Genomic DNA, 57,671 nt, shown 5'->3' on the forward strand with positions numbered 1-57,671 from the left:
TACGTTAGATTGGCTCTATTAATAGTAGCCTAACTTCCGCCGAAGTCTACTAGCCAGTTCCCTGGAATAGTAAGTGCGATCGCTAACTGCAACAAATGTTACGAAAAGCGATCGCCTTTTCTCCCTCTATCCTCTGAGTAAGACAAAAGCGAAGGGGTTGTTTTTTAACGATTTTATGAAGCACAAAATAAAATTATTGTCAAGCTTAGGATTTTGGGATTGTCCTGATAATTAGCGGCATTTCTGTATAAAGGGACAGCACGTTTGATTGGGAGAGTGTTTGTGCCCGCCAAGTCTGTCTCTAACTTTCATCATCGAGATTTATGTCCTAATCATAGGATTACCAAAAATGAAGCGGAACCTAAGCTAAGCGATTTGCCTAAAAAATCTGACAATCGGTTGGCTTCGTCGCTATGGCGCGTCCCTAGTGTTGCAATTTATACCCTGGCAGCCCTTGGAACTCAGGACTTAAGCCATCAAGCATTGGCGATAACCAATGCAGACATTACCGATGAGCCTCGAACTAAAGAGGCTGGTGATCTTGTTGCACCTGCGGCGAAGGAAGAAAAGGAAACAAAAGAAGCAACGCTTAAGCGATCGCGTTTGGCAATTGCTTCTCCAGAATCTGTAGCCGTACAGGAGTTTACACTGGAATCATCCCGCACCTCAGAATTGCCAGTTGCTCAGTCTGAAGGAGAAACTCCAAAAGTTGTTGAGCCATCTGTTCTTAGTCCCACATCTATAGCGAGAAACGCTGGAATTGCAGCGCCAGAAACCGAGGTGATGCTAGCACGGAAAGCAACCCCAGAAGAGCGATCGCTTCCATCACTGCCACCCTCTGCATCGCAGGTAGATTCAGCAACTCTGGGTGAAGTACAGAGCTACAGTGCGCGAGATTTATTGGAAGTTCCGTCTCCTGATCAGAATCCAATACGCATCCAAAACAGCTACAGTGTTGCCTCCCAAGAGACAGCCAATCCTCAAGCAACCGAAAAACTTGTAGCACAAGGAACATCAACAACGGCTAAACCCTGTGTTAAGAATGGAACACTCTTAGCACAAGCTATACCGACAGACAGAGAACCTTGTGTGGAAGTAGACGAGCTACAGAATCAGTTGCGTGAGTTGGAAAACCTAGAACTTGAGGGAGACTTCCGCGCTTCACCAGCACTGAGTATCGTCATTCCAACAGCGTTTGGTGCCGACAATAATACAGGATTTATCAGCGCTACCTATCAAAATCGAACCCGATATAGTGATGTTGCTGATGGGGCGCTGGGTGTAGGAATTGGTTTAGGGGATGCGCGTGAAGCAGTGGGTGTTGAGCTATCTTATGCGATCGCAAGTTTTGGCTCAAACCGCGACTTTGGTAGTGGCGGCTTTAATGTCAAAGTGCATCGTCAGTTGCCCAATGACTTCGCTGTCGCTGCTGGCTGGAATGGCTTTTTAAACATTGGCGATGATAATGACTTTGAAGACTCGATCTATGGAGTCGTTTCCAAAGTCATCCGGACACGAGACAACATCAACTTGCCCTTTAGCCGAGTCGCGATTACGGCGGGTGTCGGCACAGGACAGTTCCAACCTGAAGATGATGTCGCTGATGGTGACGGTATCAACGTTTTCGGCAACGTCGCTGTTCGTGTAGCTGAACCCGTGAGTGTAATTGCTGAATGGAGTGGGCAAGATTTAGGAGTGGGGGTTTCGATCGCACCCTTTAAAAACATCCCTCTCGTCATTACTCCTGCCGTCCGCGATCTTGCTGGTGCGGGAGATGGCCCTCGATTTGTCTTAGGCACTGGTTTTGCTTTCAAGTTTTAAGTAATAAGCGTGGTAGTGAGAGAGTTATGCATACAAGAAAATTAATCGGTTTGGTCATTAGTACATCACTCATTAGCAGTGGGTTAATTGCAGTTCCTGTCAGCGCTCAGCAGGCTCCTAACAACTCCGATATTACAGGAACCAATGTCTGGAATAATACTGCACCTATATTTGAGGGTGATGGTGAACTTGATCCAGAGATTCTCAACAATGCCCGGCGCCTTGACCAAGCACTAGAAAGAGCCTCTGAGAACTGCTGTAATGCCGCTGCACCTGAACCTGTTGGTCCGCGACGGTATGCGAGAAATCCAGGTAATAATGAGGTTTGTGTTAACCCAGAGTGTCAACGCCTGAGTGGCTTAGTAGAGGAAACCCAAGTCTTTCTCAATGATGTAAACCGCCAGGTAGAAGAGGTTAGAACCAATTCAGTGTCTCGTACCTGGTAGATTGTTGTTGCTGAAATTCTCTCTCCCTTGCTTCCCTGCTTGTTTTCAAGCTAGTGCAGTGTGGCGGAAATAACTATCCAGTTGAAAAAGGTTAAAAAGCTTACCTTACAAGCAATATTCATAAAACCCTTCTGCCTCCTGCCTCCTGCCTTCTGCCTTGATGCACTGCATTAAGGCAGAAGTTTCTGACCACTTCGCCCGATGATGGGGAGATAGGGGGAGGGGAAGATGAGAGATGTTTACGGGTCAGTTATTTCTGCCCCACTGCACTAGAGAATCGCCGCTTCATATTGCTTAAGGCAATTAGCGATCGCGTTCTAGACTGCTAAGTTGAGCTTTGATAGCGTAGAGATACCCTTGCTCATTGAGAATCTGTTCCGAGAGTCGCTTCGCCTGAACAGCACGCCGGACAACATCTAGTTCTAATCCCTCTCTCAAGAAACTATTCTGTTTTCTTGAGAGAGGGATTACACAACTATTCAAAACGCGGGGCTTATGGCGAACTTGCTAATTCGCGATCGCAAGTAACAAGCACGAGGTAGCCGAATGTGATTCAGTTCCGGTAACAAGTCACTGTGGCTCAAATCAATCACTTAAAATCGAAAGGTTACAATCGCCACATGGCTTGTTCAACTGATGCCACTTTTTTTCCTTCATTGGGATGAATCGCTGTCTAGTGGAACATCCTTCGCGCTCATCCGTGTAGCAGACTCTAAGTACATGAAGTCCCACTTTTGCAGCAAAGGACACGAAAATCCCTCTGGTAGTCGCTTTTGCGTCCAGTGTGGCGAACAGTTGTCCAATAGTGTTTTCCAAGGTATCTCACCTGGAATGATGTTAGGTGATCGCTACCGCATTGTTCGGGAGTTGGGACACGGCGGCTTTGGACGCACTTATATTGCAGAAGACCTCAATCGCTTCAATGAACCTTGTGTTCTAAAGGAGTTTGCCCCGCAAGTGCAAGGTACCTATGGCTTGCAAAAAGCCGCAGAACTTTTTGAGCGGGAAGCGGGTGTTCTCTACAAGCTACAACACCCGCAAATCCCCAAATTTCGAGAGTTGTTCCGCTTCAAGCAAGGGGACAAAGGACTCTTATTTTTGGTACAGGACTATGTTGTTGGTCAAACCTACTACGCCTTAATTGATGCTCGGAGGCGTCAGGGACTAAGGTTTAATGAAGCTGAGGTGACGCAGCTAATGCTCCAACTTCTGCCCGTTTTGGAGTACATCCACTCGCTAGGGGTGATTCATCGCGATATCTCTCCCGATAATCTGATTTTGCGAAGTACGGATGGGCTGCCAGTATTAATTGACTTTGGTGGTGTCAAGCAAGTAGCAGCAAGCGTTGCCTCGCAGTTTGTGGGGTTACAAGGGGCTAATGGAATGCCTGCAATTGCGACTCGCTTGGGTAAAGTTGGCTATGCGCCTCATGAGCAGATGCAAGCAGGAGTCGTTTCTCCCCACAGTGATTTGTATGCCCTCGCCGCAACCGTATTGGTGTTGCTCACACTCAAGGAACCCCAGCAGTTAATTAATCCGCAGACATTAACGTGGGATTGGCGGCACGAGGTCAACCTTAGCCCGATGCTTGGAAGTGTACTGGATCGAATGCTGCAATCCAGACCCGGAGATCGCTTTCAAACGGCGGCTCAAGTGCTGCAAGTGCTGAATGCACCGCTACCATCACCTCCGGTTGCCTATCCACCGACTCAGCCCCCACCAGTACCGCAAACACAAGCCACTGTAGCCTTTGCTCCTGCCCCAGCCCCTTGGAATCAACAGGGTTCTCCCCCGACGGTTGAGACACCAGTACCTAGTGCAAGTGGTAATCAGTCATCAGGCTGGTTAGGGAAAGTTTCGCTCGTGTTTGTTGCGATCGCAATTGCTGGTGGTGTTGGCTGGGGCGCTGGTAATTGGTGGATACAGTCCCAGACGCAACCGGATGATAGTCAGCGGCAACCAACAACGAGTAATCCTGTTGTCTCACCGGACAACGCTGAACCAGAACCCACGACAGAACTTTCCCCTGAAGAACAACGACGTAAGGAAGTATTGCAGCAGCGTCGTACTGCACTTGGCATTCGCTATGAGTTCTATGCAGATTTAGTGAATGAGGAGTTTTGGACACAGAACCCCGAAGAACGGGGACGGGTATTGGGCACAGAACCAGAAGATGCTCAGTTGCGATCCCAGTGGGATGCGATCGCGGCTAATTTATTAGGGCAGTTAGAGCGATATGAACTGAGTCCAGGGGTACGGCTGCAGTTAGGAGGCTATACAGAAGCGGATCGTGATCGCTGGAAAGCTGAAGCCAATCAACTGCACATTGGTAGCCGTACTCTTTATGACCTCACTGATGCCAAGTTCTTTCGAGCGTTCCCTGACCAACGGGGCAAGGATTTTCTCAAGCTTCCCATTGGTCAGGTGTGGCAAGCCACTGTTGCTGATACCCTTGAGACTATGAAATCGGGTGCTGCCTTTGAGCGCATTGTCTTTGACCCAGGAGCTTCTGGTACACAAGTCAGTGGTAACTTAAAACCCGGAGAAGGGAAAGCGTTTATTGCTAGTCTCTCAGAGGGTCAGGTTATGGAGGCGAATCTTACTACTGAAGAGAAAGCCTTATTCTCGCTCTACAGTCCCACTGGCAAAACAAAACTCCTAGAAGATTCAGGCGATCGCACTTGGTCAGGACAACTCCCAGAATCGGGCTTCTATGAATTTGTTGTTGTTAACGAGGGTGCAGCACCAGTGGATTATCAACTTGACCTCACCGTTGAAAATTCCGTACCACCTGAACCTTTACCACAAGGTTCAGCGGAGTAATTAAGTGCAGCACGACCCAAATAACTATCCAGTTAAAAAAGGTTAAAAAGCCTACTGTTCAAGCAATATTCCTTCTGCGATATTTGGCGACCTCCGCGCCAAATCCTCTGCCTTTTTGCACTAAGTTGTTAAGCTAATCGGTATTTCACACTTCCCCAACGAGATAATTCTGTGCCAACTCAGCAGGAGTCATTTGCTCATAGCGTTCAAACGGCTGATGAATCCAGGGATCATCCGGTAAATAATCGACGTAGTAATCAGGAGTAATCACTGAGCAATCTTTGTACCAGAGGACACCTGTACGAATCTCCTCAATTTCACCACTATAATTACGCTCTAACCAACGAATCGACTCTTGAAGACTGATGCCCGAATCAACTAAATCATCAACCAGTAGCACACGACTACCTAAATACTCAGTGGTCATTGCCAAGTGTCGAGAGAAGGTGATTGAGCCTCGAACTCGGTTTTCTGGCCCTGTATAAGAAGATGCTGAGAGAATGGCTAGCGGCTTGCGGTATAGTCGGCAGAGGATGTCGCCAATTCTTAACCCTCCCTTAGCGATGCAGACAATCTGGTTGAAATCCCAGTTAGCCTGATGGAGTTTGACAGCCAACTGTTCGATTTTTTGATGGTATTCTGACCAAGAAATGTAAAGGTCGGGCATAAGGAGCATCCAGAAAAGCGTCAATGAGAGTAAACAAAATATTACAACGCTTAACTTATATTCCTCTGCTTGGAGTAGAACCACTGCCAGAGGTTATGTTAGCGATGTGCGATTTTATGTTCTCGTTACTCCTAAAGATAAAGAAGCTGCAATGAGTGAGATTTCCCCTCCTGACCCTTCATCAAAAAAACTGAGTCTTAGCACCAAACTGGCTTATGGTGCTGGAGATATGGGTGCTGGAATTACTGCTACCCTCTTAGCCTTCTCCTTACTGATATTCCTCACGGATGTTGCCGGACTAAGCCCAGGATTGGCAGGGACAGTTCTGTTAATCGGTAAGGTTTGGGATGCGGTGAATGATCCAATAGTGGGAGTATTAAGCGATCGCACTCGTTCTCGCTGGGGACGGCGTCATTCGTGGATGATTTTTTCTGCCATTCCCTTTGGTGTTTTCTTCTTTCTTCAGTGGATTGTACCCTCGTTCAGCAGTAACCCAGAGGCAAACCAGTGGGCATTGTTCTGGTACTACGTGATTGTCAGTATTTTATTCAACATGGCGTTTACTGGTGTTAATCTCCCCTACACCGCCCTAACAGCCGAACTGACACCAGACTATAACGAACGCACAACCCTGACTAGTTTTCGCTTTGCTTTCTCCATTGGGGGTAGTCTTCTTTCACTTGCCCTCGGTCAAGTGATTTTTCAAATCATTCCCGATGGCAGACAACAATATCTAGTTTTGGCACTGATCTGTACAGTTCTCTCTGTGCTGCCGATGTACTGGTGTATTTGGGGAACCACTGACCCAACCGCAGGAGAGCCGTCTGTAGTCGAGGACAGCCAGCAAGCCGTTGATTCAGTTGAATCAATACCGTTTTTCGAGCAGTTAAAAATTGCCTTTAGCAATCGGCCGTTTATCTACGTCATCGGCATCTATCTATTTTCCTGGCTAGCGTTCCAGCTAACGGCTGCGATTATTCCTTACTTTCTAATTAACTGGATGCGCCAAGATTCTTACTTCGTTGCCGCATTGGTTGTTCAAGGGGTTGCACTAGTTATGCTGTTTGTTTGGAATGCTGTGAGTCGGCGCGTTGGGAAACGAGCCGTTTACTTTATGGGCATGAGCTTATGGATTTTAGCTCAAGGCGGACTGTTCTTTTTGCCACGAGATCAAGTGGCTCTGATGTATGTGCTGTTCGTCTTGGCAGGCTTTGGCATCGCTACGGCTTATCTAGTGCCTTGGTCAATGTTACCGGATGTCATTGAGTTGGATGAATTGAACACTGGACAAAGGCGTGAAGGGATTTTTTACGCATTTATGGTATTACTACAAAAAGTCGGTTTAGCGCTTGGTCTGTTCGTAGTTGGACAAGCCCTTGATATGGCAGGATTAATCCAATCTGAAGCGGGGCAACCCGTACCAGAGCAACCGAGTTCTGCACTGCTCGCTATCCGCCTAGTTGTTGGGCCACTACCTACGCTTTTCTTACTTTGTGGTCTAGTTCTCGCCTACTTCTATCCCCTCACTCGTGAAGTTCATGCTGAAATTCTCTTGAAGCTTAGGGAACGCAAGTTAGGGCTAGGAAGCGAAGAATAGTACCTTGCAAAACCTGAGATTGAGGAGTCGCTAGTGCAAGAAGGCTCTTATGCACAAGGCAGGAGGCAGAAGGCTTTTATGAATATTGCTTGTAAGATAAGCTTTTTAACCAATGTCCAACTGGATAGTTATTTCCGCCACACTGCGCTAGTTTGCTGAGTTCATCTTCCGGTTCCTCAAACGCCGTCTAAGTACACGAATGGTATGATTTTGACTGCCTTTCCATTACTACTGCTTTTGGATCTCTATGAGGATTGCTCAGATTGCTCCCCTTTGGGAACGTGTACCTCCTTTCCGTTACGGTGGAACTGAGTTAATTGTCAGTTTGTTGACAGAAGAATTAGTTCAACGGGGTCATGAAGTGACCTTATTTGCCTCTGGTGACTCCATCACAACCGCTCACTTAAAGTCAGTTCATGAACGGGCGCTGAGATTAGATGAAAACATTAAAGAGCCTGGACTTTATGAGCAAATGAGTCTGGCGCAAATCTACCACCAAGCGCATCATTTCGATATTATTCACTCCCACGTTGGTTATGCTGCTTTGCCTTATTGTGGCTTTGTAAAAACCCCTACAGTACACACAATGCATGGCATTTTCACCCCTGATAATGAGAAAATGTTCCGGCAATTTGCATGGCAACCCTATATCAGTATCAGTGAAGCTCAGCGGGAACCTAGGCTTGGCTTAAATTACATTCACACGGTCTACAACGGCATTGATCTAGAGGTCTATCCTTTTCAAGCAGAACCAGATAAACCTACTTATCTTGCTTTTGTCGGACGCCTTTCACCGGAAAAAGGACCAGAAGACGCGATTAAAATTGCTCGTGCTACTGGCTTACCTCTGAGAATGGCAGGTAAGGTTGACCCAGTAGACCGAGAGTACTATCACCAGAAGCTAAAACCACTGATTGATGGCGAACAAATTCAGTATTTGGGTGAAGTTTCTCACGAAGAGAAAGCGAATCTGCTTGGAGGGGCAACAGTTACCCTGTTTCCAATCACTTGGCGTGAACCGTTCGGTTTGGTGATGATTGAATCAATGGCGATGGGGACTCCCGTGGTTGGTATGGCGTTAGGTTCAGTTCCGGAAGTGATTGCTCATGGTAAGACTGGATATGTCTGCCACACCTTGGAAGAAATGATCCAAGCTGTTCCAGAGGCGATGAAACTAGACAGAAACGCTTGTCGAAACTACGTTTCACACCGCTTTAGCGTCAAGTCAATGGTCAATGAGTATGAACGGGCTTACAAAATGGTTCTGGGTGCAAATGCTTAGGGGGAAGCCATTTGTGTACAAATATTAAGTCTCGTCACAGACCTTATCTTTGCTCAGCCAGTCTTGCTAATTCGATTACATTTGTAACAGAGTAAGTCTGGACGAAAATATCGTACCAGTGAAAAGACAACTCCCTCGGCGCCTGTAGGCAATTGTCAACTGGCGAGTCTTTTCGTGGGCATCTACTATTGCTGAATGTCTCCACCATATCTTCACCTGCGTAGCGGCATCGGCGTCGGGAAACTGTCTCAACATTTCTGGATGAAAAAATGTCTGCCTTGTCAAGGACGTATCTTTAAAGTGTTTGTTAAAAGCGCTTTCGTCTCAATGAACAAGGTGTAAGTGTTGTCGCACTCTTAACGTTGACAACCGATAACGGTGCAACAAAGCCATAGCCTCAGACCACTCTACCTTTGACTGGAAAATTTGGTATGACGACGGATACGTTGAATTTAGATGGTAAAACATTTGTCCCCGCTGACCAACTTCCTATCCCGGAATGGCCTTGTGTTCTGAGTGAGCGTCCTCAACCAACGCTCACAGTTAAAGATAATGACTTGTTTCTGGTCACCGATACGCTTGGCAATATTGCTGGGTGTTTAGGAGATGACACGAACGCTAGCATGGGGCTATTCTGCTGCGATACACGGTTTCTCAGCCGCTTGGAGTTACAAATTAACGGACATTCGCCAGTGTTGCTTAGCAGCACGGCTGACAAAGGATTTGCTCTGTCTGTTCTGTGTACCAATCCCAGCATGGACGGAGGCTCACGATTAGAGGGAGGGGATAAATTAGAGCCAGATGAGGAACTAAACGATTCATCTGTTTTTGATTTTGCTCCCCTAAGAGCTGACACGGTTGGGATTCATCGAGAACTTGTCCTAAATGGGTCATTGTTTGAAGAAATCACCGTATCTAACTACAGCACCAGTCCGATTCGCTTTCAGCTCAGTTTGAGCTTTGATGCGGATTTTGTGGACTTGTTTGTAGTTCGGGGTTATGGTCGCAAACATAAAGGACAGCTTTTACGCGGTTTACACAAGGGGCAAGAGGAGTCTGGAGAAGAGTCTTACTTAAAGGCGATCGCATCTGAGTTGTCGCTCGCTTACAAAGGCTTAGATGGCGCTGTGATGGAATCTCGCATTGAGTTTGTTCATCGCCTCCCTGACTACTTGACGGGTTACACGGCGGTTTGGCAACTGGAGTTAGATACTCACGAGAAGCAAACACTAGGCTATCGGCTTCAGATGCTGACGAATAATCGCCCTACTTCTAGTGTCAGTGCGCCAGTAACCCTAATACAGGCAAAAGCCGCTGAGTTATTAGAACACCAAGAATGGCATCAACAGGTAACCCAGATTCGCTCGGACAAAAATACATTTAATCGAGTAATCGAGCGTGCTGAGCAGGATGTTTATCTACTACGGCAGTCCTTTGGCAAAGGAAAGGTACTCTCAGCAGGAGTCCCTTGGTTTTCCACGTTGTTCGGGCGTGACTCAATTATCGCCGCCTCGCAGATACTGATGCTCGATCCAACGATTGCTCGTGAAACTCTAACAATCTTGGCTGATTACCAAGGCAAGAATGAGGACGAGTGGCGCGATGAGCAACCCGGCAAGATTTTGCACGAGTTACGGATGGGTGAAATGGCACGTTGCCAAGAAATTCCTCATACTCCTTACTACGGCACCGTTGATGCTACACCCCTGTGGTTGATGCTCTACGCTGAATACTACGCTTGGACGCACGACACTGAAACCTTGGAGCGTCTGTGGAATAGTGCCCAACGCGCAATGGAGTGGATCGACCGTAGCTGTAGCAAGACAGGCTACCTCAGTTACGAGCGTCACTCAAAGCGAGGCTTAGCGAATCAGGGATGGAAGGACTCCGGAGATTGTATTGTCAATCGCAAGGGGCAGTTGGCAACGGGTGCGATCGCATTATGCGAAGTGCAAGCTTATGTCTATGCTGCCAAAATCCGTCTGAGTGAAATTGCCCGACTGAAGAAGCGGCTTGATTTGGCAGATCGATGGCAAGATGAGGCAAAAGACCTCAAGCGCCGATTCAACCAAGATTTCTGGATGGAAGAAGAGGATTTCTGTGCCTTGGCGCTGGATGGGGATGGGAATCCGGTAGACAGCATTACCTCTAACCCTGGTCACTGTCTCAATCTTGGTATCCTCTCACCCGAAAAAGCTTACAGTGTGGCGGAACGCTTACGTGCGCCGGATATGTTTAATGGCTGGGGGGTTCGTACCCTCAGTAGCTTGTCACCTGCGTACAATCCGATGGGGTATCATGTGGGTTCTGTTTGGCCTCATGATAATTCACTAATTGCGTTGGGGTTGCGATCGCTTGGGCTGATCGATCAGGCTCTGGAACTCTCGCAGGGGTTGTTTGATATGACCTTACAACAGCCCTACCTGCGTCCTCCAGAACTCTTCTGTGGCTATGAGCGTACTCCAGATAATGCTCCTGTGAAGTATCCTGTCGCCTGTTCTCCCCAAGCTTGGGCAACTGGTAGCATCTTCCAGTTGTTGCAAATGATGGTGAATTTGGTACCGGATGCTCGGAATAACTGTTTGCGGATTATTGACCCAGCTTTGCCAGCGTCGATTAATAGTTTGTCGCTGCACAATTTGAGAGTCGGTCCAACTCTACTGGATTTGGAATTCGAGCGTTCGGGTAATACGACGGCTTGCCGTGTTGCTAAGAAGCGGGGAAATCTTCGGGTTGTGATTGAAGCTTAAGTTGTTACCTAGAATTTACTCGTATGTTCTAAGTACCACTCGTCATTGATGAGGTTCGGAATGCGTCCCCTAGCTAAGCGATTACCTGTAGTTGTTGCCACTGTGAATTCCGAACCCCTTTTAGGGTGACCTGTACTCAGTTGGGGAACAAGAGATGAATATTGCACATCATGTTTAGCTAGACGAAAATTTCTGCTGGTGTTCGCTGATGTACTCACTTGGAAAGTGACGATAGTACGATGAGCGAATAGCCAACGACAAAGTAAAGTTTGCTCCTGAACTGAAATGCCAAAAAGACTATCCTTGAGCTTATCTGTGTTAACGAGTGTCATTTTGGCTGGGGTTCCTGCCCAAGCTGCGACACCAACAGCACCAACTGTTTCGCAGCAACAGCCGACCACCTCCCAAATTATTTCTCCAATTGCGGCTGAACAACAAGCCACGCCACAGGCAGCCTTGACTCTCGAAGATTTACCGCCTGGATTTACCGAACTGCCTCCAGAAGTGGCGACTATGATTGCCTCTCGGTTGGATGTTCTCAGGCAACAACTAGGACAAAATAGCCTACAACCCGAAAACTTCTTTGCTTTTGTCAATCAGCAAAACTTCCAAATCGTTTTGGGATTTACGGGGAAACTCCCGAATCAGTCGGAACAGGCGGGTTTCGATGCTAATCTGCAAGAGCAACAGAAGCCAGAAGTCCAGCAAATGATGCTAAGCCAGTTGCAGGAAAAGTTAAAAGACTTTGGGGGGCTGAAGGTAACTGAATATAAAGCGCTTCCAGAACTCAATAACCTAGCCAATGCTTCAACTGGATTAACAATGGCGATGGAGATGCAAGGTCAACCGCTACGTGTAGATGTTGCTGCGTTTCGCCGCAATAATGTGGGGGCGTTTACAGCAGTGATGTATCCTACCACTGGTGGACAACCAACGGCAGCAATTGGTGATGTGGCGCAAAAGCTCGATGCGCGAATTCTACAGTTGTCGGCTGATGCGAATCGTTCTCCCGTAGCAAAAGTTGGCAGTGCGGTTCAGCTTCGATGATTTAAGGGGAATGGTGCTGACTTACTCCCTTCCCGGTCTAAGATTACCTACTACCAGATGGCTCAAACCTTAATTTTGCGTGGAAATACAATAGGTATTCTTCTGGCGGGAAAGGAGTAAGCGAAAAATAGTCGTTGTAATTAAACCCGGATTGGGGGACGTTGCCCCCCAATCCCCCCACTGGGGGCAGATTGCCGCCCCCAGTCCCCCTGCACAAGGTGTTATCGGTACTAATGAGGGTGCAGTTTATCAAGGCGTGAGAGCTTACTACTTTTCAACAGTTTGATATTGCCGCACATAGGGAGCATAGGATTCAGACGAGTAACCCTTAATCCCATTAGCAACAACACCCAAAACAGGGGCACCGGAAATTTTCAAGCCTTCTAATGCTTTGTTGAGCAGTGAACGGTCAGTTTTCTCCAGTCCGACAACGAGAACGATGCCATCGGTATTTGCCGCTAGGATATTGCCATCTGCAAGTCCCAGCAGCGGTGGTGTGTCGTAAATCACCAAGTCGAAAAAGGCTTGGAATTGCTCCATCAGATACTGCATTTTATCTGAGGAGAGGAGTTTAATTGAGTCGGATGTGGCTTGACCTGCAGTCATGACAAAGAGGTTATCTTCAACAGATGAGTGTTGAATTGCATCATTCAAACTTAGATCTGTTGTAATCACATCAGTGAGTCCTCGATCGTTCGGTAAGCCGAGGCGGAGATGGAGTTGAGGACGACGCAAATCAGCATCAATGAGTAATACTCGCTGACCAATGGAAGCGGCTGTCTGTGCTAGGTGTACGGCAACCGTTGTCTTACCATCACTGCTGAGTGCTGAACCTATCACCAAAGAATGAATTGGTTTGCGGGCACTGAGAAGGCGAATGTTGGTGTAGAGAGAGCGGAACGCTTCTAAAAAGACAGTGGCTTGCTCGTCTGGGGCTTGCTTAGATACAGGTATCAAGGCAGGCGTACCAAGTTGCCCTAACAAGGCTGGGGGAAGTTTTTTGGCTTTTTTGTCAAGTTTTTTGAGTTCTCTGGCAAAGGGAATAACTCCCAATAACCGGAGTTTGGTAGCAGCTTTGATTTCATCGGGGGTGTGGAATACGGTGTGTAGGATTTCAACGATGAAACCAATGCCAATCCCCATCAGGATACTCAAAACACCTGCGATCGCAAGTTGCCGTTTTGTTTGTTTTGCAGAAGATGGGATGAATTCCCCTGCCTGATCACGCGGTAATTCTGGGGGTGCAATAACTTCCCAAGGAATCTCCCGCTGGGACGCATCTAGCCTCAAGGTTTCTTTTTTCTCTAAGAATTGCTTGAGGCTTTCTGTCGCTACTTGCAATTCCCGGTCTAAATCAGAGTACCTACGCAAAACTGTTGGGAAGACTCTAACTTTTTCGGTAACCTCAGCTTCAGCTTGGGCAAGATAGCGATCGCGTGCTTCTAATTCTTGAATTTGACCAGCAATATTGTCCAAACTCTTTTTTGCTTCTTGAGTTAATAGAGTCCGTAAATTTTGCTGTTTTTCCCGTAAATCTTGAATCGGTGGGCTATTTTCAAGAAACTGCGAAGATTGAAGGGCAATCTCCGTATCTACCTTCTGAAGCTCTGTGATCAGATTGCTGTAGGTGTCTGGCTTATTAGGATCGCTCGACAGAACGGAGACGATATTATCTTCACTAAGCTGTCTTTGTCGAGTCTCGTAGGCTGCTCTTGTCTGAACCAGTTCTGCTTGAAGATCAACGCGCTGTGCGCTCAGAGATCGAGCTTGCTCAGTTAAAGCTTCTCCTGTTGTACCTGGCTCATTTAAAGTGTACTGCTGACGTAGTTTTTGCAGTTCTCCTTGGAGTGTATCAACTTTCTTCTCTAGAGCTGGAAGTTGCTCGTCGATAAACTGAATTCCCTGACGTAGACTAGCTAGACGCTCATCCCTGCTATAGCTTAAGTACGTTTGTGCCAGTTTATCTAAGACAAACTCAATTTTCTCTGTATCTCTATCCTCATAGGTAACACCTAAAATTTTGGTGCCTTGCTGTTTGCCATCTTTTTCGTAACTGATGCGGGCAATCTCTAACTTACCCGTTACTGAATCGTAAGTAATATCTGGATACCGAGCTTGTAACTCTTTAATCACCGGAGTCATCAGCTTGGGACTTGTGAGGACCCGAATTTGAGTTTCATAATCTACTAAGTCAGAGTTTTCAATTCCTAACTTAGAGATTTCTGAAGCACCCATATTGTTACCGGTTTGAGCAAGTAACGAGAGCTTCGCTAGCCTCCCCTCTGCCGTGACGGGTTCTACCAAAACCCGAAATGAACCTTTGTAGGAGGGAGGAGTCTTTTTGGCATTCCAAATAATATAGCCGCCAGCTAACGTCCCTAAAGCCAGCGATGCTGCGAACATCACAGGTGCGCGACGACGAACTACCGCAAAAAGCCAAGCCAGATCCAGTGTATGTCCACTACTCTCTTCCGGCTCAGGCGCATGGCTTTGTGCTATGGGATCAGATAGCTTGCCACCCTGCCTCTGTGAAAACATTTGATAGTCGCGTTCGGTATCCATACTTTTTCACATTACTCCCGACAAAGTCGTGCGTTAATCATCGTCATCATCGTCATCCCTGTCTATAATTCCTAGCAGTTCGAGAAGTCCTGCGATTCGATCCGGAATCGAAAGCGCCGCAAGAACTGAGCCAGCGGGATTCAATAATAGTCCTAATGTATCTGTAAACCTAGTACTACTAGAGCGACCTACAACAATTATGTCGTTTTCACGTAGTATCGGATTAGTTTGCTCATTAACGTTTTGGGCAAAGTTAATGGGTACATCTTCTCTGATCACTGTACCATCAGGATTAAGACGAATCAGCTCTACAGTACTACGACGTGCTCGACTACCTCTAAATCCACCAGCGGTTAGCAAGGCTTGATTCAACGTTGTGTTTGGTGGAACCTGAATTGTACCTGGCTCTGCCACTTCCCCAACTACACTCACGTTAATTGTAGCGGGAGAAAAGCGAGCCGTTGCGACTTCAACGGCTTCGGCGGGGGTCACCTCTGTGGCTTTCGGAACAACAACGGTATCTCCTTCTTGCAAGATGGCATCTTGAGAGATATCTCCTGTTTGCAAGAGTTCCCAGAGGTTAACACTGATAATTTGCTCACCGCCCGTTTTGGTCAAGCGGCGAATTTCAACACGGCGAATATCGGCTTCAGGGAGGATTCCCTCAGCCTGTTGAATGGCAGTCGTTACGGTAGGTAAGCCGCCAGTAATGCCTGTCGAGTTATTGTTTTGAGTTGCAGTTCCCACCAGAATGTAGGAACCGGGACGCTTTACTTCACCGACAACGGCAACGGTGCGTGGCTTGTCCAAATCAGCGGCGAAGCTAACGGTGGCTAATTGGCGAGTGTCTTGGAGATTAACTGTGTTTAAGGTCGGAATAAAGATTGTATCGCCATCTCGTAAGGTCAAATCTTGAGTGCGATCACCCGTTTGCAAGAGTTGCTGGAAATTAACCGTAAAGACTTGGTCGGCACGGTTTCCAGACTGTCGGCGCTGGACTTGAACCTGACTAATATCAGCCGCTAGGGTGATTCCCCCAGCTTGCTGAATTGCCTCAGTTAAGGTTGGGTACTGAACACCCGGATTATCCCCAGCACCTCCGGTTAGGTTAATCGTGAAGGAACCTGGACGATTGACTTCTCCAGCAACAAAAACGTTGAGGGGACGAGGAGAAAGCAGTCTTACAGTAATAATGGGACGCTTAAGGAAAGCCGCGTATGCCGAGGAGATGACATTCGTTGCCTGTTCCAGCGTTAAGTTCTGAACAGAGATGCCGCCAATTAGGGGTAGATACAGTACACCATCAATCGGTACTTGATACTCGCCACTGTACTGAGTTACCTGGAAGACATCAATAAAAAGGCGATCGCCTCCCCCAATAACATAAGCTGTCTGAGGCTGTCCAACGCTGTTATTTAAGCGAGTTGGAATTTGCCCCTGCTGTAGTGTTGGTAACTGCGCGATCGCAGGTAATGGGCAAGACGCAGCCATGAAAACAAGTAGGGTCAGACCCGCAACAGGCTGTGTCATTGCTTCAAAGAAACCTGTATGCATACCCCTGACATCATTAGCGTGATTTTTTGACCTCTCTATTGTACCGATTGAGGTTCGATACTTAAGCGAAGAATAGAAAAGTAATTCTACATAATTTTGACAACAATGTCCGAAAAATAGAATGTTACTTTAGGAAGATGTTTGCTAATCACGATTGGTGAGTATATGTAGTCTAAAGTTACACTTCTGACAACCTTAAGCGTATCTAAGGACTAATTAACAATCCTCTTGTCCAACCATTCTTACTAAGTGAATAATTTAGCTGATAGTCTTTGCAATTTACCACTAGCACTATAGAACGTTAGTAGGAATACAATTAATTGCACCACTATACTGGGAGAAACAACAGACTTGATATCACTTATAGTTAGTCGTGTATCCAGAACAACACACTGAATTATTGGGAGAGAACAATGAGTAAGGCTCCGTTTCATGATGAATTTACCCTGTCAGAAACAGCCGTGGGGCTTGGGAAAAAAGCAATGGATTTAGGGCTGATTCCCAGTTTCGTTGTACGTTACTTCCCCGATAGCCAACAGTTCTACATTCCTAATGAAAATGAAAGTTCGCCTCTCACGCCAGAGGAGGCATATCTACGATTAAAGAAGTTAGTTGAACAATCTGGTCGATAACCTCTTTCTTTACAACAGCGTCAGAGTTGAGGCAACGTAACTTACGCTGAATAGTTAGACAAAATTAATCACAAGTCCAAATACTCTGACTTTGGAAAAAGGCTTTTTGGCTGTAGGCGATCGCTTTCCTTCGGGTAACCCATAGCTCTATACCCATTAGCCAGCTCTTCGAGGAAAGAGTGTCAGAATCTCAAGCCCTTGAACTGGCGTTACGGTGCGTAAGCCCTACAGAACTATACCCTTAGACAGATGGGCTTAAACTTGAGGAAGATAAATATAGGATAGGCTTATACCTTGAATTAGGCGAACTTGTCGGTGCAGTTTAAGAACCTCTCAATCAACTAAAGGAGTTAGTTGGTTGGGTTAAGTTGTTTTTGTGTAAAGTAACTTGCCTGCAGCAACGCTAGACTTTCAACCGGCTTTCATCGGCGTTGCAATTGTTTAGATAGGGATATGTTTGGAGAAAGTGGAGGGAGATACCACTTTTTCGGTAGCAGTAATCTTGTACTACGTGACTTGCAGTTGTGAATAAAACCATTAGTTCTGTACGTTCTCAACGTTCCAATCTCATTCTCTGTTGCTATTTCAATGCAACAAGCAATGTTCAAGTAGCAACTAGTAAAAAGCTACCTGATTGGTCGTTTGAGCAGGTTGTTTTTCCAGGACAACGGCTTTTGTTTGAGGCTCCATCAGATGCTTATCTGGAGATTCATTCAAGCCATATAGTAGATGTAGATAGTGTTCAGCAACTTTTGTCAATCAGATGCGATCGCTTGCGAGTTGATGATGGTCGTGAACAGGAAGAACCTATTCTCTATAAAGTCAAAGTCGCTAGGGACTAATAGGGTTTTAGAAGTTGTAGCTTAAGACAAGAGCGACTGGAAGTCGCGGCTAAACAAACGAAGTCCGCCTGCGCGGACTAATGAAAAATCAACAATTATTTAACCTGCGTAGGCAGGTGCGTGTTTGTGTAGCTGCGGTTTCTAACCGCCAAGCCTCTTAAGTTGACACTGATGAATTATTTGTGCCCCTACTGGCGAAAACCCAAGACTTCCTGTAGTTCTTGACTAAATCTGTCAAGTCACAGGCAGAGTGACTTTTATCAAATAGCTCAAGGGAAAGCCGCTCAAGTAAAGGACACTTGACAGTAGATCCATGGCGCTTGATTCTTAAGGGGTCAAATTATTAGATACTTTAGAGTGTGAAAGGGATACCTAAAAAATCCAGTAGCAACTCTAAAGATACGCTCGTATGCATATAAGTGAAATTACTCATCCGAATCAGCTGCACGGTCTGTCGATTCGTCAACTTGAGCAAATTGCCCGTCAAATTCGGGAGAAGCATCTCCAAACTGTCGCTACTAGTGGTGGTCACTTAGGGCCAGGGTTAGGTGTTGTGGAATTGACACTAGCCCTATATCAGACCCTCGACTTAGACCACGATAAGGTTGTCTGGGATGTCGGTCACCAAGCTTATCCCCACAAAATGATCACAGGTCGGTATGACCAATTCCACACGCTGCGGCAAAAGGATGGTATTGCGGGTTACCTGAAACGCTGCGAGAGCAAATTTGACCATTTTGGCGCAGGTCATGCTTCTACCAGTATTTCTGCGGCGCTGGGGATGGCGTTGGCACGAGACCTTAAGGGTGAGAACTTTAAAGTTGCGGCGGTTATTGGTGATGGGGCGCTTACAGGTGGCATGGCATTAGAAGCGATTAACCATGCTGGTCATTTACCCAATACCAAACTCCTAGTCGTTTTAAACGACAACGAGATGTCGATTTCGCCCAATGTTGGCGCAATTCCTCGCTATCTCAACAAAGTCCGGCTAAGTCCCCCGGTGCAATTTCTGGCTGATAATTTAGAAGAGCAGTTTAAGAATATTCCTTTTGTTGGCGAGTCACTAACTCCAGAAATGGAACGCATCAAGGAAGGAATGAAGCGCTTAGCTGTGCCTAAAGTAGGTGCGGTGTTTGAGGAGTTGGGCTTTACCTATATGGGGCCTGTGGATGGTCATAGTCTGGGCGACTTACTTTCTACATTTAAAGCGGCACACAAGCACGATGGTCCAGTGCTGGTGCATGTGGCGACGATGAAAGGGAAAGGATATGCGATCGCCGAAAAAGACCAAGTGGGCTACCATGCTCAAAGTCCTTTCAATCTCGCTACTGGCAAAGCGATTCCTTCTAATAAGCCTAAGCCACCTTCATACTCCAAAGTTTTTGCCCACACCTTAGTCAAACTCGCGGAGAACAATCCTAAAATCGTGGGCATTACGGCAGCTATGGCAACGGGTACAGGGTTAGACAAACTCGCCAGCAAACTGCCCAACCAATACATTGACGTTGGCATTGCGGAACAGCACGCTGTTACTCTCGCTGCTGGTTTGGCTTGCGAAGGGATGCGTCCTGTTGCCGTAATTTACTCTACCTTCCTGCAACGTGCCTACGACCAGATTGTTCACGACGTTTGTATTCAAAATCTGCCAGTCTTCTTCTGTCTTGATCGTGCTGGAATTGTGGGTGATGATGGCCCGACTCACCAAGGAATGTACGACATCGCTTACCTGCGCTGCCTACCCAATATTGTTGTGATGGCTCCCAAAGATGAAGCAGAATTGCAGCAAATGGTGGTTACAGGCGTTAACCATGATGGTCCGATCGCAATGCGCTATCCTCGCGGTAATGGCTATGGTGTTCCCCTAATGGAAGAAGGCTGGGAAGCCATTCCTATTGGTAAGGGTGAACTATTGCGGAGTGGTGACGATGTGCTACTGGTTGCTTATGGTTCAATGGTACATACCGCAATGCAAGCGGCTGAAATACTCAGTGAGCATGGTGTTGAAGCAACGGTAGTTAACGCCCGTTTTGTCAAGCCTCTCGATACGGACTTGATTGTGCCGTTGGCGAAGCGAATTGGTCGTGTAGTGACGCTAGAAGAAGGTTGCATCATGGGCGGTTTCGGTTCGGCTCTGACTGAAGCTTTAATGGAGCATGATGTTGTGGTGCCAGTGAAGCGCATTGGTGTTCCTGATCAATTAGTTGAACACGCTAAGCCAGATGAGGCTAAGTCCGAATTAGGTTTAACCGGTTCGCAAATCGCCGAACGAGTACGAGAGGCTTACTTTAGTGAGCAGCTATCGGTAGTTGGAGGTTAAGACAGGTTTTAAGACCAAGGGTGGCGCTTGCTACCGTCAGGCATTACCTACCAACTGCGCGGCTTACGCTGATGAGGTGGAATAGTTAGAGCAAGGCGATCGCTTTTTGAAGAGATAAGTAGGAAGGCGATCGCCCTTTCTTTGTGTTGGATTGGAAAGGGTGTTCCTGATATAGCTGTAGCCATAAAGGTTAGGACAAATTTAAGGGACCAAACAACCACGTACTTGTGATAAACATAAAAGCCTTCTGCCTTCGGCTTTCTGCATTAGTAATGGACTATTAGCCATTAGCTAAAGAGACGCTTCTCATCCGCACCCACGAGGAGATGCGGTTTTCTCAGCAGTTTTAATAAAATTTGAAAATATATAAATTTGTAAATCTGTATAAATTCGGGGAATAGGAGATCATGAAGATTCTGGTACTTGCCTGGGAATTTCCACCCCGTATTGTTGGGGGAATTGCTCGCCATGTGGCAGAGTTGTATCCAGAGTTAGTGAAACTAGGGCACTCGATTCATTTAATTACTGTCGAGTTTGGGGCAGCGCCTCTCTATGAAATAGTGGATGGGGTCTATATTCATCGGGTATCCGTAGCCCCCAGCCATGACTTCTTCCACTGGATTGTGAACTTAAACGAGAGCATGGGGCTTCATGGCGGTAAGCTGATTTTAGAGGAAGGTCCGTTTGATTTGATTCACGCCCATGATTGGCTAGTAGGGGATGCTGCGATCGCACTTAAGCATAACTTCAAAGTCCCACTCGTTGCGACGATCCACGCTACAGAATTTGGTCGTTACAACGGCATCCACACCAATACTCAGCACTACATCTGCGGTAAAGAAAAACTGCTTGCCTTCGATGCTTGGCGAGTGATTGTTTGCACTGACTACATGCGGCGGGAAGTCGAACGGGCATTAGAAACGCCTTGGGACAAAATTGATGTCGTCTACAACGGCATTCGACCCGAAAAGAAACACCGCGTTCCCAACTTTGATCATGGTAACTTTCGCCGTCGCTTTGCTGAAGATAGCGAGAAAATTGTCTATTATGTCGGTCGCATGACTTATGAAAAAGGTGTCTCTGTCCTGCTGAAGGCTGCCCCAAAAGTGCTGCAAGAAATAGGAGACTATGCCAAGTTTGTGATAATCGGCAGTGGTAACACTGACCACCTCAAGCGTCAAGCCTGGGATTTAGGCATTGGTCATAAATGTTATTTCACTGGCTTTATGTCTGATCTAGATCTAGATAGATTTCAGACTGTTGCCGATTGCGCGGTTTTCCCTAGTCTTTATGAACCCTTTGGAATTGTTGCTCTAGAAAGCTTCGCTGCCCGTGTCCCCGTGGTTGTCTCAGATACAGGTGGCTTGCCAGAAGTGGTAAGACACACCAAAACGGGTATTGTTACCTGGACAAACAACCCTGACTCCCTTGCCTGGGGTATTTTAGAAGTCTTGAAAAATCCTGGTTATGCCCAATGGCTGATTGATAATGCCTATGAAGATTTAGATCGCCGCTTTAGTTGGGCTAAGCTTGCCAAGCAAACTGAGGGAATTTATGGTCGAGTATTGCATGAGCGATCGCAAGTCACTTGGTTGTAAGTTTGAATCGCCCTCTAGCTGCATTAAACCAAGGATTGTTGAGTCGGTGACAAATCTAATTCAGCCAACAACTGCTCTTTCCAATACTGAAAACGAATATCCGTTCTCTTACGGGGACGGGGCAAATCTAGCTGAAATTCCCGATGAATGTGACCTGGATTACCTCGCATGACAATGATGCGATCGCTTAATACCAAAGCCTCTTCAATATCATGAGTCACAAGAATCAGCGTTGGTCGATCATACTCCCAAATCTGCAACAGATGCTCCTGTAACTTCATGCGTGTAAAGGCATCTAAGGCGCTAAAGGGTTCATCCAGTAATAAGAGCGAGGGTTTTGTGACTAAGGCGCGTGCGATCGCAACCCGTTGTGCCATCCCGCCCGAAAGTTCACGAGGTAGTAGCTGTGAAGATTCCGTCAATCCCACTTTTTCAAGAACATCACCCGTCAATTTTGCTTGCTCAGATTTGGGTAGATGACACAATCCAAACTTCACATTTTCTTGCACACTTAACCAAGGCATCAATCTCGCTTCTTGAAAAATGATGCCAATTTCTGGGTGAGGTGCTGTTATTAGTTGATTATGAATAAACACCGTTCCTGATGTTGGGAAATCTAAGCCTGAAATTATCCGAAGTAACGTACTTTTCCCACACCCACTTGTTCCAACCAAGCTAATAATTTCACCATAATTCACGGCTAAATTAATAGAATCTAAAGCCGTAAATCCATTATCAAATTCTTTGTTTACCCCTTCTATCTGTAGCATCCTCTTCCCTTTTATAATCGTGAGGCGTAAGCATCCTGCCAGTGTAGTAAGCGTTTTCCCACTGTCGCTAAGATGGCATCAGTTAATTTGCCAAAAATCGCAAAAAGCAGAATGCTAGCAATAATAACGGAGGGTCGCCCTGTGGCTTCGCCATCTACCAACAAAAACCCTAGTCCTTTACTTGCTCCCATAATTTCAGCGGCAACCACAAACATCCAACCCAGCCCCAAACCATTACGCAAACCAACAATGTAAGACGGTAGAGTTGCGGGTAAAAACACTCGTCGAATTAATTGAAAACCGTTAAGCCGATAAACCCGACCCACTTCAACTAACTTGCGATCGACTCCTTGAACTCCACTCATTAAATTCAGATAGACAGGAAAGAAAACACCTACGGCAATCAGCATTATCTTGGAAGTTTCATAAATCCCCAACCACAAGATAAACAAAGGAACCCAAGCCAATGAGGGAATATTCCGCAAAGCTTGGAGTAAGGGATCTAAAAGTTGGTGAATTAGCCGCGAATACCCTGTCAAAGCCCCCAAAATGGTCGCAAAAACACTACCAATCAAAAATCCTAAGAAAACTCGATAAAGGGTAATGCCAATATGCTCGAATAGTTCTCCACTCAATGCCAAATCTCCAATAGTTGCAATTACCGTTGAAGGCGCTGGCAGTAAGTTAGGAGGAAAAAAATTTACTTGGGCTAAAAATTCCCACAGTATTACTAAGACAGTTGGTAGAATTAGCCCCTTTGTCCAGTTTACTTTAGAACGCTTTTTCCGCTTCTGCTTGTTGCGATATTGCGGTAGCTCTGTGGTTGAAATAGAAGTAGTCTTGACTAAATGACCATTAGAGTGATTCAAAGGCTTGCTCATCTAAATTCTCTCTACTTCTTAGAAACCTTTTCAACAAACTGAGGGTCAATCAAGTCACCTAAAACTTGCCCAACATTCACGGAGTTTTTGATGACACCACTTTTGAGCAACACATCGCCTGCTGCATTAATTGCTGTCTCTTGTTCCTTACCAATTACTGAGTTAGAGAGGTCAGTACGTTCGAGTTGCTTAGCCGCAACCGCATCCGTCAATTTGGATTCTTTCACCAAGATTTGCTTCAATTCATCTGGATTATCGACAGACCACTTCCGGGCTTTTTCATAAACGGTTAATACCCGCTCCACGTAGCTAGGATACTCCTTAGCAAACTCTTCCCTTACATTCAAAACTCCATACGTGTTTAGATTAGCGTCACGGAAGAAGAGGCGCGAACCTTTTTCAAGTTCTGTTTGAGCCATTAAAGGGTCTAAGCCTCCCCAAGCATCAACATCCCCTTTCTCTAAAGCGGCTTTACCATCTTTGTGTTGCAGTGGAATTAGCTCAATATCTTTGACACTTAACCCAGCTTTATCCAAGGCTCTTAGTAAAAAAACATGAGGGTCAGTTCCTTGTGTTACAGCAACCCGCTTACCTTTCAAATCTTCAACTTTATTGATACTAGAATTAGCGGTAGTCACTAATGCTGTCCACTCTGGTTTGGAGTAAACATAAATAGATTTGATTGGGTTACCATTAGCTTTACCAATTAAAGCAGCAGCACCTGCTGTCGAACCAAAATCAATACTACGGCTATTGAGAAGTTGTAAAGCTTTATTACTACCTAAACTTAGAACCCATTCGACTTTTACTTGGTCTTTGGAAAATTCTTCTTCTAACCAACCTTTCTCTTTTAAAACCAGACTCACTGGGTTGTAATAGGCATAGTCAATTTTAATAGCGGCTGGCTTATTGGCTGTTTGATTAGAATCTTGTGTTTGATTTGAACTTGAATTGCTACAGCTACTTACAACCACTACCAGAGCCATTGCCAGGGCAGTAAGAATAAACCAAACTGGAATGCGAAGGCTTCCAAAAAAGCTAAAACTTCTTTTCTTAAGTTGTTTAATCATAACTTTTGTAGTTCCCTTAAAGTAAAAAGTTATTGAAGAGAAGAAGCAACGCGATTAGCGTTACTTAAAAGCTCGGCAATCAGACTTAGAGTGGAGTGGCTTTTAAAAGTATTACCGCTTACAAGGCTTTGCCAATTTCTGTTGCGTCTGGAACCTCAATTAATCGTCCAGTTTTAACGTCATAGAGGTAGCCGTAAATAGGAATTGAGCTAGGAACTAAGGGATGGGAGCGAATACGCTGTACATCTGCACAAACGCTTTTGGCTTGGTCACCAATCGTCAACCAATCAATAAATTCACCCTCAGTTGATCCTGAACCATCACTGGAGTCATGCCAACCGTTCTTATCGATTGATGCTGTCTTTAAGCTGCTTGCCAGCAAACCCCGCATAATCTGGTCTGTGAAGGTTTCCATCCCACAATCGGTGTGATGAATGACAAACCATTCTTTGGTACCGAGCAACTTGTAGGAAATGACTAGCGAGCGAATCGCATCATCGCTAGCACGTCCACCCGCATTACGAATCACATGAGCATCCCCTTCAGCGAGTCCCGCAAACTTAGCAGGGTCAAGACGGGCATCCATACAGGTGAGAATCGTAAAGTGTCGTCCGGGTGGCATTGGTAACTGCGCTTTTTCACCAAAGCTTTCAGCGTAAGCTTGATTTGCTGCTAAGACTTCTTCATGAACTGCGCTCATCTAAGCATGACCTCCTAACAAATCTGGCAACCAATTGGGATGAAGCAATACCAGCACTCCCCATACCAAAAAGACAACACCAATCACTGGGACAAGCTCACCTCCACGCTTCCACGTCCGCTCTAGTGTCATCACGGCTGTCAGGACAACCATCCAAGTGAAATGCCCGACTCCAACCGCAAACATCACCAGCATCAATGCCCAACAACAACCCAAACAATACAAACCGTGACGAGTGCCTAAGTTCCACGCGCCTTGTAACCCTCGCTGATAGTGGTGGGTGAGAAAACTTAAAGGGTGGCGACAGGCTTTTAAACATTGCTCTTTCAAGCCACTAAACTGAAATCCCCCAGCTAGCAGTAGGGTAGAACCCGCAATCATCCAAGGATGCTGATGTAGCCAAAACCAGTGATGCAGCAGCCAATGCAATCCCATATCTCCAACAAAGGCAACAATGGCAAATCCTGTCCAAATGGCTATATATGCACCCAAAAATGTCAGCAACACTAAGCGAGGCTGAGGTTGTTCGCGACTCGCTCTCACAAATAAACGCACCAGTGGTAAGGTACTTGGCAACATCATTGCAGTTGTCATGACCTGCCAAGCCGCTAGAAAAAGTAGTAACTTTAGTGGGAACGGTAAGGGATTATGCTCAATCAGTGCATTGTGGTGCAGAAGATGCTCTTGTCCTGTGGCAGCCGCTAGAAGTGTAAGAACCCAAGCCACGAGGATTACTCCCCAAAGGATTGCTACGTCATTGTTGAAAACATTGCTCAATGCTGGCAACCTTGAAGCAGGTTCCACCTCTGATGGTTTTCCTAACATGGTGCCTATTCCTCAAACTGGAATAGACCTTGGATTGCATTTCGACCGTTGTATTCCCAGGTGAGATTAAATTCTGGTATGTTTACCCGATGTACTGAGGCTTTTGCAATGTAGGCGGGAGAACCGGGAATCGTACTGAAGATGCTATCAATCATTTTGGTTGGCTTGCCGTCTGGTCCTCGATAGGGTTCCATTTCGCTCACTAAGACATCGCCAATTTTGATTGTCCCTCGTCCTTCTTGAATGTCGTACTCAATTGGGGCAATTCGCACATCTAGCACATCACTCACCAATTTTGCGACATCTGCGATCGCACCCTCTAATTCCCCATTGAAAACCTTTATCAACGCCTGTTGCTGTTCTGGTGTTCCCTTAGCATCCACATAAACAACAGCACGCCAGTTCCCAGCCAAGACATTCCCTGGAATGTAGACAATCTTGACCAAGGTTAACCCCGACACATCAATTCCCAAAATCTCGCCTTTCTCAACGTGGTAGGCGACAAAGCTATCACAAGCGCCTCCATCTGGATCATCCCCAATCCAACAGGGACAGGGAGCATTACAAGAGCAAGCTTCCAGAATTTGCCCTTCTAACTTATAAGTTTTGGTTGCCGTTGCCATTTTTGCTACTCCCTCAGTGAGCAATACAAGTGTGCATGGAAAACCCTTGGGTACCGCCACAGCAGACCCCTTAGACCAATAAAACTGGAATTTATCCACAAACCCCAGTAATTCGATCGAGTTAGCGTATTTTAAATTGGTTAAAGGAGTATTGCACAACCTGCGGCTAATTCGCAAGGGGAGTTATAGCAAAAGGCAGAGGGCAGAAGGGATGCATATTGACGGGTCTTGATTTCAGTATTTGGCGAGAGTTAGGAGTCGCCAATGCAACTGCTATATTTGGATGTTTTAGCGAAAGCGAACTCGCTGCAACTCTCACTAAGGTCTTCCCAGACGCGATCGCTTTGCTGGAAGTTTTATTAATTAAGCTAGAAAGATTGACAAAAAGTATTAATTAGTACCAAGGGTTAAGGTAGTAAATTTCCCTTAAGGTCGATAAGTAATTGCAGTTAACTATCAAGAATTAATCGCATTAGCAGTACAATACACCGAGGTAGATGACTGTATCAGCATCTACTCAGTAAGACAGTTAAACACGAGAAAACCTTATTGATGATGAAAATCACTAGACGCTTCTTACTAGCGACAATCACAGCGTTGATTGCCGTGGTAGTAGGGCACTTTAGTCATCCAAGTCCCGTAGTCGCTCAGCAACCTGTCATCAACCTTTATTCGGCACGTCACTACGACACGGATAATGCGTTGTACGAAAGCTTTACCCAAAAGACAGGCATTAAAGTCAATCTGGTGGAAGCGGAAGCCGATCAATTAATTGAACGGATCAAAAGCGAAGGCGCAAACAGTCCGGCGGACGTGTTCATCACGGTTGATGCGGGGCGTCTCTGGCGGGCGAAGGAAGAAGGTATCTTGCAGCCTATTTCTTCGCAAGTGCTGAACTCGGCTGTTCCGGCGAGCCTTCGCGACCCTGATGGCTCCTGGTATGGACTCTCGAAGCGGGCGCGTGTCATTATGTACAACAAAGACAGAGTTAACCCGTCACAGCTATCAACCTACGAGGCATTGACTGAGCCACAGTGGAAGGGCAAAATCCTAGTACGCTCGTCTAGCAATATTTACAACCAATCACTTGTTGGTTCAATGATTGAGTCTTTGGGTGCTCAGCCAACTGAACAATGGGCCCGTGGGATGGTCGCCAACTTCGCAAGACCACCAGAAGGCAATGATACGGCTCAAATTAAAGCCGTGGCGGATGGCGTTGGCGATATTGCGATCGCAAATACCTACTACCTCGCTCGTCTGATGAAATCAGATGATGCTGCGGAGAAGGCGGCTGCCGAAAAAATTGGTGTGTTCTTCCCCAATCAACGCGATCGCGGCACCCACGTCAATATCAGTGGTGGTGGTGTGGTGAAGACTGCCCCTAACAAGGAAGGCGCAATTAAGTTCTTAGAACATCTAGTCAGTCCAGAAGTTCAAGAAATGTTTGCCAAAGGTAATAACGAATACCCAGTTGTAGAAGGTGTTCCTGTAGACCCTGTTATCGACGCTTTTGGTAAGTTCAAATCGGATGCAACCAATGCAGCCACTTTTGGCAAGAATAATCCAGAAGCACTCCAACTAATGGATCGCGCTGGTTGGAAGTAGAGACGTTGCGGCAAAACATCTCTACTGTTTCAGGCAAATAAGGCGTACCTCTAAAGGGGTGCGCCACTTTCATGGGCATTACTGGCTGACAGCTTCTTGAATGATTCCTCAGTGCTATCCTCAAATAATGACGGATGGCAACTCAGAGTAGAGGGAGGATGAGGTGAAATGACTGCCACTACACTTCAAATTGCCCATTTTTCCATTTGTTCAGCTTGTTCGAGAGCTTTTCTAGCGGCTTTGATTTTCATTAATCTTTGAATGGCGGGAGAAGGGTTGCGGCGTTGTTCTTCTCGCATTTTTCGCCCCCACTCCAGCCAGTCTGCGATGTATTTGCTCACCGCTTCTTTGTTGTGCAGGTAATAGAGAATAGTGGCATAGACTTGTTCTAAAGTGAGGGATGTGTAAATGTTGGCAATTTCTTCAGGAGTTCGGGCGCGATAGATGTATTCGTACAAAATAGTTTCTATGCCGATGCGCGAACCTTTGAGTCGGATGTCGTTGGGGGCGAGAAAGTTGAAATAGTCTTCTAATTGCATAGGTTTATTCTTCGTTTTTATAATAAGGTTACAGAAATTTTAAGGCTCTTCAACTTTTTTGAATTCAGCTTGTCTCATTTGCGTGGTGAACCGTGGCAGCGTTATTTTTTAACTGAGCCATCAGGCATAATTGCCCCACTAAGATTCGCTCCATCAAGCTTTGCCCCTTCAATTTTTGCCTCACTTAGGTCAGCATCCTTCAGATTGGCATTATTGAGAATAGAACCACTTAAATCAGCACCTCTCAGGTAAGCCTTACTAAGATTTGCCCCAGTAAGATTTGCCCCAGTGAGATTTGCTGATGCTAAGCCTGCGCCACTGAGGTTAGCACCACTGAGGTCAGCACCATCAAGCTTGGCGCTATCTAAAAAAGCACCACTGAGATTTGCGTTGTTGAGCTTTGCACTACTGAGATTGGTGTTGTTAAGCTTTGCACTGCTGAGATCAGCACTAACTAGGTCAGCACTATTAAGGTCAGCCTCATTAATTTCACAACCTGGACAACTTTTTGTTTCTTTTAATCGTGCTGTGGATTTTTCCAGTTCGCTTCCTTGTCCTCCACAGCTTGCAAGAGTGAGGAACAAAAGTAATAGATAAAAGTGGTTTCGTTTCATGATTCAGCTATTGGTTTGATGAGTTCGAGATTCAGCAATTCTCAAACTTAAAAGAATGACCGGAATAATCCCGACAACAACGATCGCTAATGCTGGTCCTGCTGCTTCGGTCAGTCGCTCATCGGACGCTAAATTGTAGACTCGCACGGCTAACGTGTCAAAGTTGAAGGGTCGAATAATTAAGGTTGCTGGTAACTCCTTCATCACATCCACAAAAACCAGCATTGCTGCTGTTAGCAATCCACCCCACATCATTGGTGTATGCACTTTAACCAAGGTACTTGCAGGACTGTGACCCAGCGATCTCGCGGCATCATCCAAACTCGGCTTGATTTTTCCAAGACTTGCCTCAACGGTGCTGAAGGAGACGGCGAGGAAACGTACTAGATAAGCAAACACCAAAGCAGTAATAGTACCGCTTAGGAGTAAGCCTGTTGAGATTCCAAAATTTGCCCGCATCCAAGCGTCGATCGCATTATCAAGTTTCCCAATTGGAATGAGGATGCCAACCGCAATCACCGAACCCGGAATAGCATAACCCATTGAGGCAATCCGGGCAGCAAACCGCATCGCCATATTAGACCGCAGTCGTAACCCGTAGGCAATTACAATCGCGATCGCAACTCCTAACCCAGCAGTAATAACCGCAAGAATGAAACTATTTCGAGCAAAGCCCCAAAAACGGTCATCCAAAGTAGTCGAGGCATTCTTGAGAGTCATTTCTAGTAAGATGGCAGCAGGTAGCCCAAAGCCAAGACTCACTGGCACCAAGCAAGCAAAGCCCGCAGCGATAGCCCGTATTCCCCGTAGTTGGTAGCTTGGTAGTTGGCGGTAACGGCTGGTGGATTGATAGTAGCGACGCTGACGACGTGACCAACGCTCAAGCAAAATTAGCCAGAGGATAAATAACAAGAGAAAGGCTGCCAGTTGTGCAGCGGCTTCTCGTTCACCCATCCCAAACCAAGTGCGGTAGATACCAGTGGTAAAGGTATCAACGCCGAAATACTGCACCGTCCCAAAGTCATTTAGGGTTTCCATTAGCGCCAGCGCCAAACCGGCCATAATTGCCGGACGTGCCAGGGGTAAGGCAACGGTTGCAAAACTGCGCCAAGGGCCACAGCCGAGGCTTCGACTCGCTTCTAAGGTACAGACTGACTGCTCTAAAAAGGCAACACGCGCCAGCAGATAGACATAGGGATACAGTACCAAGGTCAGCATCGCGATCGCACCCCCGACCGAGCGAATATTCGGAAACCAGTAGTCTCCATAACTCCAACCGAACAAACTACGCAGCGCTGTCTGCACTGGTCCAGAGAATTCTAAAAAGTCTGTGTAGGTGTAAGCCAGAACATAGGCAGGTGCAGCGAGGGGAAGTAATAGCGCCCATTCAAATAGGCGACTTCCAGGGTATCGGCACATGGTTACCAACCAGGCTGTTCCTACACCAATGACTAAAACACCGCATCCGACACCAATCATCAACCAGAGTGAGTTGAGAATGTAACGTGCTAATACTGTCTGGGCTAAGTGCTGCCAAATCTCCCTAGAGTCAACAAAGATGTTGCTCAAGACAAATAGTACGGGTGTTGAGATGAGAAATGCGATCGCGATAACCAGAACAGTCCAACCATTAGGACGCACAACTTGCCCCACCAACTGACGTGCGAGATTTACAGGGGCGGTAGAGGCTGGATATCGAGTGGGTTTTTCCATGACTATTCAGCCCTGTAATTGGAGATGAGGGTGCTTTGGCACCCACTCCAAGGCTATCTATAAAATCTTTATGAGAATTTCTTTCAAAAACCACTTTACTATAGAGCGCTTTTTATCTGGAAACTCAGGGATAGCGATCGCGTTTTCTTGGCTATCAGTACCTCATCGCAGGGCAAAACTACTTAGCATTCCTTCTCCCTAGGGATAGATCCTCACAACGGTTGATGCCTTTGGTAGTAGCTCTAGAGGAAGATAGTGTTGCTCATCCCGTTCTTTCTAGGCACCTCCTTTAAGGAGTAAGCAGCAATGAAATCAGTAATTGGTCGCATTAGTGTGTTGCTAGCCGTCCTACATCTTGCCGGAAACGTTAATACAGAATCAGTACGGGCACAAACACTTATCTCAACTCCCAACAAGGTTGGTAATCGTTCTCTTGCTCAAAGTCCTACCCTTCTTGCACAAGCGGCTCAGACCTCCGATATACAAAGGACTCTTGACCGAGGAAAAATTGCTGAGGCGGTACTCCTCATTGAACACAACTGGGTAAAAAAATTTGAAGCTTATTTTGGGAGAAACTTTCCCAACCACCCCAGGACAGTCGAGCAAGCCGCAGATACTCTAAGCAAAATTGCAACTCAAACTGGAAAAAAACCTGCCCTCATCTACATCGTTCCTCAACCGCAACACCTGGAACTTGTATTAGTTACTCCAGAGGGCGAACCCATTCACCAGCGCATCTCGGCAGCGAACAAGGAAGCATTACTTCAGCAAGTGCAAGAGTTTACAAACTCGATTGTAAGCCCTGCTCGGAGGAAGACGAACCGCTATCTTGCACCTGCCCAGCAACTCTATCAGTGGATGATTGCTCCCCTAGAGGCAGAACTCGAAGCTCAAAACATAGATACGCTACTCTTCTGCCTAGGACCGGGATTGCGTACTATGCCAGTGGCAGCTTTACATGATGGGCAACAGTTTCTGGTGGAGAAGTATAGCTTTGCCCGTATTCCTGCCTTTAACCTGATCGATACAAACTACGCTCATCTAGAAAATTCTCAAGTTCTAGCAATGGGTGCATCAGAATTTAGGGAGGAAGCCTCCTTACCCGCTGTACCTGTCGAGTTATCGACTATCACGAACAAGCTATGGCAGGGTGAATTCTTCCTCAACCAAGAATTCACGCTGGCTAATCTAGAGTTGCAACGCCAACAACAGCCCTTCAAAATTATTCACCTAGCGACTCATGCCTCTTTTGAGTCTGGAGTACCGAGTAACTCCTACGTTCAGTTTTGGGACAAAAAGCTGACACTTGAGCAGATGAAGCAGTTGCAGTGGAACAACCCATCTGTAGAGTTGTTAGTGCTGAGTGCTTGTAAAACGGCGATAGGAGATGAACAAGCTGAATTAGGCTTTGCTGGGTTAGCGGTTCAGACAAGTGTAAAATCAGCGATCGCAAGTTTGTGGAATGTCAGCGATGAAGGAACTTTAGCGCTGATGACAGAATTTTATCGGGATTTGAAAACAGCACCCATTAAAGCCGAAGCCCTCCGCCAAGCTCAGCTTGCGCTTCTCAACGGGCAAGTGAGCCTGATAGATGGTCAGTTAAACAGTTCTGGAGGACGTATTCCTCTACCACCAGCACTAGCAAAAATTGAGAACCAGAACTTTTCGCACCCCTACTACTGGGCGGCTTTTACAGTAGTTGGTAGTCCTTGGTAGAGAAAGGTTTATTGTCCGAAATAAACTCGTGCATCCATCCCAACTGACCGGAAATAACTACTCCATCGGTCGGCATCTCCCCGTTCGCCAAATGGTCCAACGGCAACGTGTGGCCCCCTTGGGGATTCTCGTTGTGTGACTGCACCTCGTCTAATACCCAACTGAACAACTTGAGCAGCAATATCTGGTAATTCCCGTGCGTCTCCGGGAATGACAACGAAATATGACTGATCTAGGCGACGTTCCCGTGTGTTGCGATCGCTAATTTGTCTTCCTGGATTCACTGCACCAGTACCAGCAGTAATCGGGGTAACTCGCGCCCGAAACCCTTGAGATTCCAACTCACGGACACGAGACTGGGCATTAAATTCATCAGCGAATACCCCAGCTTGAATGATGCCCTCATCCTGTCGAACAAAGGCATCCGGTTCAATGCGTTGAACTTGTGATAAAAGCAAAGGACTATCCCCAAAAATATCAACTCGATAGAGACTTAACGTCGAGGTTGGTGTTCTAGATGGAATCGGTCGGTTAGGTGCGCGAAAATCTAACTCACGTTCCGGACGCGCATCCGGAAAAGCTGGAGGGGAACTCGGCGTATTAAATGATGGAATGGGTGAAGAGCTTGGTGGCGGTAACTCATCAAAGATTCGAGGGTCTGGCAGACGTTGCTGGGCAGCCGTGGTCGATTGAAAAGCGATAAGCCAACTTCCAACCAGTAAAATCGGCAACCCTGAAACTAAAGTGTTTGTTAATGTTGAACGCCTCAATTTTGAACTCCTTTCAATGCGTGACTTTTAACTTTTGACTTGCTTAACACGTCTATACTTTGTGGATGTTAGCCTAGAAGAGGCAGTATGTTTCAAACGTGTTACGTTTAGATTTCATGAATAGAGTCGTTGTCGGCCTCTCTGGTGGCGTTGATAGTTCCGTTGCTGCCGCCACCCTGCATCATCAAGGATACGAAGTTGTTGGTCTGACCCTTTGGTTAATGAAAGGAAAGGGTCAGTGTTGCTCTGAGGGGATGGTCGATGCAGCGTTTATTTGTGAACAACTCGGCGTTCCCCATCATATTGTTGATAGTCGTGAGGTCTTTCAGCATCATATTATTGATTATTTGGTTACGGGTTATGAAGCAGGAATTACACCATTGCCTTGCTCTGCGTGCAACAAGACGGTGAAGTTTGGGCCAATGATTAAGTATGCCCGTGAGCAATTAGGGATTGACAAGATTGCTACAGGTCACTATGCCCGGATTACTTATGATGCGGCAAGCGATCGCTATCAATTGCGTAGGGCAGTGGACTTGACAAAAGACCAGTCTTACTTTCTATATGACTTGACGCAAGACTTACTCGCTGGCTCAATATTTCCCTTGGGAGAACTCAAGAAAACCGAAACGCGACAGCTAGCAGCCGAGTACAAGCTCAAGACAGCAGATAAGCCAGAAAGTCAAGACTTGTGCTTAGTAGAGTCGCACGGTTCAATGCGGACATTTCTGGACAAGTATATTTCCCAAACCACAGGTGATATTGTTGATGCGGACGGGAAGGTCTTGGGTCAGCATCAAGGCATTCACCACTATACAATTGGGCAGCGTAAGGGCTTAGGAATTGCTGCTGCTGAACCTTTGTATGTGATTGGGTTGGATGCCGGACGCAATCGGGTTATAGTAGGCGATCGCACTTGTGCTACTCAGTCAGAATGTACAGTAGGACGAGTCAACTGGGTATCGATTAGTGCACCTACGGCTCCCATCCGTGCCTCTGCACAAATCCGCTACCGTTCTCCGGCTGTTCCTGCCAATGTGATTCCCCTAGAAGGCGATCGGATGAAACTAGTCTTCGACGAACCACAGTTCAGCATCACTCCAGGACAAGCCGCTGTTTTATATGACGGCGATATTGTACTGGGTGGCGGAATCATTGAGCGGTTTTGAAGAGGGAGTTGGGAATGAGGACATGGGAGACAAGGAAGAAAAATCTCCCTTGTCTTCTCTCTTTTAGACGATCTATGATAAATCTCCTTACACAATTTGGACGAAAAGTTATCAAACTGAGTTAATTTCAAGGAGTTGCAGTTAACACAGAAAGAGGGTTATTTTGAGTCATCATCCAGAGGGCATCGCTCCCCACGGCGGTCAATTAGTTAACCGCATTGCTACACACAATCAGCGGCATGAATTTTTAGAGAAAGCCGACTTCCTACCCAGAGTACAGCTTACTAAACGGGCAACCTCTGATTTACAAATGATTGCGATCGGAGCATTAAGTCCGCTTACTGGCTTCATGGAGCAAGCTGACTATGAATCAGTAGTAAACCAGATGCGTCTAGCTAACGGTTTGCCTTGGTCAATCCCGGTAACGCTTTCGGTGGAAGAAGAAATTGCCAAGCCCTTAAAAGAAGGCAGCTTGATTCGTTTGGACGACACCAACGGTCGTTTTGTGGGTGTTTTAGAGCTGACTCAGAAGTATCGCTATGACAAAATTCATGAGGCGGTTAATGTTTACCGCACAGATGACGAAGCACACCCTGGTGTCAAGGTACTCTATAACTACGGAGACATTAATCTAGCAGGTTCTGTCTGGTTACTGCATCGTGACCCCCATCCCTTGTTTCCTGATTATCAAATCGACCCCGCTAAGTCCCGTGTACTGTTTCAAGAGAAGGGTTGGAAAACAATTGTTGGCTTCCAAACCCGCAATCCCATCCACCGCGCACATGAGTACATCATCAAGTGTGCGCTGGAAACTGTCGATGGTCTGTTTCTTCATCCCCTAGTTGGGGAAACGAAAAGCGACGACATCCCGGCTGAGGTACGGATGCGTTGCTACGAGATTATGCGGGAGCGATACTTCCCAGAAAGCCGAGTGATTCTGGCAATCAATCCAGCCGCGATGCGCTATGCCGGCCCTAGAGAAGCGATTTTTCACGCCCTAATTCGCAAGAATTACGGCTGTACTAACTTCATTGTCGGGCGCGACCATGCGGGTGTCGGTGACTATTACGGGACTTATGATGCTCAGCATATCTTTGATGAGTTTGAGCCAGAGGAACTGGGTATTGTGCCAATGAAGTTTGAACATGCATTTTACTGCAAGCGCACCCAGCAGATGGCAACAACGAAGACTAGTCCTAGTGTCCCAGAGGAGCGAATTCATCTGTCCGGGACAAAAGTGCGGGAGATGTTGCGTCGGGGCGAATTACCACCTGCGGAATTTTCACGACCTGAAGTGGCGGCAGAATTAGCTAGGGCTATGAATATCACGACGTATGAGATTTGAGCAAGTACTGTGCTGAAGTATGGGGGAAATAGTGGAGAAGGTAGGGCAGAAATTACTCCCTCACCTCCCTCATCTCCCTTAACTAAGTCCCATTCGGTTAAAGGGGAAAGGAGCAATTCATTCCTTTTCTCTTTCCTTAGCTGTCATCACTTTGGTACAACACAGTGCAACTTCGCACAACGGATGTGATTCAAGTTATAGTTCTGCCTTCTACCCTGGAGCCTTCTGCCTTTTGCTATATATTTTGAAGGTTGCTAAAAAGCCTGGTACTATTAGGTTTTGTAGTTTGAATTTTTGAATTTTGAATTGCTTATCAACCTCTCTAAGATAATGCAAATTACAAAATCGACATTCCTGGTAGGCTGATAGCTGATAGCTAATAGCTGATAGGTGATATGGGACTTGATCGGCGTACTTTTCTGCAACGGGCTGGATTAGCACTAGTATCACTAGGTATCAGTGAAACGGTGCTATCACTCTTGGGTGATAAAAGCTTAGCACTGCCTCTGTTCGATCGCTATTTTCAGGCACTGGCTCAATCAGGTGGTCGGAAGTTAGCGCTACTTGTGGGAATTAACCAATATCCTCGTGGCACAGCGTTGGGTGGTTGTGTCACAGATGTGGAGCTGCAACGGGAACTCCTGATTCATCGCTTTGGCTTCAACGCCAGCGATATCTTAACACTGACGGATATCCAAGCAACCAGGGAGAATATTGAAACTGCCTTTATTGAGCATCTGACTGAGCAAGCCAAAGCGGGTGATGTGGTAGTCTTCCACTTCAGCGGCTATGGGAGTCGCGTCAAGATGGCTTCGCCTAGGTATGAGGTACGAGGCGAGAGGCAAGAGGAAGAATCTGGCTTACCTGTTGCTTATGAAGTAAACAGCTTAGTACCAGTCGATAGCCTCCTGGCAACCAAAGGAGTAGCAACTGCTAACGATTTGCTCGAAGAAACACTGGTTTTGCTACTGCGATCGCTTGCTACCGACCACGTTACTACAGTATTGGATACCAGCCATAATGAGACTGAGAGTGTCCTTCAAGGCAATCTTCGCGTGCGCTCTTGCCCTAATCCTCCGGCAGATAGTCCCTCTCCGGCAGAACTTGCTTTTCAAGAACAACTTCTAAGCCGTCTCAATACATCCTGGAAACAACTCAAGAAGCCCAAAAGCCAAAATCAACAACCAGGGATTGTTCTCGCCGCTGCTGGTCCAAGCCAACCCGCTGCTGAGGCGCAGTGGAATGGCTTCAGTGCTGGCTTATTTACCTACGCTCTAACTCAGTATCTGTGGCAAGCTGCACCTGCAACGACGGTTCAAATTAGCCTGAGTCGTGCGGCTGGGATGGTCAATCAGCTAGTCGGTAAAGAGCAGCAGCCTCAACTTATTACTCAAGAACGTATTCATCAGCCCTTGCTGGCGTATTATCTGCCACCTGACCCTAGCATTGGCGCAGATGGTGTCGTGACGGCTGTTGAAGAGAGTGGTAGGAGCGTTCAGTTGTGGCTAGCTGGCTTACCTGCGACTGTCTTAGAGTACTACGGTGCTAATTCTTTATTTACCTTGTCTCGTCAAAACGCGATCGCATCGCTCCCTTCGGAGGCTGAAGATAACAAAGAACAGGGAAATTTCACCCCCCTAGCTTCTGCCAAACCTCCACAACTCCTAGTTCGCTCAAAAGAGGGTCTCACAGCAAGAGCGCGGATTATTAGCCAAAGTATTGCTGATAATTCCCAACTACAGGTTGGACAGTTGGTTCAAGAAGCTGTCCGGGTGTTACCCCGCAATCTTGGTCTTACTATCGCCCTGGATGCAACACTCGAACGAATTGAGCGGGTGGATGCAACGAGTGCTTTTGCTAACGTTCCCTCTGTCTCTTCGGTGGTAGTTGTGGGGGAACAACCTGCTGATTATTTATTCGGAAAGGTAACGTCATCGCAAGACACTGATTCTGACCCTACTCCGACAGATGGTGATGATTCCTCAATCAGGGCAGAGGGTTATGGTCTATTTTCTCTTGCCCATAATCCGATTCAGAATACAACTGGGGAAGCTGGAGAGGCAGTGAAGTCAGCGGTCAATCGGCTCATCCCAAAACTGAAAACATTGCTAGCGGCAAAATTGCTGCGTCTAACGGCTAATGAAGGGTCGTCCCGTTTGGGCATCCGAGCCTCAATAGAAATGATTGCCCCAGAGCAAGTTGTGGTGATGCAACAACAAACACTACGGGCGGTTTCATCACCCAAACAATGTCCTCCTTTGTGTGATTCTCCAAAAGCAGGAGAGGGAAAGGGTTTAAGGGCATTAGTGGATAAAAAGACGGCACCTGACTTAGCAACCCCTTGGGCAGAGGGAAGTGTTCCAACGTTGCCGATTGGCAGTCGCATTCAGTATCGGCTCGAAAACTATAGCGAGTACCCAGTGTATTTCATGCTAATTGGTTTGGATACTAGCAGCAGTGCGATCGCTCTTTATAAAATTCAATCCTTTCAGGAAGCACAATTCTCGGAAAATAAGCCACCCCTAAAAAATGCAGTAATCGCACCCGGAGAAACTCTCGTGTTACCCCAATCTTCGGCTGATACAGATTGGGTTGTCCCTGGCCCTGCCGGACTTGCAGAAATTCAATTGATTTGCAGTCGCGCTCCCTTCACTAAAGCGGTGGTGGCACTAGAAGCCGCAAAGCGTCCTAAAGGAGAAGGAGATCGAATTGGTGATTTATATAACCCCTTGGAAGTAGTGCAGGCAGTGCTGCAAGACTTACATAAAGCCAGTGCCATGCAGATGGCAACAACGTCGTCCTACGCGCCAGACTCTATCAGCTCAGTTTCCGACACCTATGCCCTGGATGTGAATGCTTGGGCAACGCTGAGCTTTATCTATCAAGTGGCATAAATTTCCCAAACCTGATGGCTCTGGGAGTCTTGGTAAATTAAGCTTGCTCTACCATGAAAACAGAAGTAGGTTCCTGGATGAAGGACGTTGTGGTAGTTCTGCCGCCGTTGGGGATGGCTACGGGCTTGCTGTGAGCTAATTATCCAAATTATCAGGAGACATCATGAGCAAACAAAAAAATTCATCAAACAGTAAGACAACGCCTGTCGATGGAATAGCTGAAGCTGAAGCACCGAAAACTAAACAAGCAGCAGCGAAAGCCGAAACCAAAGCAGCTATAGTGACGGCACCAGAAAACGTCATTTTGGACAATCCACCGCCTCAACCCAACTACCCTAGCTATCGGGTGCTACCAGGAAAACCGATTACCCTAGCTAACTTCGATCCCGATGCCTCTGAACACTACAAGAAAAAGAAAGACGTTGAAGCAGAACTTGAAAACCAGCGAAAACGTATTAGTAATCTACAACAGCGTTTGTATGCAGAAAATCAGCGCAGTTTACTAATTGTCCTGCAAGCCATGGATACCGGGGGTAAGGATGGCACGATTAAAAACGTATTTAGCGGCGTTAATCCTCAGGGTTGTCAAGTTTGGTCGTTTAAAAAGCCTAGTGACGAAGAGACAAGTCACGACTTTCTGTGGCGCTACCACAATCGTGCACCCCAACGCGGCATGATTACTATCTTCAACCGCTCCCACTATGAAGATGTCCTAATTGTGCGTGTCAAGAATTTAGTGCTAGAAGATGTTTGGCGAAAGCGCTACCACACGATTAATGAGTTTGAGCAAATGCTCACCTTCAATAACATTACGGTAGTCAAGTTTTATCTCCACATCTCCAAAGACGAACAAAAGCGGCGGTTGGAAAGTCGGTTAGAAGACCCAGACAAGCGCTGGAAGTTCTCTAGTAATGACATCCAAGAGCGACTTTTGTGGGATGACTACCAGTTAGCGTTTGAAGAAGCAATGAATAACTGCTCAACCGACTATGCTCCTTGGTATGTTGTACCAGCTAACAATAAGTGGTACCGCAACTTAGTAATTGCCCGTACACTTGCTGACACACTTGAAGCTATGAATCCTCAATATCCAGCAGCGGAAGCGGGTTTGGAGAATACCGTGATTCCTGATTGAGCTAACTAACAACAGAAAAATAAGCTCTTGTACTACCCTGAACCCTCTCCTTAGTCACTACCGTATATGCACAAGAAGAGGAGAGGGTCAAACTAACGACCACATACCAGTAAAAACCCTTCTGCCCTCTGCCCTCTGCCTTCTGCCTTTTGCTATACCATTATCTTCAGAAGAACTTGTAAAGCCTGAAAAAAGCAGCAGATACAAAGGCTAAAAAATCAACTTGAAGACTTAAAATCTAAAAACCCTAGCTTATTCTCAGCGGCAGAAATGCAATGATTCAGATTATTTGTAAATTACCAAAATTGAAAATCTGATTACTTTGATAACTACTTCTTCAAGACTTGTCAGGCAGCCTTGCTTCCCCAAAAACTTGCTGGGGAGTAAGTTCTAGCCCATCCAATAGTGAGTCAGTTAGAAGAGCAGCTTTAGTATAGGTTTGTGGTGGCGCATCTGGGTAGAAAACCGTGATGCTTCTCGCCTGAGGATCGACAACCCAAACCCTCAATACTCCGGCTTCCAGGTAATCTGTTGCTTTCTCGGCTAATTGTCCAAATGTTTGTCCAGGTGAGATGATTTCAATTACCAACTCTGGTGGTACGGGACAAGCCTCATCCTCCATCACATCTGCTGGGAGACGCTGATAGGAAACGTAGGTCAAATCTGGCACAGGCACCCAATCTTCACCGTTACGTTTTAAAGCAATTGCCCATTCTATATTTACTTCGCCTCTGTTCTGACACCACTGGGTCAGCAATGTATATAGAGAACCAGTGACTCTGGAATGAAACCGTTTCGGCGACATCTTAGGTACTGCCTCACCATCGACTAATTCATACGTCACATCCGACTCTGGCAATGCTAGAAATTCTTCAAGCGTCAGTCGATTTTGAATCTGCGGCATTTCTAAAAAAACCTCAAATCAGTTAACCTCATCACTCCTGAATACAGATGTTGATTTCCCGCTTGCTAAACGGTAAATCCTGATTAATCGCGTCAATCTCCTCCTGTTCCATAGCATTTACCTCACCGATGTAGTTTCGCAAAATTTGGGTGAGTCGCCCATTGTAGAACCGATGCAAGCTGTGATTAGGTGTTGCTGGAAAGCCACGACGCCTCTTGTGCCGTCCGCCTGCACCCGGATCGAACATCTGAATACCATTAGCGATCGCCCATTCAATTGGCGCATAGTAGCAGGCATCGAAATGTAGGCAGTCAAACTCCTCGAAACAACCCCAATAGCGCCCATAGAGTTGGTCACCCTTGGTTAAACAGAAGGATAATCCGACTGGGTGGCGGTCATCCTCCTCCCGATAAGCCGCGACTAATAAAACGCGATCGCGGTACTTGGGATACAACTGCTCAAAAAACTTGCGGGTGAGATACTTACTCCCCCAATAAAACTTATCGCAGGTGCTGCTGTAGAAGCTGTAGATCGTCGGAAACAAGGATTTAGGAATCTCCTCACCTTTAAGCGTTTCGAGGCGCAGTCCCGCCGTTGTCACCGCTTTACGTTCCCGCTTGATATTGCGGCGTTGATTGGCATTAAAGACACTCAAATAGTCATCGAAGCTACCAAAGCCTTTGTTTTGCCAAATATAGCTGTGGTGCAACCAGCTTGTGAAACCGTGACGCTCTAGTACAGGTCGCCACTCAGGGTCAACGAAGAGAAAGTGACAACCCAAAATGCGGTTCTTGTCACAGAAATGATCAATTGCCGCAACCATCAACTCCGTCAACTCATCCTCATCTTCTCCAGGTGCGATCAAAAATCGATAACCCGTAGCTGGCGTAAACGGTGTCATCCCTAGCATTTTCGGGTAGTAGCGCAAGCCTAAACGCTGAGCTAAATCTGCCCACTGGTGATCAAAAACAAACTCACCGTAACTGTGACCTTTGATATATAAAGGTGCTGCGGCAATTAGCTGTCGATCTCGCCAAACGGTTAGGTGATTGGGTAACCACCCTGTCTTTGCCGTAGCACTACCCGATGTTTCGAGATTATTCAACCACTCCCATTCCAAGAACGGTGTCTTCAAGGGTTGAGCAAAAGCATCCCAGTCTGTTTGGGGAATATCAGCGAATCGGTTAACCCAGGTAACGGAATACTCAGGCTGGGATTGTTGAACCATTTGGGAAATCCAGGGTAAAAACTTGTGAAAATAGCGCGTCATCAGCAGCAGCGCTTGCCTCTAATTCCAAAGATAAAAACTGCTTTTAGGTTAACTAATCTTTACCAAAAAAAGCTAGGCACTATGAACCGTGTTGCATCCGATAGTGTAAAAATACCTCTTGCTCAATCGTTTGAACGTTTAACAGCTCTAGGTGCCGAAACTCTGGTATCGAAAATCCCTCCCCGTCTACAGGCGTTGGTGCCGCTATGCCGCCAACAATCAACGGGCAAACGGTCAGCCAAAATTCATCAATCAAATCAGCCGCCATCAAAGACGCCACTAATTCGCCGCCCCCTAGAACAGCTAAGCGTTCTAAACCAAGCTGTGTTAGTTTTTGGAAAGCATCGATCCAATCAAACCCTTGTTCAGATGTATTAGCGACAATAATTCGCTCAAAAGCTCCAACGACCGCTGACTCTTGTTCCTGCCAACGTTTAGCACCAGTTTCTGTTGTCAGTAGCCAGCGAGGTACGTCCTGGCGAAAGAAGCGTAATTGCGGGTCAAGTTCAGCCAAACGGGAGCAAACAATCTGCACTGGCTGCGGCGGTACTCCACGCTGTTTTCGGAGTTGCAGCCATTCAGGATTTGAGACACCAAGGGTCGTGCCATAGGCGCGGAGCGTCCCCGCACCGAATAAAACACCATCAGCCAGGGCCACTTGTTTTTCCAGGTGTATCCGATCCGCCTTGGACGAAAATCGGGTAGGCGATCGCGTTACATCTGCAATTTTGCCATCGGCACTCATGGCGAGAATCATCGTCGTATGAGGTCGATGAAGAGCAGAGTGGTCAGGCATAGCTATTTAGTTAGGAAAGAAAAACGATAATGGTTGGAAGTCCGGAGATTCAGTTGATTTATTGTATAGCTTCAAAATGAAGATTAGCTTCTGGAACCCAGAAGAATGTTGAACCGTTTTAGGATGGAGACGAGTTCTATGAAAGCAACGATCTATAGACATGAATACTCCTCAAGCCTGTTTTAATGGCAAGTGGCTCACTGTTTACCAAAATTTAAGATGACACTGAAGCGATTCTGTACTAATATTCGCTTCTCACGCTGCCATCAACCCAGCAGGAAACAAGTCAATCTTCATCCCCCTTCTGGGATAAGTCCCTCATCTACTGTATTTATATTGTTGCTGGGTTTTCTACTTCATTCCTCCACTCTGATGTCCTATGGCTAAGCTAGGTCAGTCCTCCTTTCGCCGCATCCTGTTGACACGCCTTTTGCTGCTGAGCGTGCCCATCTTACTTATGGGGGTATATGTGACCTACCGAAAAGCACGCTCGACGCTTCTGAAAACTGCTGGTCAAAACCTCACAGAAAGCGCTGCGAGAAAAGGCGAAAGTATTCAAGAAATAATTGCCGCTCTCCAATCAAACCTAATAAGCGCGAGTGAAAGCGTCGTCTTCAAGTCACAGTCACCAGTAGGCTATCAAAAATTTGTCGAGGAACTTGCTCAGCAACTGCCGAACCAAATCCAGTGTGTGCAGTTGAGTAATCTTCAAACTAAAGCCGTTGTTGCTAGTACCTGTGGGAATCAATTCATAGAACCATCTTCAGAAACGTTGTGGTTCCAGGAGCGAGGGTCAACACCAATCACTCGCTCTCAGGTTGATGTGAAGGTACTATTACCTCAAGACCAGCCACCTTCTGAAACAGGAAACATCAATCAACTCAACGCCGAGAATCAACTGAAACTCGTATTCAGTGTCCCAGTCTATAATGCTGCCGATCAACTCCAATATGCCTTAAGTATCCATTCTGCTCTGCTACAACCAAAAGAAACACCACCAGGTTCATTGACTGGCTATCCAGTGGTGATTAGCCAGTCGGGTATGATTCTTGCTCATCCCTCCCTAGAGCGAGTGGGGCGCAACATCGAGCAGGAGGTAGAGGCAGAACCACTTCAGCGAGTCCTCACAAGAGCGATCGCAGGTCAGCAAGCTTTTGAGCATCTGTTTTTCTTTGAACAAAATAACGTAGAATTGCTCGCTGGCTATACTTCTATTACCAGTCCAGTTACAGGGGAAGAGAACCAAAAGTGGACAATCTTAGCAGTTACTCACATAGATAGTGCCCTTGCAGGTCTCAAAGATATTCAGCAAGTTCTCTTCATCCTCACCTGCTGTCTAATTGCCGCCAGCCTGTTGGCAACTTACTATATCGCTCACGATTTAGCGATGCCATTGGAGAAACTCACAGAGTATGCGTTAAATGATTCAGAGCTACACTCTACAGGAAAGATTCCTCGTAATTTTAATATTCGCGAATTCAATCAATTATCCGAAGCTCTTGAGGGGATGATTTCGCGATTGAGACATTGGGCAGAAGAACTGGAAACTGCCTGGAAAGAAGCACAAACTGCAAATCAGCTTAAGAATGAATTTCTTGCCAATACCTCCCATGAACTGAGAACCCCGCTCAATGGAATTATTGGCTGTCTGCGACTAGTACGTGATGGCTTTTGTGATGATAAAGAAGAAGAACTAGATTTTTTACAACGTGCTGATGATGCGGCAATCCACTTGTTAGGCATTATTAATGATGTTTTGGACATTGCCAAAATTGAAGCAGGTAAACTCTCGGTAGAAATGGAGCCGATTGACTTACGAAAGTTGCTCAATGAAGTGATTAATTTACAAGCTGTTCCAATTCAAGAGAAAAATCTCCAGTTCAACACGACAGACTTGCATGACATTATTCCTGTGCGTGCCGACCCGGCGAAACTCAAGCAAGTGTTACTGAATGTGGTTAGCAATGCTGTTAAGTTTACAGATGCTGGCAGCATTACGATTAGTACACGAATTGAGCCGCTCGCTGAACAACCGATGATGTCGTCAACAGGCAATCTGTCGCCAAGTTCTCGCCCCTTGTACAATCTGAGTGCGAAGAAAGCAAAAGCGACAAACACTGATCATGGTAATGACTACGCTAATTCCCAACTTTCCTCCTCTCAAGTTTTTGTCACTGTGAAGGATACGGGAATTGGTATCGACCCAACTCAACAACAGAAACTCTTTCGTCCCTTTGTGATGGTTGATGGCTCAACAACTCGTAAATGTGGTGGTACAGGGCTTGGTCTAGCCATTTCACGAAATTTAATAGAACTGATGGGAGGTAGGATTACCCTGTCGAGCGAGGGAGATGGTCAAGGGACTACGGTTGAGATTAGCTTGCCGACAATTGAACCTTCACTGTTGCTCACAGGCGACTCACAGGGATTAAATGGTGTTACACCGATGAGTTCAGCAGATTCCAATGGAGCTGTTACTCAATCGTGAGGTTCTAGTAACCGGGGAACAACGACTGGCTGTCCTCCCTGTTGCAGGGATTGTGACAAACAGCTCAAAATTTGGACAAGTTGGGCGCCAATCCAGCCAGAGGAAGCAGGTGAGGCTTGACTGGAGCGGATCGTTTTAAGAAAGCGATCGCATACTACTCTCAGCGGTTCAGTGGCTTCGATGTCGAGTACTTCACAGTACTGATTGCGAGGAGTAAAGCGATCGCCGTTGTCTTCCAAATGCCCATGATGGAGAATTAGGGGCGTAAAGCCGTGCATTTCATCAAAAATTAATGTTCCTTGTGTCCCCACAACCCCAAGACGCCGTTGTTTATCTGGGTTGAGCCAACATAGGTGAATCAAGGCTTGGAAGCCAGTCGGATAGGTTAATGTGACCTGTACAAAGTCAGCTAGACTTTTGGGAGAGAATAGGGGGATTTCTTCTCCATTGCCTCTTTGTAGCCAAGTTCGACCCGTTGCTTGTACGTTCATGGGTAACTGCCCTAACCATGTGTTAAAAATTGTTAGGTCGTGAATGGCTAAGTCCCAAAGAGCGTCTACATCGTGACGTACTGGTCCTAAATGGGTGCGAGTTGCATAGCCATAGCGTAGTTCTCCCAATCCTCCTGACTGAACAACTTCTTTGCCACGCTCAATCGCTGGGTGAAAGAGATAGGTATGGTCAACTATGAGTTGTCGCTGCTGTTGTTCAGCAAGGTGGCACAGTTCCAAGCACTCAGCGACATCAAGAGTTAAGGGTTTTTCTGCTAGGACGTGGTAACCTTGCCGCAGAGCATCCGCAATCAGACTGTAATGGGTACTGGCTGGAGTTGCGATCGCAACTGCCTCAATCTCAATGCTTCTAGGGATAGCGTGCCAATCCGTTGCTAAAACCACACCAGAATCCAGATTGAACTGTTCTTGGCAGACTGCTAAACGTTCTGGGTTTTGATCGACCACCGCCACTAGCAAGGCATCAGGGTGTTCTAAGAAGTTCCGCAGCAGGTTGATGCCCCAATGACCTACTCCCAGTACGGCAATCCTCGTTTTCATGAAGATTTTAAGTTAATTGCTCGCCGCTTGCTGATCATTAGACCTCTCGCAAAAGTCAATTAAAGCTAGGTAGCTGTAGTACTTATCACCCTTTTATCTGTTGTTTATGCAAGAGACTGCATGAACTGGCGTACACAACGAAAAATTAAAAAGTTTCTTTCCCCAATTCCCTATTCCCCACTCATCACTTTTGAAAACGCCTGTTTCGCTGCTGCTTGTTCTGCTGCTTTTTTTGATCTCCCTGTTCCTTCACCTAAGTATCGGTCTTGAAGCCAGACTTCTGCCGTAAATCGTTCGGTATCGCCATGCACGGAGCTGGTTTCTTTAAGACGATACTGTGGAAGTAGTTTATAGTGGGCTTGAGTCCATTCCTGGAGAGCGTCTTTATAATTCTGGCGGGCTGGGTCTTTGCGAATTTCAGTGGCTAAGTGCTGTAAGTGAGAGTCTAGCCAGGGACGCACAAGTTCCAGAGTGTGGGTACTCAAATAAAGTGCGCCTAACACGGCTTCAAAGGCATCAGCTAGCCTTGATGTTTCACCTGCCATGTCACTGGCAGCACTACTAGAAACTAGTAGGTAACGATCTAGTCCGTAGCTTTGAGCAATTTGGGCAAGAATGCGATCGCTCACTAGAACTGAGCGAATCGCCGCAAATTCACCGACTAAAGCTTCAGGATAGGTTTCAAATAACAACTCTGATGCGGCTATCCGCACCACTGCATCACCAACAAACTCTAACTGCTCATAGTTGGCTTCAGCAGAAATACTAGGGTGAGTCAGGGCAAGGTCAAGAAGTTCCCACTGCACCGGAGATTGCTCAGGTAATCCCAATTTTTGAATCAACTGCCGTAGTTGCTTCTGACGGCGAGGGTCTGTGAGAGTCATTCGATTTTGGATTTTAGACTTGTTCTATGAAAAGAAATCTTTTTTTACCCATCACCCCATCCCCTCATCTCTTTATCACCCCATTCGCTCATCACCTCATCTTCTCATCTATATCTTCTCATCTATATAGAAGGGGGAGAGAGTAAGTCATAAGCCGGGTTCTGTTCTCACTTAGCCGCGTTCTCGCGACTCAGCAGGGCGGTTATCTATCTGGGACGTTTGTTACCAAACGCCTCAAGCGGCTCTATGAAGCGGAACTGGTAAAAGACTAACCGTAGTTCCTTTGACCTTGCTCCCAACCGGGGTTTACCGAGCCAGCACCTCTCGATGCTGCTGGTGCGCTCTTACCGCACCTTTGCACCCTTACCAAATTTGTTATTCATCCGTTGTTAATAGTTCCTTGCAAACAACAAAGAACCAATAACCAATAACCAACAACAAACAGGCGGTATGTTTCTGTGGCACTATCCTCACGGTCACCCGCACTGGGCGTTACCCAGCAAGTTTTGTCTTTCGGGAGCCCGGACTTTCCTCAGACTCTCTGTTATCAGGGAATCCGCAACCACCAACGCCTACTCTCTCCCTTTTCCAGTCTAGTCGTGTTGAGGCTTCAACTGATAGCTGCTTAAGACATCTTTTCTTCCCTTCTGCCATCTGCTCCTGCCCTGGAGCCTTTCTTTGTAAGTGTGGTGTTGGGTGTTCTTCTTGGAGGCAAAGGAAGAGATTGAACAGATTATTTCTTAGATTTTTTAGGTTTCAAGGCAAGGGTGAGGGCTTTTTTCAAGCGTAACTTTTTAACAATGAACGGAAGGCGTAGGTTATAGCCTTGTTCTACGTTAACAATAGGGTCAGATATTCTAAAAATTAATCTGAAGAAGAACTTACCATTGTTTTGAGCCGCTTTTTTGAGCTTATCTGTTTTAAATAAAGGAGCAATTAAATCTTCATTACTCACTTCTTCTTTAATAGTCTGGCTAGGGAGAACAAGGCTTGGCTCTTGAGCTATTTTTTGCTCTGTAGTAGCAGAAACTACTCGAATGACTCGCTGAGCAACTCCATCAAAATCAGTGATAGAACACTGTTTCCAGTCTACAGTAATCGTAGACTCTTGAGAAGTATTTTTAATAGTAATGGGTAGAGTTTTAAAATCTTCAAGTTTATAACTTGGTTTGAGCTTAAAACTTATTCCCATTAACTCCCCTATGCTTTGATCTTCCAGCGTATTACTCTCTAGCCTGTTACTTAAATCTTCTGAATCTACTTCAACTGTTATTTGGCTATCTAGAGATTTATAGGCTTGATAAAAAACATAAGTAACAATAATAAAGTAAACCGTTAGTATCAACAGATTGCGGCTATCCATTATAATGACTTCCTCCAAGGGTTAAGAATGAACTATTGACAAAGTTCAATCCTATGGTATTTAGGTTTTAGTTCTTCTTGATTGTTGAAAAATTCTCAAACCAGCCCCGTCGCCAGAAAAAGTATATCAAACCACTAGCGATCGCAATCATGGCTGCCAAACAAATTGGGTAAGCCCAAGGTAGGTTGAGTTCGGGCATATTCCCAGGTTTATCTGTATTAAAATTCATCCCATATACTCCAGCAATAAAAGTTAAGGGAATAAAGATTACAGAAACTATTGTCAAAAACTTCATGATTTCGTTCATCTTATTTCCTACAGAGGATAGATAGACATCCATGAGACCAGAAGCTAGTTCACGATAAGTTTCCACCATATCTATAACCTGAACCGTGTGGTCATAGCAGTCTCGTAGATAAATTCGCACATCAGGGCTAATCAGGTCACTACTGTCACGAATCAAGATATTAATCGCTTCTCGCTGCGGCCAGATTGAACGACGAAGGGCTAGCAATTCCCGCCGAATTTGATAGATTTTTTTTAGAGTTTGACGGGTTGGGTTGGTGACAACTTCATCTTCTAATTCTTCAATTCTTTCCCCATAGTCTTCTAGCACCGGGAAGAAACCATCAATAATTGCATCTAGGAGAGTATAAGCTAAATAATCAGCTTTCTGCTTGCGGATGATGCCTTTATTTTTGCGAATGCGATCGCGTACTGGACCAAAACAATCTCGTTGCGGTTCCTCTTGTACCGTAAGCAGGTAATGTTTTCCCAAAATAAAACTAACTTGCTCAATCCAAAAACCAGTTTCTTCTTCTTTAAGCAGCACCATCTGTAAAATGATTACCAAATGGTCTTCGTAATCCTCTATTTTTGGCCGCTGAGGTACATTTACCACATCTTCCAAAAGCAGTGGATGTAACTCAAAAACATCACCTAAGCGCAGCAAGACATCTTTACTACCTAAACCTAGAACATCTACCCAGGAAACCGACTCCGTATCTAGAAAAGGAATACAAGCTTCTGGGGTTGCCAGTGGTACGCGAGTGGCGTTAGCTTCGCTGTAATCAATTAAGACAATTTCTGTTGGTGTAGCATCTGCTCTAATGTTGATAAATCCTGGCGCACTTCCCTGTTTATCGTAGTAATAATCAAACAAATCTTCTTCTTCGGGCTGTGCGGCTAACTCTGCTTCCGGAAAATGTCTTTGTGTCATGCGAATTACCTCATCTTCATTATCTACCTAACTTCTTATCAGCAAAAGTTGCTTTTTATAAAATCAATCTCTTGCTTTAGAGCATCTGTATGCATCCAGCCAACATATCCTCCAAATTTGCAAACCTCATTACTATCAAAGACGTAAACGTGATGCACCTGAATAGCATTTACAATTAAGCGCAGTGTTCCACTACTATCTTTAAACTTCAGGTCTTCTAAGGTTTTATCAATAGGACTATGACGACTTAATTGCATTAAATCTTTTGTCATTCCAGGAACTTTATCTAAGTGATTAATTACATCTTGCAGAACTTCACCAAAAATATTAGCTGTGACTAAACGAGCTGTCTGCTGGCACTGCCAGTACCCAACGTGAGCATCAGCTACCCCTAAGACCAATGCTGCATCCAATTGACCAACAGTACGAGTAGCCTTTTCCGCCAGATTAGCATCAGTGGAGACAAATTTATCTTGAAAAACCAAGTTTTCCGTTGATGTTAGATCTAAGCTTGACCGAATAGGATAAGCAACAATATCTGAAGAATGAATAATATTAACCCATCTTAGGGGTTCGTTCTGATAGTTTTTAGTAAATTGCTTAAATTTGTCTAGATTGACTTCTAACATAGCGTTTAAAAATAAAATAGGTGAACCCATTGTCGTGACACTTTTGAGAGTGATTTTCCTAATTTTTTTGCCATAGCTAAAGCCATTAATCATTGCCCGAATGTCATTAGCTGGGTCTTCTAAACTGAATCGCTCGGAAAATAAGACATCCCATAAAATAACGCTTCCTAGAGAGTGAGCAATAATATGGAGTTCTGTTTCTTGAGGATTCTTTTCCAAAAAATCCTTTAGCTGCTGAGCAATAAATTTTCTAATAGTAGCACCCCTTTCAGAATTCAGGTAACTTAAAAAGTCACCAAAAAACTCAGAAAGAAAGCCTTCTCTAAATTTTTGGTATCGAAAAATATCGTCAATGTTAACTTGTGGATAGTCTTTCTTGACTTCCTGTAAGTCTTGATAAATCCAGTTCCATATCTTGCCGACATCCTTTAATACATCACCCCAAAAGCTAGAGTAAAAATGGGGAAGTGGTTTCCCTCCTTCGATAAACTCTTCCTTAATGAGACCTTTCAATTTATCTGCATATTTAACATTGTGTGTGGCAACACCGTGAATAAAAAATACGAGCATCGTTTCACTATTATCTGCAATTCTCTCATCCAGTATTACTGCAATCATCAGCGATCGCCCAGAGAATTGACACTTGTATAAGCAAGGTGCGTTCGCAGCAAGGTCTAATCGTACTAAAAAAGCAGCCTGCCTTGAGAGGCAAGCTGCTTTCAAAATTTATACCAGGAAGGTAGGGGACTACATCATGCCCATGCCACCCATGCCGCCCATGCCGCCCATGCCGCCCATACCGCTCATGCCACCCATGTCAGGAGCAGCAGATTTCTTCTCAGGCTTCTCAACAACAAGAGCCTCGGTAGTCAAGACCATACCAGCAATCGAGCCAGCGTTTTGTAGTGCTGAACGCACAACCTTAGCAGGGTCGATGATACCAGCAGCAATCAGGTCTTCAAATTCATCGGTAGCAGCGTTGTAGCCAATGTTGACATCGCTTTCCCGCACCTTCTCAACGATGACGGAACCCTCAACACCAGCATTATCTGCCATCTGACGCAGGGGTGCTTCCAAGGACTTAGCAACGATGTCAGCGCCGATTTGTTCTTCGGCATCTAGACTACCTTTGATATCAGCAATTTTGGGAATCAAACGAATCAACGTTGTACCGCCGCCAGGAACGATACCTTCCTCCACAGCCGCTTTGGTCGCGTTGAGAGCGTCTTCAATCCGCAGCTTGCGGTCTTTGAGTTCGGTTTCAGTCGCTGCACCAACTTTGATAACGGCAACACCACCAGCAAGTTTAGCAATCCGCTCTTGCAGTTTTTCTTTGTCGTAGTCGGAGTCAGTTTCTTCTAACTGTCTACGGATTTGAGCAACCCGCTTTTGGACATCGTCTGTTGTTTCGCCAGCAACGATGGTCGTGGTGTCTTTGTCAATAGTGACTTTCCGAGCTGTACCTAGCATCTCTAGGGACACAATATCAAGGCTCAAACCGACTTCTTCAGAAATCATCTGACCGCCCGTGAGAACGGCGATATCTTGTAGCATCGCTTTACGGCGATCGCCAAATCCAGGAGCCTTGATTGCCGCCGCATTCAAGACGCCTCGTGCTTTGTTCACAACCAACGTTGCCAACGCTTCCCCGTCCAAGTCTTCCGCAATAATCAGCAGGGGTTGACCAGCACGCGCTACCTTTTCCAGCACCGGAATTAAATCCTGGATGCTGCTAATTTTTTTATCGGTAATCAGGATGCGGGGGTTTTCATATTCCACCACCAAGCGCTCGTTATCCGTAACGAAGTAGGGGGAAATGTAGCCGCGATCTATCTGCATCCCTTCCACGACTTCCAGTTCCGTTGTCAAGGATTTCGATTCTTCAACGGTGATAACGCCGTCCTTGGTGACTTTGTCCATTGCTTGGGCAATCATTTCACCGACTTCATCATCGTTCCCGGCAGAAACCGTCGCCACTTGTGCGATCGCACTTCCCGCAACTGGTTGCGCCATGGTCTGGATTTCTTTAACCAAATGAGCAATGGTTTTGTCGATACCCCGACGTACAGCAACGGGATTCGCACCAGCCGCAACGTTTTTCAGTCCTTCACGAATCAGCGCCTGAGCAAGCACTGTTGCCGTGGTGGTGCCATCACCTGCGATATCTTTCGTCTTGGACGCGACTTCTTGAATCAGTCGAGCGCCAGTATTTTCTAATGGGTCTTCGAGTTCAATTTCTTTAGCGACGGTGATGCCATCGTTAACAATCTGGGGTGCCCCATACTGCTTTTCTAAAAGCACATTACGACCTTTTGGTCCTAGGGTAATACGGACGGCATCGGCAAGCGCATTAACGCCTCGCTCTAAAGCTCGTCTTGATTCTTCGTTAAATGAAACGATTTTTGCCATAAGTTTGCTACGTTGGGCTGTCTCCATTAGCAAATTTAGCACTCAAGGCGAGAGAGTGCTAATAAAATTGCTATCACTTATGTAGGGATTCCCCTAATTGTGTAGGGATTGCCCTAATCTCCCTATTTGAGTCAGCTCACACTTGTACTAACCGGATTAAGTGCTGAAACCACTGCTTGTGCAGCACTTTTGCTCGATTGAGGATTTTGACCCGTAATCAGGTTGCCATCCTGCTCAATATGGTCAGACCAGTTAGGCTGCACAACGAACTGACCACCTAGTTCACGTAGCTTAGTTTCCAGTAAGAAGGGCATCAACTGATCCAGTTCGACGGCACGTTCTTCCTCGTTGGTAAACCCAGTAATCGTTTTACCAGCAACCAGAGGCTTACCATCTGCTAGCTTTGCGCCAACAAACCCCGCAGGCCCATGACAAACTGCCGCAATCACTTTGTTGGTTCTAGCAAAGGTGCTGAGTAGCTTTTGTAGTTCCGCGCTTTCCGGTAGGTCAAACATTGTTCCATGTCCTCCAGGGAGGAAGATGGCATCAAAATCTGCTGCCTCAAGAGAAGCGAGGGCTTTAGTATGCTGCAATACCTCTTGAGCTTCAGTCCAGTTGCTTGCTTCTTCCGTCTCGGTACTGCGTGGATCAAGTGGTGCTACTCCTCCATTTGGACTAGCAACTGTTACTTCAAAGCCGTTGGACTGGAACTCCATGTAGGGGATAGCAAATTCTTCAAACCAGATACCAGTAGGGTGGGTGTCGTCGATGCGATCGCAATTTGTGACAACCATTAATACTCGTTTTTGCTGGCTCATCATTCATTCCTTTCTATCGTCTTTGCAGTGGGCTATTTCACCATCATCACTCTGCTTCAACTGTACGAGGAATTTTTACTCCAAGAGGTAGAGAGGAACGCAAAGTTGTTGATTATTCCCTGCGTTCCTAGATATTTCCTGGGTTTAAGCCATTACCATGCCACCATCGACATTAAATACTTGCCCCGTGATGTAAGCTGCTGCTGAGTCTGCTGCCAGAAACCGTACCATTCCAGCGACTTCTTTCGCTTCCCCATAACGACCTAGAGGGATGTATTTCAGAATTTCCTCAGACTTGAGGTCATTAGTCATATCGGTGACAATAAACCCTGGCGCTACTGCATTCACCGTGATGCCACGACTTGCCAACTCCTTCGCCACGGTTTTGGTAAACCCAATTACACCCGCCTTGGCAGCACTGTAATTTGCCTGACCTGGATTTCCCATCTGTCCTGCTACTGAGGCAATATTGATAATGCGACCGGAACGTTGCTTGAGCATCCCTTTACTGACAGCTTTTGTACATAAAAAAACGCCAGTCAGATTTAGGTCAATCACGGCTTGCCAATCTTCCGGTTTCATCCGCAGTAGTAGAGTGTCGCGGGTGATGCCAGCATTATTTACGAGTACATCAACACGACCAAACTTTTCTAAGGTGGTGTTTAAAAGGGCATCTACTTGTTCAATTTTAGAGACATCTGCTTGAGCAGTAATAGCATTTCCCCCAGCTTCAGTGATTGCTGCCACTACTTCTTCAGCCGCATTACTAGAACTGGCGTAATTCACCACAACATTAGCTCCCTCAGATGCCAAGGCTAAAGCGACAGCACGACCAATTCCCCGCGATGCCCCTGTGACAATTGCAACGCGATCGCGTAACCGTTGCGAACCTATTTCTAATGCTTCCATCAAAAATTCCTCTTACACTGTTTGTCTAATTCAGCTCCAAAAATTTTGCACTAGAATCGAGCAGAAAGCCTAAAACAGTGGTTTATTTTTTATGGCAGTTAAAAAGCAGTTCAGTAGCTTCCAAGACCTACTCTCAGGCTCCGATGTCCCGGTATTGGTAGATTTTTATGCTACTTGGTGTGGGCCTTGTCAGATGATGGCTCCGATTTTGGAGAACGTGAACACTCAGCTAAAAGGTCGGTTACAAGTTGTAAAAATTGATACAGATAAATATCCCCAATTAGCCTCTCAATACCAAATTCACGCCTTGCCTACCTTGGTACTCTTCAAAAATGCCCAGCCAGTAGAGCGCATTGAAGGCGTTCTGCCAGCCGAGCAACTTGTCCAACGATTACAATCCTTGGTTTAAGTCAGCATTCAGGAAATCAATGATTAAGATGCCTCAGAAGAGGGAGCTTCATCTTTAGGAGTATCCGACGGCTGAGTAGACTCACCGCCTGGAGGAGTCGCTGTTTTATTCATATCCTGGGCACGCTGTTCCCGTTTTTTTCGCTCAGCTTTGATGACATCTTCCATCACAATGCGTGCCTGAGCCATTTTTTCTAGGTTGCTGCGGTACAACTCCAAGTCTTTTTGCAGTTTGTCATCTTGGAGGTGCAGCGTTTCGCTAATTTGCTTGAGTGCCTCTGTACGTTGCTTCTCGTCGTTAACAAACTCTGTATCAGCTTGTTCGAGTAGCGTATAGATACCGATCGCAAATAAGCGGCTGTACTTAAATTTGGGGTTATCTGAAATCGCAGCAACAGTGCTGTACAAGTCCCCAGCATCATGGGCAGTGGGTAAACTAAACCACGAGACTAAGTCTCTCCCAGATAAACGCTCCGCTATGGTTTTGAGCTGTTCAGCATCCTGCTTGTATTGCTGCGGATTACCCTCGACTGCCTGACAGATAGCATCAAAAATTGATTCCTTATCTCGTTCTGGTCGATAGCCTTGCATGAATCGCTCAAAGGAGGTTACGACACCCAAGGCATAGATGGGATCGTATTTAAAATCAGTATTGACGGATAGCAAATGCATTTCTACCATCAATTCTTCTACCACTCGTCGATAAATCGAGTTAATGGGACGGGTGTGATGGTTGTAAAAATCTCGTTTAGTATCCGAGACTGTGCGAACGTTATTCACAAAGCAGACTTGAAGGGGGACGTATGACCATTGTCTCGCTTATGGACACGTTTGCCAAGGCACGATCCCAGAACAGGACTTATAAGTTATGAGTTAGGAGTGGTGAATTACAAGGTAGACACCCATGAACACGAGTACACAAACATCGCGATGAAAATCCCTCTCCCTTCTCCCCTGCCACCTACCACCTAACACCTAACACCTATTTTCAGATTAGTATGAGCCTTTCCTCTGAGCTAGTTACCCTAGCAAAATATATGGCTGGCGAATTTGATAATCAACAACAAGCGCTCGGAGAACCCGCTTGGTATGTTCATCTTCGCCTCTGGCAGCGACCTGTTCCCTTATTTTCTGAAGACAGCCTGACTCTATTTGCAGAACAAGCCAATATCGTCAATTTAGATAAGCCTTACCGTCCGCGTATCCTACGTCTACAGCACAGCCAGACAACACCAGACTCGTTGCAGGTACAGTACTACATGCTCAAAGATTTAGAATCCATCCGAGGTGCTGGTCGTAAGCCAGAGTTATTAAAACAACTGACTCCTGAACAAATCGAGTTTCTACCTGGCTGTAGTCTCACCGTTCAGTCGTGCCAAGTTACACCAAATTCATACGAGTTCTCAGCAACTTCAGCAACAGGTAAACCTTGTAGCTTTAGCTATCAAGGCAACAATTACCAAGTTTCCTTAGGATTTGAGGCAACACCAGAGGAATTCCGCAGCTACGACAAAGGCATTGACACAACAACAGGAAAAGCGATTTGGGGAGCCTTACTCGGCCCATTTCGCTTCACAAAGCGACAAGATTTTGGCAGTGAATTGGTAATTCACTGAACTAGAGGTTAGAGAGTGGGGACTAGAAGAGATAGGGGATTATCTAACACAACCAGAACTATGAACAAAAGCCACAATTTATTAATCAAAATTAGATATCTATAAAGAAATCTCTTCCCTAGTCCCTAGTAGGTCACATTCCAAATGAGCTTACCATCTGAAAACTTGCTCAAAAGTGCAGAAATAAAGCTTTTTGACTTTTGACTTCCAAGCTAGCAGTACTAGTCCCTTAAGAACTTAGGTTGGCATACTTCGAGGCACACCTTCCAACGCTTCTTTTTCAGTTTCAAAAATTTCAAACACTGAGTCCATCATGGTGACTTCAAACACCAATTTGGCTTCAGGATGAACATTACAAATACGGAAGCTACCTTTAACTTTGTCAGCATCTCGCATTCCAGCCACCAAGGATGTCAAACCTGAACTGTCAATAAAATTAACCTGACTTAAATTGACAACCACATGGCGGCTGAGTTTAGAGATACACTCTTGCAACTTCAGGCGAAATTGCCAAGCTGTCGTAATGTCTAGGCGCCCAATGGGTGCCAAAACAATAATGGTCGTACCATCCTGTGTCGTGTGCGTTTTCTGCTCTATAT

At 46.1% G+C, this 57,671-nt stretch carries 50 protein-coding genes and 1 other RNA gene (1 of these 51 running past the window's edge); 21 read left to right on the forward strand and 30 right to left on the reverse strand.

Translation table 11 applies throughout. The features are described from left to right. Window positions 1–282: 282 nt before the first annotated feature. Together AC5JL3_RS06960 and AC5JL3_RS06965 are read left to right on the forward strand one after the other, a co-directional pair. On the forward strand, window positions 283–1,821 hold the full coding sequence (locus AC5JL3_RS06960) for a hypothetical protein (RefSeq protein ID WP_496073785.1): 1,539 nt from the start codon (window positions 283–285) through the stop codon (window positions 1,819–1,821). A 26-nt stretch (window positions 1,822–1,847) separates the two neighbouring features. Beyond that, complete coding sequence (locus AC5JL3_RS06965; protein WP_496073786.1) at window positions 1,848–2,267, forward strand: hypothetical protein; 420 nt, start codon at window positions 1,848–1,850, stop codon at window positions 2,265–2,267. 303 nt (window positions 2,268–2,570) lie between these two features. Here the strand turns inward: AC5JL3_RS06965 and AC5JL3_RS06970 are convergent, their stop codons facing one another. After that, window positions 2,571–2,705, reverse strand: coding sequence for a hypothetical protein (locus tag AC5JL3_RS06970; protein WP_496073787.1), 135 nt, complete (start codon window positions 2,703–2,705; stop codon window positions 2,571–2,573). A gap of 198 nt (window positions 2,706–2,903) precedes the next feature. Between AC5JL3_RS06970 and AC5JL3_RS06975 the strand changes: the two genes are divergently transcribed. Then, window positions 2,904–5,090: a protein kinase domain-containing protein gene (locus AC5JL3_RS06975; protein ID WP_496073788.1), complete on the forward strand. Its 2,187-nt coding sequence runs from the start codon at window positions 2,904–2,906 to the stop codon at window positions 5,088–5,090. A 145-nt stretch (window positions 5,091–5,235) separates the two neighbouring features. On the opposite strand, the gene AC5JL3_RS06980 is transcribed toward AC5JL3_RS06975, so the two are convergent. Further along, window positions 5,236–5,757 (reverse strand): phosphoribosyltransferase, encoded by a 522-nt coding sequence (locus tag AC5JL3_RS06980; RefSeq protein WP_496073789.1) that lies wholly within the window; start codon window positions 5,755–5,757, stop codon window positions 5,236–5,238. Window positions 5,758–5,908: 151 nt separating this feature from the next. Between AC5JL3_RS06980 and AC5JL3_RS06985 the strand changes: the two genes are divergently transcribed. From AC5JL3_RS06985 to AC5JL3_RS06995, 3 genes are all read left to right on the forward strand, one after another. Continuing rightward, entirely contained in the window at window positions 5,909–7,354 is a 1,446-nt protein-coding gene (locus AC5JL3_RS06985) for an MFS transporter (RefSeq protein WP_496073790.1), read from the forward strand. A gap of 247 nt (window positions 7,355–7,601) precedes the next feature. Continuing rightward, entirely contained in the window at window positions 7,602–8,636 is a 1,035-nt protein-coding gene (locus AC5JL3_RS06990; protein WP_496073791.1) for a glycosyltransferase family 4 protein, read from the forward strand. A 431-nt stretch (window positions 8,637–9,067) separates the two neighbouring features. Continuing rightward, on the forward strand, window positions 9,068–11,386 hold the full coding sequence (locus tag AC5JL3_RS06995; protein ID WP_496073792.1) for an amylo-alpha-1,6-glucosidase: 2,319 nt from the start codon (window positions 9,068–9,070) through the stop codon (window positions 11,384–11,386). Between the two features lie 8 nt (window positions 11,387–11,394). Here the strand turns inward: AC5JL3_RS06995 and AC5JL3_RS07000 are convergent, their stop codons facing one another. Next, window positions 11,395–11,718: a hypothetical protein gene (locus AC5JL3_RS07000; RefSeq protein WP_496073793.1), complete on the reverse strand. Its 324-nt coding sequence runs from the start codon at window positions 11,716–11,718 to the stop codon at window positions 11,395–11,397. Between AC5JL3_RS07000 and AC5JL3_RS07005 the strand changes: the two genes are divergently transcribed. Continuing rightward, window positions 11,702–12,433 carry a hypothetical protein gene (locus AC5JL3_RS07005; RefSeq protein WP_496073794.1) on the forward strand — a complete coding sequence of 244 codons (732 nt, stop codon included), beginning with the start codon at window positions 11,702–11,704 and terminating at the stop codon, window positions 12,431–12,433. The two genes, AC5JL3_RS07000 and AC5JL3_RS07005, sit on opposite strands and share 17 nt — an antisense overlap. 267 nt (window positions 12,434–12,700) lie before the next feature. Here the strand turns inward: AC5JL3_RS07005 and AC5JL3_RS07010 are convergent, their stop codons facing one another. Then, on the reverse strand, window positions 12,701–14,995 hold the full coding sequence (locus AC5JL3_RS07010) for a GumC family protein (RefSeq protein ID WP_496073795.1): 2,295 nt from the start codon (window positions 14,993–14,995) through the stop codon (window positions 12,701–12,703). 33 nt (window positions 14,996–15,028) lie between these two features. Continuing rightward, window positions 15,029–16,525, reverse strand: coding sequence for an SLBB domain-containing protein (locus AC5JL3_RS07015; RefSeq protein WP_496073796.1), 1,497 nt, complete (start codon window positions 16,523–16,525; stop codon window positions 15,029–15,031). Window positions 16,526–16,962: 437 nt separating this feature from the next. On the opposite strand from AC5JL3_RS07015, the gene AC5JL3_RS07020 reads away from it, so the two are divergent. The 3 genes from AC5JL3_RS07020 (at window position 16,963) to dxs (ending at window position 20,340) form a co-directional block, all read left to right on the forward strand. Next, a complete protein-coding gene (locus AC5JL3_RS07020) occupies window positions 16,963–17,181 on the forward strand; it encodes a hypothetical protein (protein ID WP_496073797.1) in 219 nt (72 codons plus the stop codon). 524 nt (window positions 17,182–17,705) lie between these two features. Beyond that, a complete protein-coding gene (locus AC5JL3_RS07025) occupies window positions 17,706–18,023 on the forward strand; it encodes a DUF1830 domain-containing protein (RefSeq protein WP_496073798.1) in 318 nt (105 codons plus the stop codon). Window positions 18,024–18,432: 409 nt separating this feature from the next. Then, a complete protein-coding gene (gene dxs / locus AC5JL3_RS07030) occupies window positions 18,433–20,340 on the forward strand; it encodes a 1-deoxy-D-xylulose-5-phosphate synthase (protein WP_496073799.1) in 1,908 nt (635 codons plus the stop codon). Between the two features lie 47 nt (window positions 20,341–20,387). On the opposite strand, the gene AC5JL3_RS07035 is transcribed toward dxs, so the two are convergent. Beyond that, a complete protein-coding gene (locus tag AC5JL3_RS07035) occupies window positions 20,388–20,525 on the reverse strand; it encodes a hypothetical protein (protein WP_496073800.1) in 138 nt (45 codons plus the stop codon). 222 nt (window positions 20,526–20,747) lie between these two features. Here AC5JL3_RS07035 and AC5JL3_RS07040 point away from each other — a divergent pair, with 222 nt between their 5' ends. Then, window positions 20,748–21,938, forward strand: coding sequence for a glycosyltransferase family 4 protein (locus tag AC5JL3_RS07040; protein WP_496073801.1), 1,191 nt, complete (start codon window positions 20,748–20,750; stop codon window positions 21,936–21,938). 23 nt (window positions 21,939–21,961) lie between these two features. Here the strand turns inward: AC5JL3_RS07040 and AC5JL3_RS07045 are convergent, their stop codons facing one another. From AC5JL3_RS07045 to AC5JL3_RS07070, 6 genes are all read right to left on the reverse strand, one after another. Beyond that, a complete protein-coding gene (locus AC5JL3_RS07045; RefSeq protein WP_496073802.1) occupies window positions 21,962–22,708 on the reverse strand; it encodes an ABC transporter ATP-binding protein in 747 nt (248 codons plus the stop codon). A gap of 11 nt (window positions 22,709–22,719) precedes the next feature. Continuing rightward, window positions 22,720–23,589, reverse strand: a complete 870-nt coding sequence (locus AC5JL3_RS07050; RefSeq protein WP_496073803.1) for an ABC transporter permease — start codon at window positions 23,587–23,589, stop codon at window positions 22,720–22,722. A gap of 11 nt (window positions 23,590–23,600) precedes the next feature. Continuing rightward, on the reverse strand, window positions 23,601–24,659 hold the full coding sequence (locus AC5JL3_RS07055; RefSeq protein ID WP_496073804.1) for an aliphatic sulfonate ABC transporter substrate-binding protein: 1,059 nt from the start codon (window positions 24,657–24,659) through the stop codon (window positions 23,601–23,603). 118 nt (window positions 24,660–24,777) lie between these two features. Next, entirely contained in the window at window positions 24,778–25,359 is a 582-nt protein-coding gene (locus AC5JL3_RS07060; RefSeq protein ID WP_496073805.1) for a beta-class carbonic anhydrase, read from the reverse strand. Beyond that, entirely contained in the window at window positions 25,360–26,184 is an 825-nt protein-coding gene (locus AC5JL3_RS07065) for a DUF2182 domain-containing protein (protein ID WP_496073806.1), read from the reverse strand. 5 nt (window positions 26,185–26,189) lie between these two features. Continuing rightward, entirely contained in the window at window positions 26,190–26,807 is a 618-nt protein-coding gene (locus AC5JL3_RS07070; protein WP_496073807.1) for a DUF1326 domain-containing protein, read from the reverse strand. A gap of 218 nt (window positions 26,808–27,025) precedes the next feature. Here AC5JL3_RS07070 and AC5JL3_RS07075 point away from each other — a divergent pair, with 218 nt between their 5' ends. Next, a complete protein-coding gene (locus AC5JL3_RS07075; RefSeq protein ID WP_496073808.1) occupies window positions 27,026–27,205 on the forward strand; it encodes a hypothetical protein in 180 nt (59 codons plus the stop codon). 157 nt (window positions 27,206–27,362) lie between these two features. After that, window positions 27,363–28,412 carry a Fe(3+) ABC transporter substrate-binding protein gene (locus AC5JL3_RS07080; RefSeq protein WP_496073844.1) on the forward strand — a complete coding sequence of 350 codons (1,050 nt, stop codon included), beginning with the start codon at window positions 27,363–27,365 and terminating at the stop codon, window positions 28,410–28,412. 185 nt (window positions 28,413–28,597) lie between these two features. On the opposite strand, the gene AC5JL3_RS07085 is transcribed toward AC5JL3_RS07080, so the two are convergent. The 3 genes from AC5JL3_RS07085 to AC5JL3_RS07095 form a co-directional block, all read right to left on the reverse strand. Beyond that, window positions 28,598–28,951 (reverse strand): DUF433 domain-containing protein, encoded by a 354-nt coding sequence (locus AC5JL3_RS07085; RefSeq protein WP_496073809.1) that lies wholly within the window; start codon window positions 28,949–28,951, stop codon window positions 28,598–28,600. 101 nt (window positions 28,952–29,052) lie between these two features. Then, window positions 29,053–29,565 carry a pentapeptide repeat-containing protein gene (locus tag AC5JL3_RS07090; protein WP_496073810.1) on the reverse strand — a complete coding sequence of 171 codons (513 nt, stop codon included), beginning with the start codon at window positions 29,563–29,565 and terminating at the stop codon, window positions 29,053–29,055. A gap of 3 nt (window positions 29,566–29,568) precedes the next feature. Continuing rightward, window positions 29,569–31,278 carry an ABC transporter permease gene (locus AC5JL3_RS07095; RefSeq protein ID WP_496073811.1) on the reverse strand — a complete coding sequence of 570 codons (1,710 nt, stop codon included), beginning with the start codon at window positions 31,276–31,278 and terminating at the stop codon, window positions 29,569–29,571. 306 nt (window positions 31,279–31,584) lie between these two features. Here AC5JL3_RS07095 and AC5JL3_RS07100 point away from each other — a divergent pair, with 306 nt between their 5' ends. Continuing rightward, on the forward strand, window positions 31,585–32,994 hold the full coding sequence (locus AC5JL3_RS07100) for a CHAT domain-containing protein (RefSeq protein ID WP_496073812.1): 1,410 nt from the start codon (window positions 31,585–31,587) through the stop codon (window positions 32,992–32,994). An 8-nt stretch (window positions 32,995–33,002) separates the two neighbouring features. Here AC5JL3_RS07100 and AC5JL3_RS07105 read toward each other — a convergent pair whose 3' ends face one another. Further along, window positions 33,003–33,764 carry an SPOR domain-containing protein gene (locus AC5JL3_RS07105; protein ID WP_496073813.1) on the reverse strand — a complete coding sequence of 254 codons (762 nt, stop codon included), beginning with the start codon at window positions 33,762–33,764 and terminating at the stop codon, window positions 33,003–33,005. Between the two features lie 98 nt (window positions 33,765–33,862). Here AC5JL3_RS07105 and mnmA point away from each other — a divergent pair, with 98 nt between their 5' ends. The 4 genes from mnmA (at window position 33,863) to AC5JL3_RS07125 (ending at window position 40,307) form a co-directional block, all read left to right on the forward strand. After that, window positions 33,863–34,933: a tRNA 2-thiouridine(34) synthase MnmA gene (gene mnmA / locus AC5JL3_RS07110; protein ID WP_496073814.1), complete on the forward strand. Its 1,071-nt coding sequence runs from the start codon at window positions 33,863–33,865 to the stop codon at window positions 34,931–34,933. Window positions 34,934–35,096: 163 nt separating this feature from the next. After that, complete coding sequence (gene sat / locus AC5JL3_RS07115; RefSeq protein WP_496073815.1) at window positions 35,097–36,278, forward strand: sulfate adenylyltransferase; 1,182 nt, start codon at window positions 35,097–35,099, stop codon at window positions 36,276–36,278. Window positions 36,279–36,673: 395 nt separating this feature from the next. After that, on the forward strand, window positions 36,674–39,172 hold the full coding sequence (locus tag AC5JL3_RS07120; RefSeq protein WP_496073816.1) for a caspase family protein: 2,499 nt from the start codon (window positions 36,674–36,676) through the stop codon (window positions 39,170–39,172). A gap of 163 nt (window positions 39,173–39,335) precedes the next feature. Then, a complete protein-coding gene (locus AC5JL3_RS07125) occupies window positions 39,336–40,307 on the forward strand; it encodes a polyphosphate kinase 2 family protein (RefSeq protein ID WP_496073817.1) in 972 nt (323 codons plus the stop codon). A 337-nt stretch (window positions 40,308–40,644) separates the two neighbouring features. Here AC5JL3_RS07125 and AC5JL3_RS07130 read toward each other — a convergent pair whose 3' ends face one another. The 3 genes from AC5JL3_RS07130 to AC5JL3_RS07140 form a co-directional block, all read right to left on the reverse strand. After that, window positions 40,645–41,211 carry a Uma2 family endonuclease gene (locus AC5JL3_RS07130; RefSeq protein ID WP_496073818.1) on the reverse strand — a complete coding sequence of 189 codons (567 nt, stop codon included), beginning with the start codon at window positions 41,209–41,211 and terminating at the stop codon, window positions 40,645–40,647. Window positions 41,212–41,242: 31 nt separating this feature from the next. Continuing rightward, window positions 41,243–42,439, reverse strand: a complete 1,197-nt coding sequence (locus AC5JL3_RS07135) for a GNAT family N-acetyltransferase (protein ID WP_496073819.1) — start codon at window positions 42,437–42,439, stop codon at window positions 41,243–41,245. A 121-nt stretch (window positions 42,440–42,560) separates the two neighbouring features. Then, window positions 42,561–43,277, reverse strand: a complete 717-nt coding sequence (locus AC5JL3_RS07140) for a RibD family protein (RefSeq protein WP_496073820.1) — start codon at window positions 43,275–43,277, stop codon at window positions 42,561–42,563. Window positions 43,278–43,746: 469 nt separating this feature from the next. On the opposite strand from AC5JL3_RS07140, the gene AC5JL3_RS07145 reads away from it, so the two are divergent. Then, window positions 43,747–45,765 carry a sensor histidine kinase gene (locus AC5JL3_RS07145; RefSeq protein ID WP_496073821.1) on the forward strand — a complete coding sequence of 673 codons (2,019 nt, stop codon included), beginning with the start codon at window positions 43,747–43,749 and terminating at the stop codon, window positions 45,763–45,765. Here AC5JL3_RS07145 and AC5JL3_RS07150 read toward each other — a convergent pair. From AC5JL3_RS07150 to fabG, 9 genes are all read right to left on the reverse strand, one after another. Further along, on the reverse strand, window positions 45,756–46,817 hold the full coding sequence (locus AC5JL3_RS07150; RefSeq protein ID WP_496073822.1) for a Gfo/Idh/MocA family protein: 1,062 nt from the start codon (window positions 46,815–46,817) through the stop codon (window positions 45,756–45,758). The two genes, AC5JL3_RS07145 and AC5JL3_RS07150, sit on opposite strands and share 10 nt — an antisense overlap. Before the next feature lie 170 nt (window positions 46,818–46,987). Further along, window positions 46,988–47,701: a ribonuclease III gene (gene rnc / locus AC5JL3_RS07155; RefSeq protein WP_496073823.1), complete on the reverse strand. Its 714-nt coding sequence runs from the start codon at window positions 47,699–47,701 to the stop codon at window positions 46,988–46,990. A gap of 134 nt (window positions 47,702–47,835) precedes the next feature. Continuing rightward, an RNA gene (rnpB, locus tag AC5JL3_RS07160) (RNase P RNA component class A) lies at window positions 47,836–48,281 on the reverse strand. A gap of 153 nt (window positions 48,282–48,434) precedes the next feature. After that, window positions 48,435–49,064, reverse strand: coding sequence for a hypothetical protein (locus AC5JL3_RS07165; RefSeq protein ID WP_496073824.1), 630 nt, complete (start codon window positions 49,062–49,064; stop codon window positions 48,435–48,437). A 67-nt stretch (window positions 49,065–49,131) separates the two neighbouring features. Continuing rightward, entirely contained in the window at window positions 49,132–50,283 is a 1,152-nt protein-coding gene (corA, locus tag AC5JL3_RS07170; RefSeq protein WP_496073825.1) for a magnesium/cobalt transporter CorA, read from the reverse strand. A 38-nt stretch (window positions 50,284–50,321) separates the two neighbouring features. Further along, complete coding sequence (locus AC5JL3_RS07175) at window positions 50,322–51,530, reverse strand: lipase family protein (protein ID WP_496073826.1); 1,209 nt, start codon at window positions 51,528–51,530, stop codon at window positions 50,322–50,324. 129 nt (window positions 51,531–51,659) lie between these two features. Then, window positions 51,660–53,321: a chaperonin GroEL gene (gene groL, locus AC5JL3_RS07180; protein WP_496073827.1), complete on the reverse strand. Its 1,662-nt coding sequence runs from the start codon at window positions 53,319–53,321 to the stop codon at window positions 51,660–51,662. 131 nt (window positions 53,322–53,452) lie between these two features. After that, window positions 53,453–54,115 carry a type 1 glutamine amidotransferase domain-containing protein gene (locus tag AC5JL3_RS07185; RefSeq protein ID WP_496073828.1) on the reverse strand — a complete coding sequence of 221 codons (663 nt, stop codon included), beginning with the start codon at window positions 54,113–54,115 and terminating at the stop codon, window positions 53,453–53,455. A 168-nt stretch (window positions 54,116–54,283) separates the two neighbouring features. Next, on the reverse strand, window positions 54,284–55,048 hold the full coding sequence (gene fabG, locus AC5JL3_RS07190; protein WP_496073829.1) for a 3-oxoacyl-[acyl-carrier-protein] reductase: 765 nt from the start codon (window positions 55,046–55,048) through the stop codon (window positions 54,284–54,286). A gap of 91 nt (window positions 55,049–55,139) precedes the next feature. Between fabG and trxA the strand changes: the two genes are divergently transcribed. Beyond that, entirely contained in the window at window positions 55,140–55,457 is a 318-nt protein-coding gene (trxA, locus tag AC5JL3_RS07195) for a thioredoxin (RefSeq protein ID WP_496073830.1), read from the forward strand. A 23-nt stretch (window positions 55,458–55,480) separates the two neighbouring features. Here the strand turns inward: trxA and psb29 are convergent, their stop codons facing one another. Then, entirely contained in the window at window positions 55,481–56,236 is a 756-nt protein-coding gene (gene psb29 / locus AC5JL3_RS07200) for a photosystem II biogenesis protein Psp29 (RefSeq protein WP_496073831.1), read from the reverse strand. A gap of 218 nt (window positions 56,237–56,454) precedes the next feature. On the opposite strand from psb29, the gene AC5JL3_RS07205 reads away from it, so the two are divergent. Further along, window positions 56,455–57,072, forward strand: coding sequence for a chromophore lyase CpcT/CpeT (locus tag AC5JL3_RS07205; RefSeq protein WP_496073832.1), 618 nt, complete (start codon window positions 56,455–56,457; stop codon window positions 57,070–57,072). A 237-nt stretch (window positions 57,073–57,309) separates the two neighbouring features. Here the strand turns inward: AC5JL3_RS07205 and AC5JL3_RS07210 are convergent, their stop codons facing one another. Continuing rightward, a protein-coding gene (locus tag AC5JL3_RS07210) for an STAS domain-containing protein (RefSeq protein ID WP_192220654.1) crosses the window boundary here: on the reverse strand, window positions 57,310–57,671 show its 3' portion. Its footprint extends 7 nt past the window's final position; only the last 362 of its 369 coding nucleotides appear in the window; its start codon lies off the right edge, out of view — the gene reads right to left on this strand; the stop codon is at window positions 57,310–57,312.

Source organism: Symplocastrum torsivum (genome assembly GCF_059505465.1).

Bases quoted from the DNA above. Each gene is read 5' to 3' on its own strand.
- AC5JL3_RS07085 (WP_496073809.1), bottom strand. From the start codon at position 28,951: ATGCAATTAGAAGACTATTTCAACTTTCTCGCCCCCAACGACATCCGA.
- AC5JL3_RS07175 (WP_496073826.1), bottom strand. From the start codon at position 51,530: ATGATTGCAGTAATACTGGATGAGAGAATTGCAGATAATAGTGAAACG.
- AC5JL3_RS07040 (WP_496073801.1), top strand. From the start codon at position 20,748: ATGAAGATTCTGGTACTTGCCTGGGAATTTCCACCCCGTATTGTTGGG.
- AC5JL3_RS07080 (WP_496073844.1), top strand. From the start codon at position 27,363: ATGAAAATCACTAGACGCTTCTTACTAGCGACAATCACAGCGTTGATT.
- AC5JL3_RS07055 (WP_496073804.1), bottom strand. From the start codon at position 24,659: ATGATTAAACAACTTAAGAAAAGAAGTTTTAGCTTTTTTGGAAGCCTT.
- AC5JL3_RS07015 (WP_496073796.1), bottom strand. From the start codon at position 16,525: ATGACACAGCCTGTTGCGGGTCTGACCCTACTTGTTTTCATGGCTGCG.
- AC5JL3_RS07125 (WP_496073817.1), top strand. From the start codon at position 39,336: ATGAGCAAACAAAAAAATTCATCAAACAGTAAGACAACGCCTGTCGAT.
- AC5JL3_RS06995 (WP_496073792.1), top strand. From the start codon at position 9,068: ATGACGACGGATACGTTGAATTTAGATGGTAAAACATTTGTCCCCGCT.
- AC5JL3_RS07050 (WP_496073803.1), bottom strand. From the start codon at position 23,589: ATGAGCAAGCCTTTGAATCACTCTAATGGTCATTTAGTCAAGACTACT.
- AC5JL3_RS06975 (WP_496073788.1), top strand. From the start codon at position 2,904: ATGCCACTTTTTTTCCTTCATTGGGATGAATCGCTGTCTAGTGGAACA.
- AC5JL3_RS07185 (WP_496073828.1), bottom strand. From the start codon at position 54,115: ATGGTTGTCACAAATTGCGATCGCATCGACGACACCCACCCTACTGGT.
- AC5JL3_RS07095 (WP_496073811.1), bottom strand. From the start codon at position 31,278: ATGGAAAAACCCACTCGATATCCAGCCTCTACCGCCCCTGTAAATCTC.
- AC5JL3_RS06980 (WP_496073789.1), bottom strand. From the start codon at position 5,757: ATGCCCGACCTTTACATTTCTTGGTCAGAATACCATCAAAAAATCGAA.
- AC5JL3_RS07100 (WP_496073812.1), top strand. From the start codon at position 31,585: ATGAAATCAGTAATTGGTCGCATTAGTGTGTTGCTAGCCGTCCTACAT.
- dxs (WP_496073799.1), top strand. From the start codon at position 18,433: ATGCATATAAGTGAAATTACTCATCCGAATCAGCTGCACGGTCTGTCG.
- AC5JL3_RS06985 (WP_496073790.1), top strand. From the start codon at position 5,909: ATGAGTGAGATTTCCCCTCCTGACCCTTCATCAAAAAAACTGAGTCTT.
- AC5JL3_RS07150 (WP_496073822.1), bottom strand. From the start codon at position 46,817: ATGAAAACGAGGATTGCCGTACTGGGAGTAGGTCATTGGGGCATCAAC.
- AC5JL3_RS07130 (WP_496073818.1), bottom strand. From the start codon at position 41,211: ATGCCGCAGATTCAAAATCGACTGACGCTTGAAGAATTTCTAGCATTG.
- rnc (WP_496073823.1), bottom strand. From the start codon at position 47,701: ATGACTCTCACAGACCCTCGCCGTCAGAAGCAACTACGGCAGTTGATT.
- trxA (WP_496073830.1), top strand. From the start codon at position 55,140: ATGGCAGTTAAAAAGCAGTTCAGTAGCTTCCAAGACCTACTCTCAGGC.
- AC5JL3_RS07070 (WP_496073807.1), bottom strand. From the start codon at position 26,807: ATGGCAACGGCAACCAAAACTTATAAGTTAGAAGGGCAAATTCTGGAA.
- AC5JL3_RS07045 (WP_496073802.1), bottom strand. From the start codon at position 22,708: ATGCTACAGATAGAAGGGGTAAACAAAGAATTTGATAATGGATTTACG.
- AC5JL3_RS07035 (WP_496073800.1), bottom strand. From the start codon at position 20,525: ATGGCTACAGCTATATCAGGAACACCCTTTCCAATCCAACACAAAGAA.
- AC5JL3_RS07065 (WP_496073806.1), bottom strand. From the start codon at position 26,184: ATGTTAGGAAAACCATCAGAGGTGGAACCTGCTTCAAGGTTGCCAGCA.
- fabG (WP_496073829.1), bottom strand. From the start codon at position 55,048: ATGGAAGCATTAGAAATAGGTTCGCAACGGTTACGCGATCGCGTTGCA.
- AC5JL3_RS07135 (WP_496073819.1), bottom strand. From the start codon at position 42,439: ATGGTTCAACAATCCCAGCCTGAGTATTCCGTTACCTGGGTTAACCGA.
- AC5JL3_RS07020 (WP_496073797.1), top strand. From the start codon at position 16,963: ATGAGTAAGGCTCCGTTTCATGATGAATTTACCCTGTCAGAAACAGCC.
- groL (WP_496073827.1), bottom strand. From the start codon at position 53,321: ATGGCAAAAATCGTTTCATTTAACGAAGAATCAAGACGAGCTTTAGAG.
- AC5JL3_RS06990 (WP_496073791.1), top strand. From the start codon at position 7,602: ATGAGGATTGCTCAGATTGCTCCCCTTTGGGAACGTGTACCTCCTTTC.
- AC5JL3_RS07205 (WP_496073832.1), top strand. From the start codon at position 56,455: ATGAGCCTTTCCTCTGAGCTAGTTACCCTAGCAAAATATATGGCTGGC.
- AC5JL3_RS07010 (WP_496073795.1), bottom strand. From the start codon at position 14,995: ATGGATACCGAACGCGACTATCAAATGTTTTCACAGAGGCAGGGTGGC.
- corA (WP_496073825.1), bottom strand. From the start codon at position 50,283: ATGACACAAAGACATTTTCCGGAAGCAGAGTTAGCCGCACAGCCCGAA.
- AC5JL3_RS07140 (WP_496073820.1), bottom strand. From the start codon at position 43,277: ATGCCTGACCACTCTGCTCTTCATCGACCTCATACGACGATGATTCTC.
- AC5JL3_RS06965 (WP_496073786.1), top strand. From the start codon at position 1,848: ATGCATACAAGAAAATTAATCGGTTTGGTCATTAGTACATCACTCATT.
- AC5JL3_RS07165 (WP_496073824.1), bottom strand. From the start codon at position 49,064: ATGGATAGCCGCAATCTGTTGATACTAACGGTTTACTTTATTATTGTT.
- AC5JL3_RS07090 (WP_496073810.1), bottom strand. From the start codon at position 29,565: ATGAAACGAAACCACTTTTATCTATTACTTTTGTTCCTCACTCTTGCA.
- AC5JL3_RS07060 (WP_496073805.1), bottom strand. From the start codon at position 25,359: ATGAGCGCAGTTCATGAAGAAGTCTTAGCAGCAAATCAAGCTTACGCT.
- AC5JL3_RS07000 (WP_496073793.1), bottom strand. From the start codon at position 11,718: ATGACACTCGTTAACACAGATAAGCTCAAGGATAGTCTTTTTGGCATT.
- AC5JL3_RS07120 (WP_496073816.1), top strand. From the start codon at position 36,674: ATGGGACTTGATCGGCGTACTTTTCTGCAACGGGCTGGATTAGCACTA.